43 protein-coding genes, 4 tRNA genes, 1 pseudogene and 1 other annotated feature (2 of these 49 cut by a window edge) are annotated in these 57,671 nt (G+C 39.8%); of the genes and pseudogenes, 46 read left to right on the top strand and 2 right to left on the bottom strand.

Annotation, left to right across the window (positions count from 1 at the left end; genetic code table 11):
* The 25 genes and pseudogenes from PO903_RS20660 to PO903_RS20540 all read left to right on the top strand — a co-directional run.
* Positions 1-249: the final stretch of a UDP-N-acetylmuramoyl-tripeptide--D-alanyl-D-alanine ligase gene (locus tag PO903_RS20660; protein ID WP_273594695.1), read on the top strand. Its footprint begins 1,158 nt before the window's first position; 249 of the gene's 1,407 nt are visible here — the last part of the coding sequence; the start codon falls outside the window, past its left edge; its stop codon occupies positions 247-249.
* 6 nt (positions 250-255) lie between these two features.
* Positions 256-1,224 (top strand): phospho-N-acetylmuramoyl-pentapeptide-transferase, encoded by a 969-nt coding sequence (gene mraY, locus PO903_RS20655; protein ID WP_069328951.1) that lies wholly within the window; start codon positions 256-258, stop codon positions 1,222-1,224.
* 3 nt (positions 1,225-1,227) lie between these two features.
* Entirely contained in the window at positions 1,228-2,703 is a 1,476-nt protein-coding gene (gene murD / locus PO903_RS20650; protein ID WP_273594437.1) for a UDP-N-acetylmuramoyl-L-alanine--D-glutamate ligase, read from the top strand.
* Between the two features lie 110 nt (positions 2,704-2,813).
* On the top strand, positions 2,814-3,935 hold the full coding sequence (gene murG / locus PO903_RS20645) for an undecaprenyldiphospho-muramoylpentapeptide beta-N-acetylglucosaminyltransferase (protein WP_273594436.1): 1,122 nt from the start codon (positions 2,814-2,816) through the stop codon (positions 3,933-3,935).
* A gap of 18 nt (positions 3,936-3,953) precedes the next feature.
* Entirely contained in the window at positions 3,954-4,859 is a 906-nt protein-coding gene (gene murB / locus PO903_RS20640; RefSeq protein ID WP_137220756.1) for a UDP-N-acetylmuramate dehydrogenase, read from the top strand.
* 112 nt (positions 4,860-4,971) lie between these two features.
* Entirely contained in the window at positions 4,972-5,757 is a 786-nt protein-coding gene (locus PO903_RS20635) for a cell division protein FtsQ/DivIB (RefSeq protein ID WP_273594435.1), read from the top strand.
* A gap of 366 nt (positions 5,758-6,123) precedes the next feature.
* Positions 6,124-7,380 carry a cell division protein FtsA gene (gene ftsA, locus PO903_RS20630; RefSeq protein WP_069328955.1) on the top strand — a complete coding sequence of 419 codons (1,257 nt, stop codon included), beginning with the start codon at positions 6,124-6,126 and terminating at the stop codon, positions 7,378-7,380.
* Positions 7,381-7,443: 63 nt separating this feature from the next.
* Positions 7,444-8,598 (top strand): cell division protein FtsZ, encoded by a 1,155-nt coding sequence (gene ftsZ, locus PO903_RS20625; protein ID WP_069328956.1) that lies wholly within the window; start codon positions 7,444-7,446, stop codon positions 8,596-8,598.
* Positions 8,599-8,763: 165 nt separating this feature from the next.
* Complete coding sequence (gene pgeF, locus PO903_RS20620; RefSeq protein ID WP_273594434.1) at positions 8,764-9,609, top strand: peptidoglycan editing factor PgeF; 846 nt, start codon at positions 8,764-8,766, stop codon at positions 9,607-9,609.
* Between the two features lie 7 nt (positions 9,610-9,616).
* Complete coding sequence (locus PO903_RS20615; RefSeq protein ID WP_273594433.1) at positions 9,617-10,306, top strand: YggS family pyridoxal phosphate-dependent enzyme; 690 nt, start codon at positions 9,617-9,619, stop codon at positions 10,304-10,306.
* A gap of 2 nt (positions 10,307-10,308) precedes the next feature.
* A complete protein-coding gene (locus PO903_RS20610; RefSeq protein ID WP_069328958.1) occupies positions 10,309-10,758 on the top strand; it encodes a cell division protein SepF in 450 nt (149 codons plus the stop codon).
* Between the two features lie 4 nt (positions 10,759-10,762).
* Positions 10,763-11,035, top strand: coding sequence for a YggT family protein (locus PO903_RS20605; protein ID WP_371748221.1), 273 nt, complete (start codon positions 10,763-10,765; stop codon positions 11,033-11,035).
* A 62-nt stretch (positions 11,036-11,097) separates the two neighbouring features.
* Positions 11,098-11,880 carry a YlmH family RNA-binding protein gene (locus PO903_RS20600; RefSeq protein WP_069328959.1) on the top strand — a complete coding sequence of 261 codons (783 nt, stop codon included), beginning with the start codon at positions 11,098-11,100 and terminating at the stop codon, positions 11,878-11,880.
* Between the two features lie 159 nt (positions 11,881-12,039).
* Positions 12,040-12,543 (top strand): annotated as a pseudogene (locus tag PO903_RS20595) (DivIVA domain-containing protein); the annotation flags it as partial.
* A 199-nt stretch (positions 12,544-12,742) separates the two neighbouring features.
* Positions 12,743-13,045, top strand: a binding site (T-box leader).
* Positions 13,046-13,126: 81 nt separating this feature from the next.
* Positions 13,127-16,222, top strand: coding sequence for an isoleucine--tRNA ligase (ileS, locus tag PO903_RS20590; RefSeq protein WP_273594432.1), 3,096 nt, complete (start codon positions 13,127-13,129; stop codon positions 16,220-16,222).
* Between the two features lie 216 nt (positions 16,223-16,438).
* A complete protein-coding gene (gene lspA / locus PO903_RS20585) occupies positions 16,439-16,930 on the top strand; it encodes a signal peptidase II (RefSeq protein ID WP_137220751.1) in 492 nt (163 codons plus the stop codon).
* A 62-nt stretch (positions 16,931-16,992) separates the two neighbouring features.
* Complete coding sequence (locus PO903_RS20580) at positions 16,993-17,970, top strand: RluA family pseudouridine synthase (protein ID WP_273594694.1); 978 nt, start codon at positions 16,993-16,995, stop codon at positions 17,968-17,970.
* Positions 17,971-18,562: 592 nt separating this feature from the next.
* Positions 18,563-19,126: a bifunctional pyr operon transcriptional regulator/uracil phosphoribosyltransferase PyrR gene (pyrR, locus tag PO903_RS20575; protein ID WP_069328963.1), complete on the top strand. Its 564-nt coding sequence runs from the start codon at positions 18,563-18,565 to the stop codon at positions 19,124-19,126.
* Entirely contained in the window at positions 19,123-20,034 is a 912-nt protein-coding gene (locus tag PO903_RS20570; RefSeq protein WP_137220750.1) for an aspartate carbamoyltransferase catalytic subunit, read from the top strand. The genes pyrR and PO903_RS20570 overlap by 4 nt, the downstream gene beginning before the upstream one ends.
* A gap of 39 nt (positions 20,035-20,073) precedes the next feature.
* Positions 20,074-21,399, top strand: coding sequence for a dihydroorotase (gene pyrC, locus PO903_RS20565; protein ID WP_137220749.1), 1,326 nt, complete (start codon positions 20,074-20,076; stop codon positions 21,397-21,399).
* 73 nt (positions 21,400-21,472) lie between these two features.
* A complete protein-coding gene (gene carA, locus PO903_RS20560) occupies positions 21,473-22,603 on the top strand; it encodes a glutamine-hydrolyzing carbamoyl-phosphate synthase small subunit (RefSeq protein ID WP_069328966.1) in 1,131 nt (376 codons plus the stop codon).
* A 1-nt stretch (position 22,604) separates the two neighbouring features.
* A complete protein-coding gene (gene carB, locus PO903_RS20555) occupies positions 22,605-25,904 on the top strand; it encodes a carbamoyl-phosphate synthase large subunit (RefSeq protein ID WP_273594431.1) in 3,300 nt (1,099 codons plus the stop codon).
* A gap of 132 nt (positions 25,905-26,036) precedes the next feature.
* A complete protein-coding gene (pyrF, locus tag PO903_RS20550) occupies positions 26,037-26,786 on the top strand; it encodes an orotidine-5'-phosphate decarboxylase (RefSeq protein ID WP_273594430.1) in 750 nt (249 codons plus the stop codon).
* The gene (gene pyrE / locus PO903_RS20545) at positions 26,773-27,414 is read left to right on the top strand and encodes an orotate phosphoribosyltransferase (RefSeq protein ID WP_137220747.1); all 642 of its coding nucleotides are present in this window, start codon (positions 26,773-26,775) and stop codon (positions 27,412-27,414) included. The genes pyrF and pyrE overlap by 14 nt, the downstream gene beginning before the upstream one ends.
* Positions 27,415-27,681: 267 nt before the next feature.
* Positions 27,682-27,755 (top strand) — tRNA-Ile (locus tag PO903_RS20540).
* 183 nt (positions 27,756-27,938) lie between these two features.
* Here the strand turns inward: PO903_RS20540 and PO903_RS20535 are convergent.
* Positions 27,939-28,139 (bottom strand): hypothetical protein, encoded by a 201-nt coding sequence (locus tag PO903_RS20535; RefSeq protein WP_137220746.1) that lies wholly within the window; start codon positions 28,137-28,139, stop codon positions 27,939-27,941.
* A gap of 280 nt (positions 28,140-28,419) precedes the next feature.
* On the opposite strand from PO903_RS20535, the gene PO903_RS20530 reads away from it, so the two are divergent.
* The 21 genes from PO903_RS20530 to PO903_RS20430 all read left to right on the top strand — a co-directional run bounded on the left by PO903_RS20530 (position 28,420) and on the right by PO903_RS20430 (position 57,142).
* Positions 28,420-29,685 (top strand): GAF domain-containing sensor histidine kinase, encoded by a 1,266-nt coding sequence (locus PO903_RS20530; RefSeq protein WP_273594429.1) that lies wholly within the window; start codon positions 28,420-28,422, stop codon positions 29,683-29,685.
* 152 nt (positions 29,686-29,837) lie between these two features.
* Positions 29,838-29,923 (top strand) — tRNA-Leu (locus PO903_RS20525).
* Between the two features lie 85 nt (positions 29,924-30,008).
* Positions 30,009-30,094, top strand: a tRNA-Leu gene (locus tag PO903_RS20520).
* Positions 30,095-30,749: 655 nt separating this feature from the next.
* Positions 30,750-32,144, top strand: a complete 1,395-nt coding sequence (locus PO903_RS20515; RefSeq protein ID WP_273594428.1) for a glycosyl hydrolase — start codon at positions 30,750-30,752, stop codon at positions 32,142-32,144.
* 239 nt (positions 32,145-32,383) lie between these two features.
* Positions 32,384-33,439 carry a LacI family DNA-binding transcriptional regulator gene (locus PO903_RS20510; RefSeq protein WP_069328972.1) on the top strand — a complete coding sequence of 352 codons (1,056 nt, stop codon included), beginning with the start codon at positions 32,384-32,386 and terminating at the stop codon, positions 33,437-33,439.
* A 210-nt stretch (positions 33,440-33,649) separates the two neighbouring features.
* Positions 33,650-34,900: an ABC transporter substrate-binding protein gene (locus PO903_RS20505; protein ID WP_273594427.1), complete on the top strand. Its 1,251-nt coding sequence runs from the start codon at positions 33,650-33,652 to the stop codon at positions 34,898-34,900.
* A 104-nt stretch (positions 34,901-35,004) separates the two neighbouring features.
* A complete protein-coding gene (locus tag PO903_RS20500) occupies positions 35,005-35,889 on the top strand; it encodes a carbohydrate ABC transporter permease (protein WP_069328974.1) in 885 nt (294 codons plus the stop codon).
* A gap of 6 nt (positions 35,890-35,895) precedes the next feature.
* Positions 35,896-36,723, top strand: a complete 828-nt coding sequence (locus PO903_RS20495; RefSeq protein WP_137220742.1) for a carbohydrate ABC transporter permease — start codon at positions 35,896-35,898, stop codon at positions 36,721-36,723.
* A 37-nt stretch (positions 36,724-36,760) separates the two neighbouring features.
* Positions 36,761-39,439 (top strand): glycoside hydrolase family 2 protein, encoded by a 2,679-nt coding sequence (locus PO903_RS20490; RefSeq protein ID WP_273594693.1) that lies wholly within the window; start codon positions 36,761-36,763, stop codon positions 39,437-39,439.
* A gap of 163 nt (positions 39,440-39,602) precedes the next feature.
* Positions 39,603-40,571: a LacI family DNA-binding transcriptional regulator gene (locus PO903_RS20485; RefSeq protein ID WP_137220740.1), complete on the top strand. Its 969-nt coding sequence runs from the start codon at positions 39,603-39,605 to the stop codon at positions 40,569-40,571.
* A 173-nt stretch (positions 40,572-40,744) separates the two neighbouring features.
* Positions 40,745-41,698, top strand: a complete 954-nt coding sequence (locus PO903_RS20480; RefSeq protein WP_175425220.1) for an ABC transporter permease — start codon at positions 40,745-40,747, stop codon at positions 41,696-41,698.
* Between the two features lie 13 nt (positions 41,699-41,711).
* The gene (locus PO903_RS20475) at positions 41,712-42,608 is read left to right on the top strand and encodes a carbohydrate ABC transporter permease (protein WP_069328979.1); all 897 of its coding nucleotides are present in this window, start codon (positions 41,712-41,714) and stop codon (positions 42,606-42,608) included.
* A 135-nt stretch (positions 42,609-42,743) separates the two neighbouring features.
* Positions 42,744-44,336: an ABC transporter substrate-binding protein gene (locus PO903_RS20470; protein WP_273594692.1), complete on the top strand. Its 1,593-nt coding sequence runs from the start codon at positions 42,744-42,746 to the stop codon at positions 44,334-44,336.
* Between the two features lie 20 nt (positions 44,337-44,356).
* Positions 44,357-46,810 carry a PfkB family carbohydrate kinase gene (locus PO903_RS20465; RefSeq protein ID WP_273594426.1) on the top strand — a complete coding sequence of 818 codons (2,454 nt, stop codon included), beginning with the start codon at positions 44,357-44,359 and terminating at the stop codon, positions 46,808-46,810.
* The gene (locus tag PO903_RS20460) at positions 46,807-49,083 is read left to right on the top strand and encodes a GH32 C-terminal domain-containing protein (protein WP_273594425.1); all 2,277 of its coding nucleotides are present in this window, start codon (positions 46,807-46,809) and stop codon (positions 49,081-49,083) included. The genes PO903_RS20465 and PO903_RS20460 overlap by 4 nt, the downstream gene beginning before the upstream one ends.
* A 31-nt stretch (positions 49,084-49,114) precedes the next feature.
* Positions 49,115-53,080, top strand: a complete 3,966-nt coding sequence (locus tag PO903_RS20455) for a GH32 C-terminal domain-containing protein (RefSeq protein ID WP_273594424.1) — start codon at positions 49,115-49,117, stop codon at positions 53,078-53,080.
* Between the two features lie 274 nt (positions 53,081-53,354).
* Positions 53,355-54,026 (top strand): uracil-DNA glycosylase, encoded by a 672-nt coding sequence (locus PO903_RS20450; protein ID WP_273594423.1) that lies wholly within the window; start codon positions 53,355-53,357, stop codon positions 54,024-54,026.
* Positions 54,027-54,053: 27 nt separating this feature from the next.
* On the top strand, positions 54,054-54,470 hold the full coding sequence (locus PO903_RS20445; RefSeq protein WP_069328984.1) for a hypothetical protein: 417 nt from the start codon (positions 54,054-54,056) through the stop codon (positions 54,468-54,470).
* Positions 54,471-54,638: 168 nt separating this feature from the next.
* Complete coding sequence (locus tag PO903_RS20440) at positions 54,639-56,537, top strand: Ig-like domain-containing protein (protein ID WP_273594422.1); 1,899 nt, start codon at positions 54,639-54,641, stop codon at positions 56,535-56,537.
* A gap of 173 nt (positions 56,538-56,710) precedes the next feature.
* A complete protein-coding gene (locus PO903_RS20435; RefSeq protein WP_069328986.1) occupies positions 56,711-56,977 on the top strand; it encodes a hypothetical protein in 267 nt (88 codons plus the stop codon).
* 93 nt (positions 56,978-57,070) lie between these two features.
* Positions 57,071-57,142 (top strand) — tRNA-Val (locus PO903_RS20430).
* Between the two features lie 40 nt (positions 57,143-57,182).
* Here PO903_RS20430 and PO903_RS20425 read toward each other — a convergent pair.
* Positions 57,183-57,671, bottom strand: the final stretch of a protein-coding gene (locus tag PO903_RS20425; RefSeq protein WP_069328987.1) for an aldo/keto reductase. The gene runs 495 nt beyond the window's last position; 489 of the gene's 984 nt are visible here — the last part of the coding sequence; the start codon falls outside the window, past its right edge; its stop codon occupies positions 57,183-57,185.

The following is a 57,671-nucleotide window of genomic DNA, read 5'->3' as shown; positions in this document are numbered from 1 at the left end:
GGACAAGCAGATATTTTGTTTACGTATGGTCAGCTTGGACAACAGATTGCCGAAGGGGCAGCTAAAGTATTAGAAGCTTCTCAGATTCATTCTTATCTGTCAAAGCAAGAACTGATCAACGATTTGTTACAAATAGCACAGGACAAAGATGCTATTTTGTTCAAAGCATCTCGTGGCATGAAGTTAGAAGAGGTCGTACAGGCGCTGATGCCTGATTCAACAAGTAACGCAAAGGCGCTGGAGGAGTAAAACGACATGGATTTTCGAATATTATTTTTAACAGCAGGAGTTTCATTTGTATTAGCAGTTATTGCTGCACCGCTTCTGATCCCGGTATTACGCCGTATGAAGTTTGGACAGCAAGTACGTGATGACGGGCCACAGAGTCATTTGAAAAAAGCAGGCACGCCGACTATGGGCGGTATTATTATTATGATTGCTTTTACATTAGCGTACGTGAAATTTTCTGTAGTGGATACGAACTTTTGGGTGTTATTGGTAGCCACACTCGGATTCGGATTAGTTGGATTTTTGGATGATTTTATCAAAATCGGCTTGAAGCGTTCACTTGGATTAACAGCGAAGCAGAAGTTGTTTGGACAGTTGTTATTTTCTGCAATTGTTTGTTATATTTTGATCCAAAGTGGACACAGTACAGCATTAGGTATTCCAGCGACATCGTTCTCATTTGATTGGGGTCCTTGGTTCTACTATCCATTTATCGTTATTATGTTGCTGGCAATTAGTAATGCAGTTAACTTTACAGATGGATTAGACGGATTGTTATCAGGTGTAAGTGCAATCGCATTTGCTGCATATGCAGTGGTAGCTGTTCAAGCAACTTCACCTGCGGCGGCTGTATGTGCAGCAGCCATGATCGGTGCTGTAATTGGATTCCTAATTTTTAATATGCATCCGGCTAAAGTATTTATGGGTGATATGGGTTCTTTAGGAATCGGTGGAGCTATTGGTGGTATAGCGATTGTAACCAAAAGCGAATTGCTATTTTTAATTATCGGAGCTGTTTTTGTTATTGAACTGCTATCTGTTGTGATACAAGTGGTATCCTACAAAACAAGAAACGGTAAGCGAGTCTTTAAAATGGCGCCTATTCATCATCATTTTGAATTGTCAGGTTGGTCAGAATGGCGCGTCGTGACTACATTCTGGGCAGTTAGTCTAGTATTAGCTGTAATCGGCATCTACTTGAGCAAGGGGTTGTAATATATGAATGATCCTGAGACATATCGGGGACAAGAAGTCATCGTTATCGGATTAGCGAGAAGCGGTGTAGAAGCAGCCAAAGCTTTGCATCGTCTAGGAGCGATCGTAACTGTTAATGATTTGAAACCAAGAGAACAATCACCAGAAGCAGCAGAATTAGAAGCGTTGGATATTCAAGTGATTTGTGGAGGACACCCAGAAGGATTGATTCATTCAGGTATCACTTTAATGGTCAAAAATCCAGGGATTCCGTATACAGCTCCTCCGATCAAGCAAGCGCTAGATCTAGGCATAGAAGTGATTACCGAAGTGGAATTAGCTTATCGTATTTCGGATGTGCCTATGATTGGGATTACAGGCTCAAACGGCAAAACAACGACAACAACATGGGTCGGTAAAATGCTTGAAGATAATCAATTACATCCTATTGTAGGTGGGAATATTGGAATTCCTTTATGTGAAGCTGTAAGTGAAGCTCAGCCAGAGAACTGGATCGTAGCCGAATTAAGTAGCTTTCAATTAAAAGGAACGACTGATTTCAATCCCAAAATTGCTTGTTTGTTGAATGTAGCTGAGACGCATTTGGATTATCATGGTTCAATGGATGATTATGTGTCTTCTAAACGTAAGATTTTTGCAAATCAAGGCAAAGAAGATACAGCCATCATTAACTGGGATGACAGTTACTGTCGTAGCCTTGTGCCTTATATCCAAGCAGGTACTTTGATTCCATTTTCCATTACAGAAAATCTAGGCAATTATATAACAGCAGCGAAACAGGCATCATCAATGGATTCATCATTAACAGCAGGATTGTATGTATCTCCTGCTTATATTCCAGAAATGGAAGATGATTTACCACGTACGATGATGTATTGTGATCAAGATGGAGAAGTAGCTATTTTGCCTGTTAGTGAACTGGGTATCAAAGGTCGTTATAATATCGAAAATGCGTTAGCTGCTTGTGCAATAGCAATTGCTGCGGGTTGTCTACCGCAAAATCTTGCAGATTCACTACGTGATTTTCGTGGCGTGGAACATCGCTTAGAATATGTACAGGATCACAATCAGGTACAGTATTATAATAATTCCAAAGCAACCAATGCAAAAGCGACCATGATGGCATTATCTGCGTTTCAAGATAAAGGTATTGTCTTAATTGCGGGTGGACTGGATCGTGGTTCTGATTATATGGATTTGCTACCTGTATTTCAGCAACAAGTTAAAGCATTAGTGGTGTTAGGACAGACTCGCTACAAATTAGCTAAAGTTGCAGAACTGGCAGGTATTAGCCAAGTGAAGATTATCGAAGAATCAGAGCAAGCTAACTTAGCTATCAAGCAAGCTGTAGAACAAGCAGCAGCGCTTGCTGAAGCAGAGGATATTGTCTTATTGTCTCCTGCCTGTGCAAGTTGGGATATGTTCTCTTCGTATGAAGAACGTGGAAATGCGTTTAAAGAAGCAGTACATCAATTATAGAATGGATTGTATAGACTAGCTTAAATAAGGCTTCTCCTTTACAATAGGTCATTCAGTAAATTAACTTACGAACTTAAATAATGAAATTTGAATCAAGGAGGTGATTTATCATGCGGGTCGTATTGACCGGCGGAGGTACAGGTGGTCATATCTATCCAGCACTTGCGATTGCTCAGCAATGTGAGACCGAAGGATTAGATGCGGAATTTTTGTATATCGGTGGCAAAAGAGGATTGGAAAATAAGATTGTGCCTGAAGAAAAAATCCCTTTTGAAAGTATTGATATTACCGGTTTTAGACGTAAATTATTTTCGTTAGAAAATATTAAAACGATAAATCGCTTCATTCAGGGTGTGAAAACTTCAAAACAGCTACTTAAAAAATTTAAGCCTGATGTTGTTATTGGAACAGGTGGCTATGTATGTGGGCCAGTAGTTTATGCAGCAGCTAAGCTTAAAATCCCAACGATTGTACATGAACAAAATGCGATTCCAGGATTAACGAATCAATTTTTGAGTGGATATGCAAGTACAGTAGCTGTCAGTTTTCAAGATTCAGTGAATCGATTTCCACGTTCAAAGCATGTGATGTTTACAGGGAATCCAAGAGCCACGATGGTGCAAAATGCCAATCGTGAACGTGGACTTGCTTCCTTGGGTCTACCTGCTGATGCACAGATCGTATTAGTCGTTGGAGGTAGTCGAGGTGCTAGAGCATTGGTCGAAGCCATGGTTCAGATTGCACCTTTACTCAAGCAAAACAATTCATCGATGCATTATGTATTTGTAACCGGTGAGATGTATTATGAAGAAATTCGCGAACGGATTCGGGATGCGGTAGGATCATTTCCTTATTATCTTCACGTACTTCCTTATATTCCGAATATGCCAGAAGTGCTAGCGGCTACTTCGCTATTAGTAGGACGTGCAGGAGCTTCTTCATTGGCTGAGGTTACATCACTAGGTACACCATCTATATTGATACCGTCACCTAACGTTACCAATAATCATCAAGAAGCCAATGCTTGGGCACTACAAAAAGCAGGTGCGGCTGAAGTATTACTAGAACGTGAGTTAACAGGAGAATCATTGTTAGCTCGAATAGACAAAGTTATGAGTGATGAAGAGGTTAGACAGAACATGTCCAAAGCAGCAACCAGCTTGGGTACACCTCAATCTGCATTTTTGATTGTTGAAGAAATGAAGCGTTTGTCAGGTGTTCTGTCCCGCTAGAAGGGGGAAGTTAACGAAATGCAGCAGTGGATGAATCTGTTATCCCAGCATGCTGTCGGTCAAGTACTTGTCAATGAACCGTTAGCAAAATATACAACATGGAGAATTGGTGGACCTGCTGATGTACTGGTTATACCTAGCAATCAAGAAGAGCTAAGTACACTGATGACTGTTCTCAAAGAACATCAGATCTCATGGACACAGTTAGGACGTGGCTCCAACCTGTTAGTCGCTGATAAAGGCATTCGTGGAGTCGTGATCAAATTAGGCGAAGGTTTTGATTATGCTACGTTTGAAGAAGATCGTATTATTGCAGGTGCTGCTCATTCCGTAGTTAAGCTTTGTATTTTAGCAGCGAAAAAAGGATTGTCTGGTCTTGAATTTGCCGGCGGTATTCCAGGTTCTGTAGGCGGTGCTGTCTATATGAATGCAGGAGCTCATGGATCAGATACCTCTAAAATTTTGCAGTCTGCTCGTATTGTTCTTCATGATGGTCAAATCGTGACATACAGTGTAGAAGACATGCAATATGCGTATCGTCATTCTATCCTGCAAGAGCAACCTGGAATCGTAGTGGAAGCTTCTTTTCAAATGAAATTAGGCGACCGTACTACAATTATGGCTGAAATGAATACACATAAAGATCGCAGACGTCTTACACAACCATTGCAGCAACCTTCAGCAGGGAGTGTTTTCCGTAATCCACCTGGAGATCACTCGGCTCGCTTGATCGAAGCAGCAGGTCTTAAAGGATATCGAATCGGTGGAGCAGAAATATCGACTCAACATGCTAACTTTATTGTCAATGTGGGACAAAGTACTGCGGCTGATGTATTAGAGTTAATCTCGCATGTGCAACAAGAAGTTGTGAAGCAGTTCGGTATAGAGCTTCAACCGGAAGTTTATCTGATGGGTGAAAAGTAAATAGAGCCGTATACAGCGATAGCTAAAGCACATTTAGGTATTCAGCATTCTGCATGATATAATGACAATGACTTTAATGAATAGAACCTAAAAAAGATTTGTGGAGATCGCTATGGTAAAGCAAAAATTAACTGTTATTCCGAATAACAAATCGACTGGCAATCGCAGACCTTCCTTTAACCCAAAAATGACTCGCAAAACGCGATTGATTATTTTATTATCGCTTATACTGATAATCGTCATCGGAATTGTATTCTGGTTCTCGCCTATTGGTAAAATATCGCAAATCACGTTTAAAGGAAATACATTCACAGCCAAAACAGATTTATTGAATGTAAGTGGATTGGCTAAGGGAAATGCCTTTTTTGGCACATCGGCAACAACAATCGAGAAAAAGCTGTTAACGATTCGTTCGATTGAAGATGCAGAAGTCATTAAGCATTTTCCAGGTCAAATTGATATTACAATCAAAGAGTATCCTGTAGTGGCATATGAACTACAAGATTCCGGAGAACTAACAGCTATCTTGCAAAGTGGAGCTTTAGTACGAGCCGATACACGCGGAGTTGCTGTGGAGAAGCCAGTGCTTACAGGTTGGAATGATTTCGAAGCGCAGAAAGTACAATTGTGCAAAGTATTAGGGACGATCCCTAACGAGTTGTCTTCTGATATTTCTGAGATTAGTCCATCACCAACGCCTTCTTTTCCAGACCGAATCAAAATCTATACACGTTCTCGCTTTGAAGTGATCACAAGTGTGTCACTTTTGGCTGATAAAGTAGAGTATTTAAATCAGGTTATCGAGACTCAACCACCAGGTGTGATTACGATGCTTGAAGCCGATGCATATACTCCTTTTAATCCAGAAGACGTAGCAGAACAGGAAGTTGCACCTTAGGATTTGACCGTTTGTAACTCATAAATACGAACGTTTTGTAAAATCATATCGATACAATACTTTCTGCAATGACCGAAAGATGCTAGAATGAAAGTTGTAGATATTAAAGTTTTGTAAACTTTTAAAAATTTATGATGAAAATAGCTGACCTGATCCTTTTTTCTTCAACCTTTTTATAATGCAAACCAGTGTTCAAAAAGTTTGGAGAAAAAAGAGGGAAAGCATAGGTAATGTTGAATATTAATGTAGAGAGCAATTTTGGGAACCAATTTATTTCGGAAATTCAATTTCCAACACATAATGGTGTTATTCTTAAGGATTTAGATACATCATTTTTATTACAGGATAGCGGGAGGTGCCTAGGGCTTGAGCAACAATGACATCATTGTTAGTTTGGACATCGGTACATCCAAAGTTCGTGCTATTATCGGGGAAATCAACAATGGAACCTTTAATATTATTGGAGTTGGATCTGCCGACTCGGAAGGAATTCGTAAAGGTGCGATCGTAGATATTGATCAAACTGTACAATCCATCCGTAGTGCTGTTGATCATGCCGAGCGTATGGTCGGCATTCAGATATCTGAAGTTATCGTTGGTATTTCAGGCAATCATATCGGACTTCAAACGAGCCACGGAGTAGTTGCCGTATCCAATGAAGATCGTGAGATTGGTGAAGAAGATATCGAACGTGTATTAAAAGCGGCAGAAGTAATCGCTCTGCCACCAGAACGGGAAATTATTGACGTTGTTGCTAAACAGTACGTGGTTGATGGGTTAGAAGGAATTCAGGACCCGCGCGGAATGATTGGTGTTCGTCTAGAAGTAGAAGCTACGATCATTACAGGAGCCAAAACTTCTATTCATAATCTTCTTCGTTGTGTAGAAAAAGCAGATCTGCGTATTAAGGATCTTGTATTAATCTCTTTAGGTGCAGGTCAATTGGCTTTGTCTAAAGATGAAAAATCAATGGGTTCGATTCTAGTGGATATCGGTGCAGGTTCATCCACGATTGCGATTTTTGAAGAAGGTTCGCTTAAAGCGACATCGACTTTGCCAATCGGGGGAGAGTTTGTCACTAATGATATTGCTTATGGACTACGTACCCTAACAGAACATGCTGAGAAAGTGAAGCTGAAGTATGGCTGTGCTTTGATAGATGATGCTGCTTCTGATGTGGTATTCAAAGTGATGCGTATTGGCAGTAACGTAGACAAAGAATTCACACAACAAGATTTAGCAGCTATTATTGAGCCTCGTGTTCAAGAAATTTTTCAACTGATTCGTCAAGAAGTCACAAGACTCGGTTATCAAGAGCTTGCTGGTGGTTATATACTCACAGGAGGTACAGTTTCAATGCCGGGCGTTTTAGAAGTCGCTCGCGAAGAACTGGCAGCTTCTGTAAGAATAGCAGTTCCTGATTATATTGGTGTACGTGATCCTGCTTATACAAGCGGGGTAGGCATTTTGTATAATGTCATCCGCAATATCCGTGGTGGTGGAAGCACGGCTGGGACTAACAAAAAAGCACCAGCACGTAACAAAACAACCTCGACCCCGGAAAGCAGTGCCAAGCCGGGCTTGATTGAACGGTTAAAAAATATGTTCAGTGAGTTTATATAAGCTAACGTTCTATTTTAAATGGGAACAAGCTATTCATGGACAACGAGGGGGAGATGGGAAAGTATGTTAGAATTTGATTTCGAAATGGAAAGCCTAGCCCAGATCAAAGTCATCGGTGTAGGTGGCGGCGGAAGCAATGCTGTTAACCGTATGATTGAGAATGGTGTTCAAGGCGTGGAATTTATAACGGTTAATACAGATGCTCAAGCATTGCATTTAGCTAAATCTGAACACAAATTGCAAATCGGTGATAAATTGACGCGCGGTTTGGGTGCAGGAGCTAATCCAGATGTAGGTAAAAAAGCAGCTGAAGAATCTCGTGACCTGATCATGAGCACTCTTAAAGGTGCTGATATGGTATTCGTTACTGCAGGTATGGGTGGCGGAACAGGAACAGGTGCTGCACCTGTTATTGCTGAGATCGCTAGAGAATGTGGCGCATTGACAGTCGGTGTAGTCACTCGTCCATTTACTTTTGAAGGACGCAAGCGTTTTTCACAAGCAGAGCTAGGTATCGAAGGATTGAAAGAAAAAGTAGATACATTGATCGTTATTCCTAATGATCGCTTGCTTGAAATTGTTGACAAAAAGACACCTATGTTAGAAGCGTTCCGTGAAGCTGATAATGTATTGCGTCAAGCTGTACAAGGTATTTCGGATCTGATCGCAGTACCAGGACTCATTAACCTTGACTTTGCCGATGTAAAAACAATCATGACTGAGCGTGGTTCAGCATTGATGGGTATTGGTGAAGCAACAGGGGAGAACCGTGCAGCAGAAGCAGCACGTAAAGCGATTATGAGTCCGTTACTTGAAACTTCCATTGAAGGTGCACGTGGTGTGATTATGAACATTACAGGCGGTAACAACCTTTCATTGTATGAAGTTAACGAAGCAGCAGAAATCGTAATTTCAGCATCAGATCCAGAAGTGAATATGATCTTTGGTGCGATTATTGATGAAGATCTGAAAGAAGAGATCAAAGTCACTGTTATCGCAACAGGATTTGAACACAAACCGGCACAACCATTGCCACCAGTACGTCGTCCGTCTCAGCCTGTCGATGAATCTACACCAGCACCAACCAACAATGTAGAAGACAAAGACAAGGCGCCGACATCGCGTCCGTACAACAATACAAATACTACACAACCTAGTGGAGATCAGTTGGATATTCCAACATTCCTACGCAATCGTTCTCGTCACAAAAACGATTAGGTACTAGCAATATAATGATTTATGCGAGGGGCTTGTTTTCTACGGAAAACAGGTCTTTTTCATTTGATTATATATTGAGTTGAATAATGGTATGATCTAAGTAAGATAAAGGTATAGGTATAGTCAAATACCTTTAAAATATTTTGTTTAATATGAGGTGTATACATGGAGAAGTTTGTAAGCCGTACGATAAGTAGCGGACCTGAATTATTTGAGTTAGATACTTCTGCATATAGTCATGGAATTACAGCAGGATTTACAGGACGCAAAGGTGGAGTCAGTCAATCGCCTTATGATTCATTTAATCTGGCTTATCATGTGAATGATCAACCAGAAGATGTGTTGCAAAATCGGAAGTTGTTATGCGATGAATTAAAGTTTGAGTATACTCACTGGGTATCGGGAGAACAGGTACATAGTAATCATATAGAGATCGTTACAGCAGAACATGCAGGTAAAGGCTGGCTTGATCGTGAGAGTGCTTTTCAAAATACAGATGGATTAATCACTAACGTACCAGGTATCTTGTTAACTTCCTTTTATGCAGATTGTGTACCGCTGTATTTTATGGATCCTGTTCGACAAGTTGTAGGGCTTGCTCATGCAGGTTGGAAAGGAACAGTAGCTAACATTGCAGGCGAAATGATTGAAACGATGAGAACGCAGTATGGGAGTGTTATATCAGATATCCATACGGCTATTGGTCCTTCTATCGGTGGAGAAAGTTATGAAGTCGATCACAAAGTCATGGATGCCGTAAACGTTTGGGAAAGCAAGTTAATGGGTAATGGTGAACAACCTCTTTATGCCCGTCCGGGCGATAATGGTAAAACTTGGCTAGACCTCAAACAATTAAATCGACAATTCATGATTTTTGCAGGAATACCTGCTGAACATATCGAAATGAGTAATTGGTGTACTTACCGTAACCACGATCTATTTTTCTCGTATCGGGCTGACGGAGGAATAACCGGCAGAATGGCGAGTTGGATAGGTATAGAAACGGAGTGAAATGCAGTTGGGATTACAAGATCGAATAGAGCATGTAGAACAGCGTATTGAAGAAGTATGTAAACGAAGTGGACGCAAGCGTGAAGAGATTCAACTTGTAGCAGTCACTAAATATGTCTCTGTTGCCAAAACGTCTCAAGTGTTAGATGCAGGGCTTTTGCATCTAGGCGAAAATCGCTGGCAAAATGCTGAAGATAAATGGAATCAATTACACGAACGTGGCGTATGGCATTTTATCGGTCATTTGCAAACGAATAAAGTCAAAGATGTGATTGGCAAATTTGAATATATTCATTCACTGGATCGCTTGTCGTTAGCAAAAGAAATACAAAAAAAAGCGAGTTCAATGGATATTCGTGTTAAAGTATTGGTACAAGTAAATATCTCTGGTGAAGAATCCAAATACGGATTGCCACCAGAACAAGTAGATTCCTTTTTTGAACAAATATCTGCCTTCTCTAATCTAGAAGTAGTAGGTTTGATGACGATGGCTCCAGAAGTAGATCATGCCGAAATGACACGTCCTGTATTCCGAGGACTTCGCGAATTAAGAGATGATATTAATAATCGTGGATTAACGAAAAATCCACTTACACATTTATCTATGGGCATGTCGGGTGATTTTGAAATTGCGATTGAAGAAGGCGCCACATTTGTGCGACTTGGCTCCATATTAGTAGGTAAAGAGGAGGATTAACGATGGGTGTAATGAATCGCTTTATGAACTTCTTAGGACTTCAAGAAGAAGAAGAAATTGTTGAGCGCGAACAGATTATGGATGATGATGAAGAACCTCGTGAAACCTCTGGCACAGAATTACGTAAGAACAATAGAGCCAGTAATGTCGTTAGTATTCATTCTCAGAAAAATGTGAAAGTGATTTTGAATGAGCCTCGTAGTTATGATGAAGCTCAAGATATTGCAGATCATTTGCGTTCTCATCGTTCAGTTATTGTCAATTTACAACGTGTTCGTATCGATCAAGCGACACGTATTATTGATTTTATGAGCGGAACCGTTTATGCACTTGGAGGCAGTATTTCAAAAATCGGGGGCAACATTTTTCTGTGTACACCGGATACCGTCGAAATTGAAGGCACTATCGCTGAAATTTTAGGCGAAGATTACGAATATAACAAGACGAGGTGACGCAATTTTGGAAACAGCTTTTGCAGTGTTAAATGCTTTATATCGAATTTATACGTATATGATCATTATTTATATTTTACTTTCTTGGTTGCCTAGCGCGCGTGAAAGTTCTTTCGGGCAAATTCTAGCACGATTAGTAGAACCTTATCTTGCTCCTTTCCGTCGCTTTATACCACCAATTATGGGAGCCATTGATATATCTCCGATTGTAGCATTATTCGTACTACAATTAGCATTTAGTGGATTAATATTTTTATTAAGAAGTCTTATCTACTAATTTAATAATGATGTAACAAAAAAATTACACTTGCTCTAAATATGAAAGGTATGAACAACATCATGCAAAGCAATATTTATCATCATTTTCATCCAGATGAGCGAGAGTTTGTGGAACGGGCTGCGGAGTGGATCGATAACGCAGCCCGTTATCATGAGCTAAAGCTGACCGATTTTTTGGATCCACGTCAGGCTTATATTCTCCATATTCTCGCTGCTCGTAATCTAGATGTGCATATCCGATTGGATGGAGGATCAGAACATTCTGAACGGAAGCGTGCTCTTATTGGACCGGATTATATGGATTTAGACAACGAAGATATGAATTTATCAGTATTATCGATCACACCAGAAGGACGCAAGTTCGCTGATCTGGAGCATGGCGATTATATGGGTTCTATTTTAGGACTGGGTATGAAACGAGGTAAGATTGGAGATATCCACGCATTGGCGGATGGTTGTCATACAGTGGTGTCGTCTGAGATTGCTTCTTATTTGCATCTAAATTTAACCCAAGTGCATCGTCTTCATGTGATGACTGAGATTTTACCGATTACCGATTTGCAAGTGGCTACTCCAGAATTGCAGTCGATGGAGCTAACCGTAGCTTCTCTACGTTTGGATGGGATAGCAAGCGATGTCTATCGGATGAGTCGTAGTAAAATTCTAGTCCCGATCAAAGCAGGACGTTGTCGTGTCAATTGGAAAGTGGAAGAAAATCCTTCGTATGCTTTGCAACAAGGCGATATGATTTCTATTCAAGGATTAGGTCGTTTTAAAGTATTAGAGATGGATGGAATTACAAAAAAAGGAAGATATCGAGTCAAAGTAGGTAAATTTGTTTGATAAAGAATAGAACACACCGGGATTAAATGTATTCTTTATACAGCAAATTTATTTATTTTGTAGTGTCTTTGGCAGGGATATATCCTTATGCGTCGAAATGAAGTATCATAGCAATAACGAGGCAATTCAACGGCCTAAACATTACAGGAGGTGTCCAACATGCCATTAACCCCGCTTGATATACATAATAAGGAATTCTCGCGTCGTTTGCGTGGTTATGATGAAGACGAAGTAAATGAATTCCTAGATCAGGTGATCAAGGATTATGAGGGAGCGATCCGTGAAAACAAAGAACTGCAAAGTCAGTTAATGTCTATTCAGGAACGTCTCGATCATTTTGCGAATCTGGAAGATACATTGAGTAAAACGATTATCGTTGCTCAAGAAGCTGCCGATGAAGTTCGTAATAATGCGAAAAAAGAAGCTCAATTGATTATTAAAGAATCCGAGAAAAATGCGGATCGTATTATCAATGAGTCATTATCCAAATCACGCAAAGTGTCGATGGAAGTAGAAGAGCTCAAAAAACAAGCTTCTATTTACCGCACACGTTTCCGTACATTGGTAGAAGCTCAATTAGAGCTACTTAGTCAAGATGGATGGGATGCTTTGGAAAATCAAACGCGTGAACTTCAACGTACAAGCAATGAACGTGATCGTGAAAGAGATCGTCTAGAAGATCGCGACCGTGACCGCGATAGAGACAGAGATCGTGAACGAGATCGCGATAATGAAGAACAGCACAATTCAGGCGATTTGTATTAAGATCAATGTTGTAAGTTGACATTTAAAGCCTAAAGCGCTATAAATATTTTATAACTTATTTCGATTTGTTCGTGTAGACGAATATAAATATGAACATCACCATTCGTTGATAGGGTCAGTACATCATACATGTGTTCACAGAGAGTTGGCGGTTGGTGCAAGCCAATGAACATCGTATGATAGAATATCCCCCTGGAGAAGCGAGGCTGAACCATAATGCAGTAAGCCGAGCCGGATTGCCAACCGTTACAGAGGCACCGCATCATTTGTGCGGATCTAAGGTGTCACTTCACCTTGTACCTAAAGGAAAACAGTATCTATAACTGGTTTTCGTTTGAGTAGGTACGATGAAGGATTGAAGTGAAACAAGGGTGGTAACGCGAGCAACCTCGTCCCTTTCTGGGATGGGGTTTTTTGATGTTTTCACAATGAATAGTTATAACGTATTAAATATCTGTAGATGGGGAAGGATGACAAAATCATGCAAAGAGTAGATGTCAAAGAAAAAGCACGTACACGTGATTTACGGATTTTAAATAAATGGAATGAGGAAAATACATTCCAACGTTCTATTCAGAATCGCGAAGGAAAACCTAACTTTGTTTTTTATGAAGGTCCACCAACAGCTAACGGTAAGCCTCATATCGGTCACGTTCTTGGACGTGTGATCAAAGATTTTGTAGGTCGTTACCAGACGATGAAAGGATACCGTGTTGTTCGTAAAGCAGGTTGGGATACGCATGGTCTTCCTGTAGAACTTGGTGTACAGAAAAAATTAGGCATCTCTCACAAACCGGAGATCGAAGAGTACGGTGTAGAGAAATTTATTCAAGAATGTAAAGCAAGTGTATTTGAATATGAGCAACAATGGCGTGATCTTACATCTGCGATTGGTTACTGGACAGATCTAGATCATCCGTATGTAACGCTTGAAAATAACTATATCGAAAGTGTATGGAACAATCTAGCGACGATTCATGACAAAGGTCTATTGTATCGTGGGCACCGTGTAAGTCCATATTGTCCTGATTGTCAGACGACACTAAGTTCTCATGAAGTGGCTCAAGGATATAAAGATGTCAAAGATTTGAGCGCAACCGCAAAATTCAAATTAGATGATAGTGGTGAATATGTTCTAGCTTGGACAACTACACCTTGGACATTACCTTCTCACGTAGCATTAGCTGTTAATCCAGATATGGATTATGTACGTGTGAGTCAAGATGGAAGCGTCTATATCGTTGCCAAAAATCTGGTAGACGATGTGATGAAAGATGGTAAAGGCGAATATGAAGTGCTTAGTACATTAAAAGGGGCAGAATTAGTAGGAAAAACCTATGCGCCGCCTTTTAACTATTTTACAGCAGAAAAAGCAAACATCATTTTAGGTGCAGATTTTGTTACCGATGCAAGTGGTACAGGTATTGTTCATATGGCGCCTGCTCATGGTGAAGATGATTATCGTGTCTGCCGTGAAAATGGAATCAGCTTTGTGAATATGGTGGATCTAGAAGGTAAATTTGTAGCAGAAGTAACTGATTTTGCAGGTCGTTTTGTTAAAGATTGTGATATTGATATCGTGCGTTTGTTGTCTGAAAAAGATCGTTTGTTCAGCAAAGAAAAATATGAGCATACGTATCCATTCTGCTGGCGTTGTGATACACCACTTTTATACTATGCAATGGACAGCTGGTTTATCCAAACGACAGCAGTCAAAGAACAACTGATCGCTAACAATAAAGAAGTAGATTGGTATCCAGGGCATATACGTGATGGACGCTTTGGTAAATTTTTGGAAGACTTAGTAGACTGGAATATCAGTCGTGATCGTTACTGGGGTACACCGCTTAACGTATGGGTCTGTGCAGAGACAGGTGAACAATTTGCACCACATAGTATCGCTGAACTTCGCGCGCGTGCGATTGGTGATGTGCCTGAAAATATTGAACTACACAAACCGTATGTAGATGCTATCAAAGTACGCAGTTCATGTGGTCAATATGAAATGATTCGTACACCTGAAGTGATCGACGTATGGTTCGATAGTGGCTCCATGCCTTTTGCTCAACAACATTATCCTTTTGAAAATCAAGATACATTCCAAGAACAGTTTCCGGCAGATATGATCTGTGAAGGTATCGATCAGACTCGTGGTTGGTTCTACAGTCTATTAGCAGTGTCTACGTTAATCACAGGCAAAGCACCTTACAAAGCTGTTATGGCGACAGGTCATGTCTTGGATGAACAAGGACAGAAAATGTCCAAGTCTAAAGGTAATGTTATTGATCCGTGGGAAGTCATTGATGAGTATGGAACAGATGCGTTTCGTTGGGCATTGTTATCCGATAGTGCACCATGGAATAGCAAACGTTTCTCTAAAGGTATTGTCGGCGAAGCGAAATCTAAAATGGTTGATACTCTTGTGAATACACATGCCTTTATGACATTGTATGCAACGATTGATGGATTCGATCCAGCAGAACATCCTTTCCAACCGTCAGCACATAAATTGGATCGTTGGATTCTATCTCGTCTGAACAGTTTAATCAAACAAGTAGAAAAAGGATTAGCTGTTAACGACTTCTTAAATGCTTCCAAAGCGATCGAAGCTTTTGTTGATGAACTCAGTAACTGGTATATCCGTCGTTCGCGTGACCGTTTCTGGGGTAGTGGTCTAACTGAAGATAAATTAGATGCTTACCGCACATTAACAGAAGTATTATTAACAACAGCCAAATTGATTGCACCATTTACACCTATGCTAGCTGAAGATATCTATCTAAACCTAAGCAGTGGTGAAAGTGTGCATATGGATGATTATCCTGTTGCCAATGAAGATCTGATCGACCTTGAGCTAGAACGTGATATGGAAACAGCTCGTCGTATTGTTGAATTAGCACGTAATGTACGTAACGAAACAGGGCTCAAAACACGTCAACCGCTATCTGAGTTGATCGTTTCATTGGACAAAGATTTTGATTTGAATAGTTATGAAGAGATCATCAAAGATGAGATCAATGTCAAAGGTATCCATACGGAGACCGATGATTCTGGATTTGTTGACTTCACTCTTAAATTAAATCTTAAAGTTGCTGGTAAGAAATACGGTAAAAACGTAGGTTTCTTGCAAAACTTCTTCAAAGGCATGGCTGTAGAAGAAACGCGTAAAGTGGTTGAAGATGGCTTCTTGCATATTCTTTCTCCAGAAGGCGAAGAATTACAAGTGACGAACGAAGAACTATTAGTTGAGAAAAAAGCGAAGTCTGGTTTTGCTTCTGCATCTGGTTATGGTCTAACGGTGGCACTCAATACAGATGTAACACCTGAACTAGAGCAAGAAGGATGGGTACGTGAGATTGTACGTGCTGTCCAAGACTATCGTAAAAAATTAGATTTACCTATCGAGAAATATGTCAATTTAACATTGTCTGTGAATGATGATCTTCGTCAAGCGATCCAAACATTTGATCATGTCCTTCGTGAAAATGTATTGGTTAATGATGTATCGTTTGCTAGAGAAGAAGGCATGGAACAAGTTGAATTAATGGGTCAAAATGTAGGTATCCGTATTTCGTAAATAACAGCTATACGAATCACACGCTAGGTTATATATTCAATACGCATGAGCATCATTGATCTACTTTTAGAGTAGTGAGATGATACTCATGCTTTTTATTATCAGGCTTCTCAATAGACGACTGATTCTAGGCTGTGCTACAATAAACAAAGCTGTGTTTAGTGGTAGTATTGGACGAAGCACATGGATAAGATATCAATAGGGTGGAGGATTATTGTGATATATTATGTGATTGCAATTATAGCGATTATTGTAGATCAGTTAACCAAATACTGGATCGCTACTGGGATGGAACGAGGAGATCAGATTTCAGTGATCGGCAATTTCTTTTTGATTACTTCCCACCGTAATCAAGGTGCTGCTTTTGGTATTTTGCAAAATCAACGCTGGTTTTTTGTCGTTGTTACTTTAATAGTCGTTGTTGCGATTATATGGTATATCCAAAAAGTAAAATCACAACCGGATAAATTATTGCCTGTTGCTTTGTCACTTGTTTTAGGTGGAGCAATTGGTAACTTTATTGATCGTGCACGTATGGGAGAAGTCGTAGACTTTTTACAATTTAACTTCGGTAGTTATACGTTTCCGATTTTCAATGTAGCCGATTCTTGTATTGTGGTTGGGGTGGCATTGATTATTATAGACGCACTGCTGGATATGAGCCGTCAGAAGAAACAAGCTGCCGGTCATGAAGAGGAGAATGTTTAGTGAGTAAGCAAGACAAATCAGAGTTAAATGAAGTTCAAGATACACAGTCGGTAGAGCAGGATATGCCTGATCTGGAACATGCTGAAGAAATCGGTGATGATGAGACAGAAGTAAACGCCGGGCAAGTGATGGAATGGACAATCGATGCTGAGGATGCCAAAACTCGTATTGATAAATACATTACAGACTTATTGCCAGAAGGTTTCTCACGTTCTCAAGTACAACAATGGATCACAGATGGCTTAGTGACTGTAGATGGCAAAGTTATTAAAGCGAATCATAAATTGATAGAAAATGAACAGGTTATCGTTCAACTGCCAAGTCTATCTACTGTAGAAATCGAAGCACAAGATATTCCGCTTGAGATCGTCTATGAAGATTCAGATGTAATCGTGATTAATAAGCCTCGTGGTATGGTTGTCCATCCTGCTGTCGGTCATTCTTCCGATACACTGGTTAATGCTTTGATGTATCATTGCAAAGACTTATCAGGGATCAATGGCGAAGTGCGTCCGGGTATCGTACATCGTATTGATAAAGATACAACAGGATTATTGATGGCTGCCAAAAATGATAAAGCTCATGCTTCATTATCAGAACAGCTCAAAAATCATACGGTTACCCGCAAATATATAGCGCTTGTTCATGGTAATGTAGATCATGATCAAGGAACAATAGATGCACCGATCGGTCGTTCTCCACAGAATCGTAAAATGTTTACGGTTACGGAGAAGAACAGCAAGCATGCAGTGACCCATTTTGTAGTGACAGAGCGTTTTGGTGATTTTACATTAGTCGAACTTCGCCTTGAGACAGGACGTACACATCAAATTCGTGTGCATATGAAATTTATCGATCATCCGCTAGTGGCAGATCCGATGTATGGACGTGTAAGAGCCAAGACATCCACACTGGATGGGCAAGCATTACATGCAGCAGTACTTGGGTTTGTTCATCCTACAACAGGTGAATATTTAGAATTCCAAGCACCGATCCCTGATGATCTTGAACAAGTGTTGTTTTCACTACGTAATCGTTAAGCCATGAATAAGTCAAAGAAGTCATTCTATCACTAGAATGGCTTCTTTTTTATGTCTACATCCTATCGACAACTAATTCAATAGAACATTGTAATGGAGCATCATGAATAAATAATGAATAAAAATCGATTAAAATGATATTTTTACTTATAATTGTGGATATTTATTCGTTTATATTGTATAATTATGATTATTAAAACGAAGTATGAGAATCCTTTTACAACTATATAATGATTTCTTCATCATCCCACGGTAAGTTGTGCGGTTGACAGTGACTCAAGTTTCTGTCATAATTCATTTCAGATGAATAAGCACCTTTAATTCAGTCCCGTGAGACTGGCAAGGTAACGTGAACGATGTTCACTGTAGGACACCCTCTGTGTGGAGTGGTGCATACTACAGTGCGTCTGAGTATGACTGTCATGACGTGTGTCTATGACTACAGACTCCTTGCCGTTTTAGGGCAGGGAGTCTTTTTTTATACCCTGTCTTAGAACGTGCAATCTAGTCAGGAAATCAAGTATGACCAGACACGCGTTATGATGTTGACCACGGGGCCCAGGGTGTACACAACCTGAGGAGGCTAACGATAATGAATACAGAGACTCGCATTATCATGGATGAGACAGCAATCCGCCGCGCACTTACACGTATTGCACATGAGATTTTGGAGAAAAATAAAGGGATTGAAGATTGTATTCTGGTCGGTATTCGTACACGTGGTATTTACCTGGCACAACGGATTGCAGAGCGTATTCAAGAAATCGAAGGCAAACCTGTTCCTTGTGGAGAGCTAGATATTACAGGATATCGTGATGATCAAGACAATGGACGTCCTACAGATATCAATAGTAGCACAATGCTTACACCAGCGAATCTAAGCATTCGCAACAAAAAAATTATTTTGTTCGATGATGTACTTTACACAGGTAGAACAATTAGAGCGGCAATGGATGCACTAATGGATTGTGGACGACCTGAAATGATTCAACTGGCTGTACTGGCAGATCGTGGACATCGTGAACTTCCGATCCGCCCGGATTACATCGGCAAAAATGTACCGACTTCTAAATTAGAAGAGATTGAAGTACGACTTAGCGAAATCGATGGTAGTGATCAAGTGAATATTATGCAACACCGTGAGGTGACTGCATGATTATGACCAACACTACAGTGAAACAACGCAGTCTACTCGGTCTCAAAGGTATGAGTCAACCGGAGTTAGTGTCTATACTTGATCGTGCTGCGTATTGGGATGCACATACAGAGAAACAAGTATCTGTTTTGCAATCACGCTTTGTCGCAAATATGTTTTTTGAAAATAGTACACGTACACGATTCTCTTTCGAAATGGCTGAGAAAAGGCTTGGTGCAGAAGTACTTAACTTTACTTCGGCAGTCTCCAGTGTTGAAAAAGGTGAATCTATCTACGACACAGTTCGCACACTTGAGAGTATGGGTATCGATGCAGGAATTATTCGCTTGAAACCTTCAGGAGTGTTGCAAGAATTAGCAGAGAAAGTAAATGTACCGCTTATTAATGCAGGCGATGGTAACAATGAGCATCCAACACAAGGATTGCTTGATCTGTATACTATGCGACAAGAGTTTGGCGAATTAAAGGGTCTGCATGTAGCAATTGTTGGAGACATCTTGCACAGCCGTGTCGCTCGCTCGAATCTATGGGCATTGCAGACAATGGGTGCCAAAGTAAGCTTCTGCGCACCGAACAATATGCGTGCCGATGATATGGGAGATGTTTCTTATATCAGTATGGAAGAAGCATTGCAAGCAGATGTAGTGATGATGTTAAGAGTGCAACTTGAACGCCATGCAGTAGGCATGCTCAAGTCAGCAGAAGAATATCGCCTACAATATGGATTGACCGAAGAAAGAGCTGCCCGGATGAAAAAGCATGCGATTATTATGCACCCGGCTCCAGTCAATCGTAATGTTGAGATCGATGATGCACTGGTGGAAAGTCCTAAATCAAAAATTTTCCCACAAATGCAAAATGGTGTACCGATTCGGATGGCTGTGATTGAAAGAGCCTTACGTAACTAAGCACTACGATGATCAACAATACAACTTCGGAGGTTAACAATGACACTTTTTATCAAAAACGCAAATGTATTGAACGGAAATAACGAACTGGAAATCAAACATATATGGATCGAAAATAATAGTATTGAACACCTATTTACAGGCGATCAAAAAGCAGCAGAATTGCTTGTCCAATATGGAGCAGGCAAAGAAGTAACAGAAATTGATGCATCCGGTAAGCTAGTTACACCAGGATTAATTGATATGCATGTTCATTTACGTGAACCTGGTTTTGAACACAAAGAAACAATTGCAACAGGTACAGCATCAGCGGCAAAAGGTGGATTTACAACGATTGCTTGTATGCCTAATACACGCCCGGTGACAGACAATGCGGATACGGTGAAGCTTGTACTGGACAAAGCAGCAGAAGCAGGCAGTGTCAAAGTACTTCCTTATGCAGCGATTACTTTAAATGAGCTAGGCAAAGAATTAACAGACTTTGCCGCACTCAAAGCAGCAGGGGCTATCGGATTCACCGATGATGGTGTAGGTGTACAAAATGCACAAATGATGAAAAATGCGATGGCACTTGCCGCTTCGATGGATATGCCAGTCATTGCTCACTGTGAAGATGATTCACTGGTCGTTGGAGCATCAGTCAGTGAAGGCGAATTTGCTCGTAAACATGGTCTTAAAGGGATTCCAAATGAGTCTGAAGCTATCCATGTAGGACGCGACATTTTACTGGCTGAAGCTACAGGCGTTCATTATCATGTGTGTCATGTCAGTACAGAGCAATCAATTCGCTTGATCCGCTTAGCCAAATCGATCGGTATCAAAGTGACTGCTGAGGTATGTCCGCATCATTTGATCTTATCGGATGAAGATATTCCGGGTATGGATGCGAACTGGAAAATGAATCCACCTCTACGTACACCACGTGATGTAGAAGCTTGTATTCAAGCACTCGAGGATGGCACGATTGATATTATTGTGACAGACCATGCTCCTCATAGTGAAGAGGAAAAAGCAAAAGGAATGGAATTAGCACCTTTCGGTATCGTCGGATTCGAGACCGCATTTCCATTGTTATATACCAAATTTGTAAAAACAGGACGCTGGTCATTACAAATGCTTGTAGATCGCATGACATCTGATCCAGCTAAAGTATTCCGCTTACCAACAGGACGCTTAGAGCAAGGAGCTCCTGCTGATCTAACCGTGATTGATCTGGAAACAGAGCAAGTGGTTGATCCAACTACATTTGCTACAAAAGGAAAAAATACACCATTTACCAACTGGACATTACAAGGTTGGCCACAGACAACGATCGTAGACGGTCAAGTCGTGTGGTCGCAGGAAGCTACGGCTTTCAAAGCATAAATATACCAAAAAATGATATAAATATTCATTTAAATATAACAAACTTTTAAGATAGATAGAGGAGTGAAACGGGATGCAGGCAAAATTGTTATTAGAAGATGGAACATTATTTACAGGCCGTAGTTTCGGAGCAGAAGGCGAAACAACTGGAGAAGTTGTATTTAATACCGGAATTACCGGTTACCAAGAGGTGCTATCTGACCCTTCATATTGTGGACAGATCGTCACGATGACGTATCCACTGATCGGCAACTATGGTATTAACCGTGATGACTTTGAATCGGTTCGTCCGTACATTAATGGATTCGTTGTTCGTAGACATGAGCCTGTACCTAGTAACTGGCGTGCTCAATACACGATTGATGAGTTGCTACGCGAACATGGCATTATCGGAATAAGTGATATTGATACACGCATGTTAACACGTCGCATCCGCCATCAAGGAACAATGCGAGGCATTTTGACAAGCGGATCATTATCAACAGAAGAATTGATGGAGCGTCTGAACAGTAGCGTATCGGCTACGAACCAAGTAAGTCACACTTCAACTTCTCATATTTATACAAGTCCAGGACCGAAAGAACGTATTGTACTGATCGATTATGGTGCAAAAACAGGGATTGTACGTGAACTGTCTCAACGTGGTTGTGATGTTGTGGTTGTACCGCAAGATACAACAGCAGAACAGATTCGCCGTCTGCATCCAGATGGTATTCAATTATCTAACGGTCCAGGAGATCCGAAAGATGTACCGGCTGCGGTTAAAGTGATTGAAGAATTACTTGGCGAATATCCAATCTTCGGTATTTGCTTAGGACATCAATTGTTCGCTTTGGCTTGCGGAGCAGACACAGACAAATTGAAATTTGGACATCGTGGTGGTAACCATCCTGTCAAAGATTTGCAAACAGGTCGTTGCTACATTACATCGCAAAATCATGGTTATACGGTGAAAGAAGCTTCTATTGAAGGAACAGAACTTGAAGTGACTCATATCAATAACAATGATAAAACGATTGAAGGATTAAAGCATAAGACGTATCCAGCATTTTCAGTACAGTATCATCCAGAAGCAGCACCAGGGCCTTTTGATAACGGCTATCTATTCGATCAATTTCTAACGATGATTCGTGAATATAAAGAACAACACCCTCAAAAAACGCGTCAAGCCGAAATGATGGCTGCTGTGAAAGGAGCTAACTGATATGCCCAAAAATAATGAACTCAAAAAAATACTTGTGATTGGTTCCGGACCTATTGTTATCGGTCAAGCTGCTGAATTTGACTATGCAGGTACACAAGCTTGTCAGGCACTGAAAGAAGAAGGGGTAGAGGTTGTACTGATCAACAGTAACCCTGCAACGATCATGACAGATACAAATATGGCAGATAAAGTATACATCGAGCCAATCACGCTTGAATTTGTCACTCAAATTATCCGTCAAGAACGTCCTGATGGTCTACTGCCTACACTGGGTGGACAAACAGGCTTGAATATGGCTGTAGAATTAGCACGTGCAGGTGTACTAGAAAGCGAAAATGTTAAATTACTAGGTACACAATTAGAATCGATTGAAAAAGCGGAAGATCGTGATCTGTTCCGCGACTTGATGCGCGAATTAGATCAACCGGTTCCTGAAAGTGTTATTGTAACCACCCTTGAAGAGTCGCTAGTATTTGCAAATGAGATCGGATATCCAATCATTGTACGTCCTGCGTATACATTGGGCGGTACAGGTGGCGGTATCTGTGTCGATGAAGAAGAATTACGCGAAACGGTACAAGCTGGTATTCGTTATAGCCCGATCGGACAATGTCTGGTAGAGAAAAGTATTGCAGGTATGAAAGAAGTCGAGTATGAAGTTATGCGTGATGCTAATGATAACTGTATCGTTGTCTGCAACATGGAGAACTTTGATCCAGTAGGTGTGCATACAGGCGATAGTATCGTTGTTGCACCGAGCCAGACGCTTTCTGATCGTGAATATCAGATGCTACGCTCTGCTTCTCTCAAAATTATCCGTGCACTGAATATCGAAGGTGGATGTAACGTACAGTTCGCTCTTGATCCACAAAGTTATCAATACTATGTCATCGAAGTAAATCCACGGGTAAGTCGTTCATCTGCACTTGCTTCCAAAGCAACAGGCTATCCGATTGCGAAAATGGCAGCGAAGATCGCAATGGGATACACATTGGATGAAATCGTGAATCCTGTAACAGGACAAACGTACGCTTGCTTCGAACCAACATTAGATTATATTGTAGCTAAAATTCCACGCTGGCCTTTCGATAAATTTATCAGTGCTAACCGTAAGCTAGGTACACAGATGAAAGCAACAGGCGAAGTGATGGCAATTGGACGTACATTTGAAGAAGCGATTCACAAAGCAGTCCGTTCACTTGAAATCGGTGTTCATCGTATCCACTTAAAAGATGCAGAACATATCGAAGATAGCGTATTAGATGAACGTCTAGCCAAAGCAGATGATGAGCGTCTTTTCTTAGTCGCAGAAGCATTCCGTCGTGGTTATAGCTTAGAACAAATTCAACAACTCACCAATATTGACTGGTGGTTCTTAGATAAAATCGAACGTATTGTCGCTTATGAATCTGTAATTTCTTCAGAAGGTACACTAAGCGATGAGACATTATATATGGCGAAGCGTCTTGGATTTACAGATCGCTCGATTGCTGAACTACGCAATATCAATCATCCAGAAGATCCTATGAATAACGAGCATAGTATTCGTGCATATCGTAAAGAAAATAACATGATGCCTGTGTTCAAAATGGTAGATACTTGTGCAGCAGAATTTGAAGCGACTACACCATACTACTACTCAACATTTGAGACTGAAAATGAAGTGATTCCAAGTGCGAAAGAAAAAATCGTTGTTCTAGGTTCCGGTCCGATCCGTATCGGTCAAGGGATAGAGTTCGATTATTCAACTGTACATGCTGTCTGGGCAATTCAAGAATCTGGTTATGAAGCGGTTATTATCAACAACAATCCAGAGACTGTTTCAACAGATTTCAACACTTCAGATCGACTGTACTTTGAGCCGTTATTCTTTGAAGATGTCATGAATGTTATCGAACAGGAAAATCCAATCGGGGTTATCGTACAGTTCGGTGGACAAACAGCGATTAACCTTGCAGCACCATTAAGCAAAGCAGGCGTTAAAATTCTAGGAACAAGCTTAGAAAGTATTGATGAAGCAGAAGATCGTAAAAAGTTCGAAGCTTTACTTTCTCGCTTGAATATTGCTCAACCTGAAGGTAGCACGGTGTTATCGATAGATGAAGCAGTAGAAACAGCACAGAAATTAGGCTATCCAGTCTTGGTTCGTCCTTCTTATGTACTGGGTGGACGTGCAATGGAAATTGTCTACTCTGATGAAGAGCTATTACTTTATATGGCAGAAGCAGTCAAAGTAAATCCAGAACATCCGGTATTGATTGACCGTTACATGCTAGGTAAAGAAGTTGAAGTCGATGCGATCTGTGATGGAGAAACCGTTGTTGTACCGGGAATCATGGAACATATCGAGCGTGCAGGAGTTCACTCCGGTGACTCAATCGCTGTGTATCCTCCGCAACATCTGTCTGAAGAACTGAAGCAGAAAGTGGTCGATATCACTATTCGTACAGCCAAAGAGCTTAAGACAGTCGGCTTGGTGAATATCCAATTCGTTATTTTCAAAAATGAAGTCTACGTGATTGAAGTGAATCCACGTTCTTCACGCACAGTGCCATTCTTGAGTAAAGTAACTGATATTCCGATGGCGAAAATTGCGACACAAGCAATTCTAGGCATTAAGCTTAAAGACTTGGGATATAGCGAAGGATTGTGGAAAGAAAGCGAATATATCTCGGTAAAAGTACCTGTGTTCTCTTTTGCCAAATTACGTCGTGTAGAACCTACATTAGGCCCTGAAATGAAATCAACAGGTGAAGTTATGGGACGCGATCTACTTTATGCGAAAGCTCTGTATAAAGGATTGATCGGAGCAGGTATGAAAATACCAGCCACTGGTGCTTTGATTGCTACAGTAGCAGACAAAGACAAGCCAGAAGCGGTTCGTTTGCTTAAAGGATTCTATCGTCTAGGCTACAAAATTATTGCGACAAGCGGTACAGCAAAAGCACTAGAAGAAGCAGGGATCAAAGTTACTGTTATTCATAAGCTAACAGAAGGCGTGCCGAACATTCTGGATCTTATCCGCAGTGGACAAGCACACTTCGTTGTAAATACCTTTACTAAAGGCAAAACACCTGCTCGTGACGGATTCCGTATCCGCCGTGAAGCGGTTGAAAATGGTGTGGTATGTATGACCTCACTGGATACTGTTGAAGCACTACTCACGATGCTAGATACGATCAACTTCTCTTCTTACGCGATGCCGTCATTGACTAACACTGTACATGCAGGCAAAAAAGATGAAGTCATTAACAATGTTGTTGTTGGTCAATTAGAAGATCAAGAAACGATTTTAAGCTAATACCAGCGACCCCGATCACACAATTAAAGTACGGCGGATCATTCTCGTGTCCGCCGTCATTTGTGTGCATATAATTGAACTTTAGGTACGGATCTGAAATAAAGAATTCGATCATGAAGGAGGTATAACCAGTTGACACATTCCATATCTCAAGCAATTGCGAAGCGCTTGATTGTAGCGCTCGATTATCCTAATGTAGAAGAAGCACGAGTATTGATTCAACATCTTCAAGACATTCCATGTACGATCAAAGTAGGGATGCAATTATTTTATAGTGCAGGTCCTGATTTTGTACGTGAACTCAAAACAAAAGGATATTATGTATTTCTGGATTTGAAAATGCATGATATTCCGAATACTGTTAAAGGTGGAGCAAACAGCATCACCAGACTGGGCGTAGATATATTTAATGTGCATGCAGCAGGTGGTGTACAGATGATGAAAGCAGCAGTAGAAGGCATGGAATCTGCGTTAGCTACAGATTCTAACTTAGCACGTCCTTTACTGATCGCTGTGACCCAGTTAACCAGTACATCCCAGCAAGTGATGAATCAAGAAATTGGTATTCAAGGAACGGTAGAAGAAGCTGTGGTTCATTATGCACGCTTAGCACAGCAAAGTGGATTAGGCGGAGTAGTATGTTCTCCATTAGAAGTGTCTATGATTCAACAAGCATGTGGGACATCATTTGCTACAGTCACGCCAGGTGTGCGTCCAGCAGGCAGTGATCTAGGTGATCAGAAGCGTATATTGACACCAGGAGAAGCGATAGCAGGCGGTAGTCATTACTTGGTAGTCGGTCGTCCGATTACAGGAGCAAATGATCCTAGAGAAGCCACACAACAGATTATAGAGGAGATGAGTGTACATGTTAACAATTGAAGAGATTCCAGCACACATTGCATCTGCATTATTACAGATTGAAGCGGTCGCTTTAAGTCCACAGGAGCCTTTTACATGGACATCAGGCATCCAATCACCTATCTATTGTGATAATCGTCTGACGATGTCATATCCATACATACGCGATCAGATTGCAGATGCGTTTGCTATGATCATTCGTGAACAATATCCAGATACTGAAGTGATTGCAGGAACAGCTACAGCAGGTATTCCTCATGCGGCATGGGTAGCACAGAAGTTAGATTTACCGATGGCTTATATTCGGGACAAAGCCAAAGGACATGGCAAACACAATCAGATCGAAGGATTAATTCAATCAGGTCAGAAAGTGATTGTTATCGAAGATTTGATTTCAACAGGAGGTAGTTCAATTAAAGCTGCTGAAGCAGTGCGCGAAGCAGGGGCAGATCCATTAGCAGTACTGGCTATCTTTAGTTACCAGTTGGATAAAGCTACACATGCTTTTGCAGAAGCGAATCTTCCATTACAAACGCTTTCCAACTATACAGCCTTGATCGACAAAGCAGTAGAATTAGGCAAAATTCCAGCAGAAGATTTGGAATTGCTACGTTCATGGCGTGAAGATCCATCTGCTTTTGGTAAATAAGTTAGTCTTAATCGATAGGTAACTTAATGCTAAATATAATTCATTAATGAATTGGTGAGTATCAGGGTATACATCATGATGTATGCCCTGATCTTTAATACACACGCTACATATTTTGTAAAATAAGAACGTGATAATGATAAGGTATATGACATGGATGTATACAGTATCCAGAAAATTCACTTGACGTGAAATGGTGAAATACGGTATATTAATTGAGTCGCTGTTTATATTACTTTCCAATAGAAATCGTTCTTTTGGAGATGCGGGCCTATAGCTCAGTTGGTTAGAGCTACCGGCTCATAACCGGTTGGTCGGGGGTTCGAGTCCCTCTGGGCCCATTAGAAAAAGACCCTTACATCTGTAAGGGTCTTTTTGTATAAGTAGCTATATTTACCGTTTTCTACGTCGCATAAACAGCATCACTAAAAGTACAACAATAACAACAATTAGAATAAATTTCATAGCGTATAACCTCCAAGCTTTATCACTGACCAAGTAGTTCAAAAGAATCAGAATTATTTTTATTTATGATCAGAATGATCAGTAGAAGAATCTTTTTTGGAATCTTTACTGAAATCTTCTTTCACTTTATCTACAGATTCACTCACTGCTTCCTCAAGCAAATTTTCTGCAGAATGATTTTTATTAGAATCTGGATCTGGTATAGGATCTACACCTGCGCCGCGTTCCTCATGGTTTTTATACTCATCTGGTTTACTCATTAGAAGTCACCCTTTCGTCTATCTTGCTATTTTCGACATAACAGATATGCAATACAATATAAAGGTTATGTTATCGAAATAAACCATTGTAGAGCAAGATGAATCACATCTTTAGATTCTCTCTATCTTTATATGTTTATTAAAACATATGTCTTATACTAAAAAAGTACAAAAATTCACAATACTTTATTTAAAATTTAATATATAATAAACTTAAGTATAAATTGGGTATATAGAACTATACTTGCAATTTTCTTAATGAAAGATGGTGAAGTTCACAATGAATACCTCTTCAATCAATACCATTTTATATCAAAATGTGGGCGATGCAGCAGACCACATTATTAAAATAATCGGTGGACTTATCCATATCAATACTATTTTTATTGCCAGTAATGATGGCTTAAACAATGTCATTATGAGAGCTTATAATCGTGATGAACAATTAGTAGAACAGGGTAGTGTACTTCCTTTAGAATTAAGTTATTGCAGTCTTGTGATCAATAATGAGAATAAGACGATGCCTTTAATTATCGAAAATACCAATGAAGACGAATTGACACGCAATATGGAAGTAACAAGTTCTATTGGTGGAGGTTCTTTTATAGGATTACCGGTACGTTTGCGAGATGGTAGTATTTATGGAACGATCTGTGCGCTAGACCGTGATACGTATAAATTTAGTGAAGCAGATATCCAAACGTTAGAAACGATGACTATTTTCTTGGCATACGTCGTAGAGTTGGAACGAACAGTTACAGATCTAAAGCACAAAGAAATAGAACTTGAGCAAGCACGCCTCAAAGCAGAAAAGTCTGCACAAGTTAATCGTAATCTTCTAGCGATCATGGGGCATGAAATTCGTACACCAATGACAAATATTGTAGGCGTAGCGGATCTGATGATGGACTCGGAAATCGATCCACAACAACAGGTCTATATGGATATTATTGAGTCCAGTAATCAATCGATGCTGACATTAGTAGAAGACATTTTAAGCTTTAGTCATATGGAAGAAGGAGCAACAGAGATTGATCAAGAACCTTTTGATCTGATGCATACCATTCATGAAGTGGTTACGTCACTAGAGACCCCTTTAGAAGAGAATCCTATTATTGTAAAAGTCGATACGGCTGAGAATATATTGCCGTTAATCTATGGTGATGCTTTACGACTAAGACAAACATTGATTAATACACTTAATGCTTTACGTTACAACTCTGTGGGACAATTAACATTATCTATCTCTACTGTGATTCATGCTTTAGATAACAGTGTATTTTTGGATGTTTCTATTCATAATTCGCGCATGATTATGGATAACAAAACATTAGAGCAATTATTTGATTCGCTGAATGAAGTTAACGATATGTCATGGTATCAGCAGTACGGTAGTATAGGGCTTAACCTTGCAATAAGTAGAAAATTGATCCATTTACTCAAAGGTGAATTTGAAATCAATAGTGGAGAGCAAGGCACTTCGATTCGCTTTAACTTACGATTATCTCAATTTATTTCTTTGGAAAATATAGATGTTGTCTCTTGAAAATCGACGATTTGATCAGCTAAAAATAAAATCCAATCTAAAGTGTTGACAGTTATATATTTAGCATGGTATGATCTTAAATGTTGGCGAAACAATCACTGCTAGTGATTGAGGCAATGAGTATGAAGGTGAATTTATTCATCTCATCATTTGCCGGGGTGGCGGAACTGGCAGACGCACAGGACTTAAAATCCTGCGGTAGGTGACTACCGTACCGGTTCGATTCCGGTCCTCGGCATACTTATATTTCTGATATAAGTAAAAGCCATACACGTAGTACATAAAGAAGAGCAGCACATGTATAACCCTTCAAGGGTTAATGTGCCGGGGTGGCGGAACTGGCAGACGCACAGGACTTAAAATCCTGCGGTAGGTGACTACCGTACCGGTTCGATTCCGGTTCTCGGCATTATGAGATGTACAGATAAAAGAGCGCTTCACCGTTGTATAACGGTAGAAGCGCTCTTTTTGTTTTATAGACATAATCAGGTTCAATCCAGTCATACCGCAGTCTTCGTTAGAGCTTCTAGAATCGGTTTTTAGTTATGTTTGTATACGTTTTATATAAGTAATCGTATTTATAATTGAATCGTCTATAAAAGCATTCCTAGCGCTTCTTGAGCTGTTTAAAAAAGATGGTGAAGATTAAAGATGAGAAGTATATAAAAATAGAAATACAGAAAGATTGAACCTTCTACCTCAAGTTACTTTTATCAAAGTGATCAATGCCTTGTTGTTGCTTATACAGCATTTAAAATAGCTGAATATATGTGCGAAGAAGACTATCCATGATCAAGGATAGTCTGTTTTGTTTATAATTCTTTTTTTTAATTTGTGAAAAGCTATATATTTTTATTTTCAAATTATGTAATATATGTATATTAAACAAAATTTAAAATTTAAATAAAAGTATAATTATATTATTTAAAATATTTAAGGAGGTGATAGAGTACTCTAAAAAATGCTTTTTATTACCGTACACGATTGTAAATGTATGCTATACAAGATGAATTACAGGGTAGGAGTAGATAGAAAACACTGAACTTGATAGAGGAGGCAATATGATGGTGAAAAAGAGTCGTACTTTGTTAATCGTTCTAGTGATGTTTAGTTTGGTGTTTGGAAGTGTAGCCGTTTCTTCGTCATCTAATGTGGAAGCAGCAGGTGTGAATCTGGCACGAGGAAAACAAGTGACGGTTTCTTCGACTGAAGCCAGTGGCAATATAGCCTCTAATGCTGTAGATGGTAATACCTCTACACGCTGGGCATCTACCAACGCAGACCAACAATATTATATTGTTGATCTGGGATCGGCTCAATCGGTATCAAGTGTTATTTTACAGTGGGAAGCTGCGTATGCGAAGCAATTCCAAATTCAGACATCTACCGATAATATAAACTGGAATACGGTCTATTCGAATTATAGTAACACTGGTGGAACAAACACTATTACTTTTCCATCGACTACAGCTAGATATGTGAAAATGTATGCTTTTCAACGAGCTACAACGTATGGATACTCTTTATATGAATTTGAAATATACGGTAGTGGTACACAAGCTTCTACCGGAGTCCTTGATTATATTAAAAGTATCAGTGGCAAGCAGACAGTGATCGGCATGCACAATCGTGAACCGAATGCTACGCCTGCTGTACAAACTGAGAAAATAAAAAGCATTACAGGTAAATATCCAGGGCTGTGGAGTGGTGATTTATTATTTTCAGCAAATGATGTCAATAACCGTTGGAATATGATCTATGAAGCCAAAAAACAGTGGGATAACGGAGCAATCGTTCAGGTGATGATGCATGTTACACCTCCTACACAAGCAGATGCAGGCAATTGGGAAGGTGGCGTAGTCAGTCATCTTAGTGATACACAATGGAAAGACTTAACGACTAATGGAGGTACGTTAAACAAAGCGTGGAAAGCTCGCTTAGATAACTATGCTCAATACCTTCAATATTTAGAAGATAATAACGTGACTGTCTTATTCCGTCCATTTCACGAAATGAATCAAGGAGTATTCTGGTGGGCAGGTCGTCCGGGAAGTACAGGTACAGCTGAATTGTATCGCTTAACACATGATTATCTAGTTAAAACTAAAGGATTGACTAATCTGGTCTGGGTATGGGATATGCAAGATTTGGATCTGAATTGGAATGTATATAACCCGGGTAGTGCTTATTGGGATATCTTTGCGTTAGATGTATACAATCCAGATGGATTTACAACGCAGAAATACAATACCGCTTTGAGTGTAGCCAATGGCAAACCTATTGCTATTGGTGAATGTGATGTATTACCGACTCCGAGCCAGTTAGCGGCTCAGCCTAAGTGGGCATTTGCGATGAGCTGGGCAGAACTCACCTTTGAAAAAAATACAAATGCACAAATTCAAACCGTCTATAATGCTTCTAATGTGATCACACGTGATGAATTACCGAAGTTAAAGTAAGATAAAGTACCAGACATTACTAAGTAAGATTCAGGATTATATCAGTAAGGCGTAACTGACACAGTCCAGATGAAAAATCCAAACTGTAGACTAAGAGAGATTTCTTAGCTATTGTTTGGATTTTTTTGTTCTTACATCGTATAGGAATAGAGTTGAAATTTGTTGAATAAAGCTTTATTGTTAAAGCAAGTGAATCCATAACACAGATAAACGATACATAAAGGGGGATTATAAGCTCCATGAAAAAAATTACACTGCAAGTGATTGCAGATGAATTAAAAGTATCTAAAGCGCTTGTCTCCAAAGCGTTATCTAATGATCCGGCTGTTAATGAAGGCACACGAGAAAAGATATGGCAGACCGCAGAAGAAATGGGTTATCGGATTAAGCCTGTTCGCAAAAAAGTTGGAGATGCTCAAACAGGTAATATTGTAGTGTTAATGCCTAGAGCGTATCTTGATGATATTGAATACTGGGGTAAAGTGATGCAAGGCGTCGAAGCTGAGTTGACCAATCATCAGTTTAGTATGATTTTATCGACGATAGATATTAGTTTGTTTCCCAAAGAAGGATTGCCGTCAAGCATCTATGATCGCAAGGCGGATGGTGCTATCGTAATGGGGCATTTACCGGATAATTATATTGAAATGTTACGTTCGATCCATTTTCCCTTTGTGATGTTAGATGCGAATTTGTTAGATCCTTCGATTGATCATATTCTGGCGAATAATTTTTTGGGTGCCTATCAAGCGACCAATCATTTATTTGCACAAGGTCATCGTAACATAGGGTTTGTTGGTGATCCTGATGCTTCATGGAGCTTTCGTGAACGTAGCCGGGGATTTCGTGAAGCCATTCGTGATTTTAACGAAAAGAATACTGACGATATACAAGCAACGTTTATTGCTGGGATCGGTGTAAGTGGTACAGGAATGTATATCACTGGTGAATTCTCAGAACATTTGAAAACGCACACAACATCTGATCAAGCATTAACAGCACTATTTTGTGGAAATGATGTGGTAGCGTTAGAGACACTTAGTCTGTTATCAAAATGGGATATTCGTTGCCCGGAAGATGTATCTATTATCGGGTTTGATGATTTGACATTAACCGAGCTGATGAATCCTAAGCTAACTACAATTCGCGTGCCTAAAAATGATATTGGAATGCGAGCAGTACAAATGTTGATGCGACGTATTGAAAATCCTGATGTGACTCCTGAACATATACTAATGTCTACTCAATTGATTGAACGAGCATCAATTACAGCACCAAAGCAATCAAAAGAATAATTGGATATCATTATCACCCATTGAATAGCTAGATGTTAAAGATACCTATCCAGCACGTCATGTGTAGAAGGTGTCTTTTTGCTATGTTTACAATTGAATTATTTCAACAAATATTATAAAGTTGAATTAAATATAATTATTTTGTTGAAATAAAAATTTAAATATGTTAATGTTTGGATGTAAGCGATATCAATATTAGGGGGATTCAAAGTGAAAAAAGTATACTTACCTGTTGTACTCCTTGTCATATTATCTGTATTCGTCACCGCTTGTGGTAAAACAGAAAGTCAATCCGCCGACAAAAATGAGATTAGTGGCACGATCACTTTTTTAACGAATCGTACAGATATGATCGGTGAGAAATACGATGATTATGCTAAACGCTTTAATGAAAAGTATCCAGATGCTCATGTCGAATTTGAAGCGGTTACCGATTTGGATAAAACGACTAAGATTCGTGTAGGTTCAGGTGAATTTCCAGATGTAGTGTTAATTCCGACCATCCCTAATTCTGATCTTCCTAAATATTTCACACCGTTAGATGATCTAGGATTGAATGATCGTATTTATTTTAAAGATTACAAGTCATTTGAAAACAAAGTGTATGGCATTTCAGTTGGTGCTACGACAACAGGTATTTTGTACAATAAAAAAGCTTTTGCCGATGCAGGGATTACTACAGTGCCACAAACGTTAGATGAATTTTATGCAGCAGCAGATAAGCTGAAAGCAGCCGGTAAAGTAGCACTTGCTTCTAATTTTAAAGATCAATGGACATTATATCCGTGGTCTTCAGAGATTCCGACTGCTATCGCAGGAGATGCTAACCTCAATAACAATCGTCTTCAAAGTGATGCACCTTATCAATTGGATAATCCTTATGGTCAATCGATGGGCATTATTCGCAATATGTATGAGAAAGGCTATCTTGAACCGGATATTAATTCGACCAATTGGGAACAATCCAAAAAAGATATTGCCAGCGGTAAATTTGCGATGTATGTAATCGGCAACTGGGCGATTCCGCAAGTCATTGAAAGTGGAACCGATTCAGCTAACATCGGATACTTTCCATTCCCTTATGATAATTCTGGCAAACACAATGTGACATTAGCGCCAGACTGGGCTTATGGAGTAAACAAAAACAGTGAGCATTCGGCAACTGCTAAAGCTTTTGTAAAATGGATGTTGGAAGATTCAGGATTTGATGATTTTGCAGGATTTATTCCAGTTCTCAAAGATAAAAAGCCGGCGGTTACTCAATTAACAGAATTTAATAGCTTCAAACCGAAGTATCTTGAAGCTGTATCTGATGATCCTAAAGTGACAGCGATTGTGAATAAAGCGCAGATCACCAAAGAAGCTTTTGTACAAGAATTTGTGCTAGCTCCAGACCCACAAACGATTATTGATAAATACAACGCAACCTGGGCAAATGCTAAAAAATCACTAGGTAACTAAATCCAAATTAAAAGTTGAACTAAATAGAAGCAAAGTAGCATCGATCTGTAAACGAGTCTACTTTGCTCTATGAAGCTGTTATAGAAAGGGAATGAAGTGGAACGATGAGTCATATTTCATATCCGTTACAACGCAAATTCATTTTAATATCGTTTTTGTTGATCCCTTTGGCATTGTTAGCGCTATTTACGTATTATCCAGCGATGCGATTAGTGTACTTGAGCTTTACCAGTTGGGATGGTATTAGTCCGGTTAAAGAGTGGCTTGGGCTAGGGAACTATATTGAGATTTTTACCAATCCAGATTTGTTTGGTGTTTTTCTACATCAGATTCCATATGTACTGATTGGTATTATTCAAAATATCGTAGCGATTGTATTTGCTGTTATTTTGAATTCCAAATTGCGGGGACGTAATTTTTTTAGAGTGATGTTGTTTCTTCCTTTTATTATGAATGCCGTTGCAGTTGCATTTATGTTCCAGTATGTCTTCGATACCACTAATGGATCGTTGAATGGATTGCTAGGGCTTGTTGGATTAGAGTCATGGCAACAAAGTTGGCTCGGTAATGCTTCGCTAGTTAACTATGCACTGGCTTCGATCGGCTTCTGGCGCTTTATGGGCTACAATATGGTCATTTATCTAGGAGCTTTACAATCGATTCCGGGTGATATGTATGAAGCCGCTAAAATTGATGGAGCCAGTCGTTTTCAGATGTTATGGTCACTAACTATTCCTAATCTAACCCCTATCATCTCGTTAAATATGTTCCTAACGCTTAGTGGTGCGTTGGCTGTGTTCGATTTACCGTTTGTTTTAACCAAAGGCGGCCCTGCTGGAGCGAGTGAAACGTTCTTATTCAAAACGATCGAGACTGCTTTCCAATTTAACAATTATGGGTTAGCTTCAGCGATGAGTGTGGTATTACTTCTATTTACAGCGATTATTTTGTTAGTTCAAAATCTAGTCATTAATCGGAAAGGGGACTGATCATTAATGAGTCGAAAATTTGATCTTGTGCATATGCTCAAATATGTCATTTTGATTGTGGGTACATGTACCGTACTGTTTCCACTGTATGTTGTATTTGTAAATGCATTTAAAAATGAAGATGAAGGCAGTAACCCTTTTTCGTTACCTGCTAGCTTTTTGAACTTTGACAATTTTGCAAATGTAATCGATCGTGCAGATATTATGCATGCTTTCTTCAATACATTTTTGATTATTATGGTCGCTTTAATCGGCAATATTATACTCGGTACGATGGTGGCTTATGCTGTAGGACGAATCGAATTTAGAGGGAAGAAGCTCGTGATTGGTGCGTTTTTGATTGCTACGATTATCCCGACGATTACGACTCAGGTGGTTACCTTTTCTATTATTCAAGCGATGGGAATCTATAATACGCTGTATGCACCTATTTTGCTTTTTGTAGGAGCCGATGTGATCCAGATCTATATCTATTTGCAATTTATCAAAAATATTCCGTACGAATTAGATGAAAGTGCCATGATGGACGGAGCCAGTCTATTAAGGATTTATCGTAGTATTATTTTACCGTTACTAGGGCCTGCAACAGCTACGTTAATTATTTTAAAAACAATCAATATTTACAATGAATTGTATATTCCATTTCTGTATATGCCGAAGCAAGACTTAGTGGTGGTCTCCACAGCTATTATGCGCTTTGCAGGAAACAATCAAGCCCAATGGACCAATATCTGTGCGGCGATTCTGATTATTATGATTCCAACCGTTTTATTATATTTATTTCTGCAAAAATATATCTTTTCAGGTGTGACCAGTGGTGCAGTAAAAGGATAATCATACGGTAAGAGAGGACATGATTCTATTGGCAAGTATGTATACATCAGATCAAGAATATTCATTGCGTCAGTTGACATGGGAACTGAAAGGATTCTGGCCCTGGGTTCCGATCAAAGGAACAAGTATGGAGATTGGGAATGAATTAATGGGTGTGACCGAATGGATGCCAGCAACTGTACCTGGTGGTGTTCATTATGATCTTTATCGTGCAGGTTGGATAGAGAATCCATATCGTGATATGAATAGTCTGCAATGTGAGTGGGTGGAGAATCGCTGGTGGGTGTATCGGACATATTTTGACTGGACAGATGTATGGGATGTACATCCAGAATCTATAGGAACTGAACTGATCTGCAAAGGGCTTGATTATGAAGCCCTTATTTACTGGAATGGGCAATTTCTAGGAGAACATATCGGGATGTATGAACCGGCTGTATTGGATATCACCGCATGTCTGAAGCAAAGTCAGACTGTTGAATTACTAATTGTACTCAAACATCCTCCTGATGAAATGGGGCAAATCGGCAAAACGTCTACAACCTTTACTCAGAAAAGCCGATTCAATTACAAATGGGACTTTTCAACCCGTCTGATCAATATTGGAATCTGGGATGATCTTGTGCTCAAGTCCTATCAAAACTGTTCATTACAGGATATTCAAGTACAGACAGATCTAAACGAGCAACATCAAGGGCTTATTCAGATTGTTGGAGAGATCAAGCAACATGGGGAGAGTAAAGAGGCTAAGCTAGTGCAAGTATCTATTTTGGATTCAGCAGGAAATTCGGTTGTTCAATTAGAACAGTCACTTACAGAGCATGAGTCTGCATTTAACATTCAAAGTGTTATTGATTCTCCGCAGTTATGGTATCCCAATGGATATGGAGATCAGCCTTTGTATACTGTAGAGGTTATATTGCTTCAGCAGGATATGAAATGTGATCTGTATACATGTCGTACAGGGATTCGGCGCTTGGAATATGTAGCGAACGAAGAAAGCCCAGCCGATGCTTTACCTTACACTGTCAAAATTAACGGGCGTAAAATTTATATTCGCGGGGCAAATATCACTCCACTGGATCATCTGTACGGTAATATTACGGATGGTCGTTATGAATGGCTTATTCACCTTGCTAAAGAAGCGAATATGAATATGCTTCGCATCTGGGGTGGCGGTATTATAGAAAAAAGTATTTTATATGAGCTATGTGATATGCACGGTATTATGATCTGGCAAGAATTTATCCAGTCTAGTTCTGGAATAGATAATAGGCCTTCTCAACAGCCAGAGTTCTTGACTTTATTACAAACCAATGCGATCTCTGCGCTAAAACGTCGTCGTAATCATACCAGTCTTACGATCTGGAGTGGCGGCAATGAATTAATGAGTGCACCTAATATTCCTTCCACCTATGATGATCCCAATCTAGCGATGCTCAAGCAACTTGTTCAGCAATATGACGCACAGCGGTTGTTTTTACCAACATCTGCCTCAGGACCTGTGCAATATATTACCCATGAAAAAGGTGTCAGTCATGATGTACACGGTCACTGGAAATATGAAGGTAATCCGCAACATTATGTATTGTATGGAGAAGCAGATCATTTATTTCATAGTGAGTTTGGCGTAGACGGGATGAGTCCTGTTCGCAGTCTACATAAATTTCTAAGTGAGTCTTATCGGCAACCGACTTCGATGGAAAAGAGTCTGGTCTGGCGGCATCATGGAGAATGGTGGGATACGTATAGTCGGGATCTTGACTTATTTGGCTCTTTAGAGACATTGGAAACGTTTGTTGATTGTAGCCAATGGATTCAAGCTGAAGGGTTACGCTTTATTTTGGATTCCAATCGAAGCCGGCAGTTTAACAATAGTGGTAGTCTTGTCTGGCAATTGAATGAACCGTGGCCTAATGTGAGCTGTACAAATCTAGTAGATTATTATTATGAAACGAAGATGGCTTATTATTGGGTGAAAGAAGCATTTGCTCCTTTTCGAGCAAGTATCGATTATCGTAGTCTACATTATCAAGCAGGGCAGATTGTCGCATTTCCTATGCGCATTGTTAGTCATGATCACGACCAACCGTTTAAAGTGAATATCCAATTGCTGAACAGCAAAGGTCAGATATTGCAAGAACGTCATATTGTTGGAACAACTAATTCCAATCATGCGGTAACGCCTGCTTTGTTCCGCTGTACGATTCCACAGACTGAAGATCAGTTATTTTATATTCGCTTGCAGTCTACATGTGGAGAGAAATCGATTGCAGATAATATGTATACTTTTTCAACGAAGCAACAGTCTATCTATGCACCTGCGCTTCAAAAAGGCAATGCTTATTTACAGGTAGAAGCCGATCAAGAGTGGAGTACTTCTGTATCTGACAGTATCGCTTATACATTATGGACAAGAGATTATACAGTAATCAATCAAGGGGAAAGTGTAGCTTTGCATATCTATCCTTATGAATCCAGTAACCGTTATTGGATCACAGCAAGTGAAGCTTATTTTACTCTTTTCCCGGGTGAATCCAAACGCATTACCGTGACTTGCTGTCGTCAAGAAGCTGAATTATTTTCAACAGAGCCATTATCGGTAGAGAATATGGATCACTCTGTAATAGATGTAGAGAGATTCCCTGAGATCGTATTTAGCGCATTTCAACAACATGCTAGTATTAACGAACGACAAACTGAATTAAATAGCTAGCTAGATAACCGTTATATTTGTAGTAGAAGAGGGCTGACTCGAGAAGGAAGAGTAAGTCCTTTTTGTTCGCTTTTTATTTAAAATGAAACGTTTCCAAAAAAGTATTGAAACGTTTCCAATTTGGTGCTATTATAAATTCCATAAGAAAGGTCGGAGGTGTTAAATGACCAGCATTAAAGATGTAGCTATGCTAGCCGGCGTTGCTGTAGGAACCGTTTCTAGAGTTATTAACAACTCTGGAGCTGTTAAACCAATCACACGTCGAAAAGTAGAAGAAGCTATCCAAGAGCTTAATTATTTCCCGAATGAAGTCGCTCGTAATTTCAAAATGCAAAAATCTAAAATGGTAGCCTTATTGCTTCCGAGTATTTGGAATCCTTTCTTTTCTGAATTAGCTTATTATATTGAAGATGAATTGGATCAAGAAGGATTTAAGTTAATGTTATGCAATAGTGGAGGGAAACCTGAAAAAGAACTGTACTATCTGGATATGCTACGACAAAACAAAGTCGCTGGTATTGTAGGCATAACGTATAACGATATCGAAAGTAGTGTCAGTAATGATATTCCGATTGTAAGTATTGATCGACACTTTAATAAGAAGATCACCTGTGTCACTTCAGACAATTATGAAGGAGGGCGCTTAGCTCTAAGAGAACTGGTTAAAGCCGGATCTCAAAAGCCAGCTTTTATGGGGAGTATCACTTCTGTATTTAGCGAAACGATGAATCGAAGAAAAGGATTTATTGATGAAGCAGAAGCACTAGGAATCGATTATGTTATTTACGAAAAGGCAGATCCGATCGTAGATGATCAAGCGTATTTTGATGAGTTTTTTGGTACATATCCTGATATTGATGGTGTATTTGCAATTACAGATATGTTGGCAGCGAATTATATCGACAGAGCAACTAAACAGGGGATCTCAGTTCCAGAAGATGTAAAAGTGATTGGATACGATGGGATTCAAGATAGTCCTTATTTTCATCCTATATTATCCACAATCAGACAACCAGTAGAAGAAATGGCGCGCACGAGTATTAGACTCCTGTATAGCAAAATGGAAGGTGTCTCTTTGGAGCAGCAAGTATACCGTATTCCAGTAATGTTCAAACAAGGTGAAACGACATGATCTTTGTTTAGATCAAAAAAACTTCAGTACATACTGCGTAATAAGGAGTACTTGCTGTTTTTTATTTAAAATTGGAAACGTTTCAAAAATGATCAATCCCATAAAATGAAACGTGAATATTTTATTTAGACCAAGTTGGAAACGTTTCAAAAAGGATAGAAATGAAAGGGAGAATGAGAGTGGATTCGATAACCAGTCAGGTCCAACAACCGACCAAAACCAAACAAAAAAGATGGAGTCGCTTCAAACGAGACTATGAATTGTATTTATTTTTACTACCGATCATTATTATTTATCTTCTATTTAAGTACTATCCTATGTATGGCGTACAGATTGCCTTCAAAGATTTCTCACCAAGTCGGGGAATATGGGGAAGTGAATGGGTAGGATTTCAACACTTTATCGATTTTTTTAATTCCTATAATTTCTGGACAGTTATTATGAATACGCTCTCACTTAGCTTCCTATCCTTATTATTTGGATTCCCTGCTCCGATTATTATTGCCATTATGCTCAATCAAATGCTAGGGAAAACATACAAAAAATTTGTACAGACTGTGATTTATGCACCCCATTTTATATCTACAGTAGTACTGATCGGTATGCTGAACGTTTTTCTATCTCCCAATAGTGGAATGATCAATCATATCATTACGATGTTTGGTGGAGAACCGATTCTCTTTATGGCAGATGAAGGATGGTTCCGACCACTGTATATCTTATCAGGGATCTGGCAAGAAACAGGGTTTGCCACGATCATTTATCTGGCTGCACTGGCGGGAGTTAACCCTGAACTTCACGAAGCGGCAACAATGGATGGTGCAAGCAAATGGAAACGTGTATTGTACGTCGATATTCCAAGTATTTTGCCAACGATTGTGATCTTACTGATTCTCGCTCTCGGTAATATCATGAGCATAGGTTTTGAAAAAGCATTCTTAATGCAAAGTGATCTGAATTATGCCACCTCTAATATTATTCCAACTTATGTGTATGAGATGGGAATTCAGAAAGCACAATATAGCTTTTCGACAGCAGTAGGTTTGTTCAACTCACTGATCAATATTGTTCTGATTGTTACAGTCAACCGAATTGCCAAAAAAATGACAGAAACCAGTCTCTGGTAGGGAGGAGTTTACTTTGAATTCATTGCTGAAGCGTAAAAGTCGAGGAGATATGTGGTTTGACATTATTAATTATGCTCTACTGACCTTTATTATGTTGCTTGTATTATATCCATTGTATTTTGTATTGGTTGCCTCATTCAGTGATCCTAATTATATCTATTCGGGTGAGATTTGGTTATTTCCTAAAGGGTTTACTCTAGATGGATATGAACGAATTTTTAATGATTCTTCGATATGGATTGGATACGCGAATTCGATTTTGTATGCCACACTCGGAACACTGATCGGAGTTGCAGTTACGGTATTTGCAGCTTATCCTTTAGCTCGTAAAAATCTAGCTGGAAAGTCTTTTATTATGTGGTTTTTGCTAATCACTATGTTTTTTAGTGGAGGGTTGATTCCTACCTATTTGCTAATAAAGGATCTGCATTTATTAAATACCATGTGGGCGCTTATTCTTCCTGGAGCAGGTGGCGTATTTAACGTTATTATCGTCAGAACGTTTTTTCAATCATCGATTCCAGATGAAATGTGGGAAGCCGCTTCTATCGATGGTTGTTCCAATACTCGATTTTTCTGGAGTATCGTTCTACCTTTATCCAAATCTATTTTAGCGGTTATGGTGCTTTATCATGTAGTCGGCTTTTGGAATGGATTCTTCGATGCTTTGATTTATTTGAGTGACGATAAGAAGTATCCACTACAATTAGTCCTTCGCAATATTCTAATTCAGAATCAGGTCAACTCGGGCATGATGATTGATGTCGAATCGTATGCAGCGAAAATGCGTGTGACTGAATTGATTAAATACGGCGTGATTATGGTATCCAGTCTACCTTTACTGATGTTGTATCCATTTTTGCAGAAGTACTTTGTTAAAGGAGTCATGATCGGATCAATCAAAGGATAAGTGAAATAGAGTTACACAGAAGTGATGATCGCAAAGAGATCTATTTTCATAACATGTGATACCAGATTGTAGCTTGTGGAAAGTATAAGGAGGTTAGAAATTGTGAAATCTGTATTCAAAAGTACCGTCATTTTGATGGTGAGTGGAGCGTTAATACTGGGTGGATGTTCAAACAATAATGGTTACAACAATCAAAGTAGTGATCCCAGTAAAAAAGTAGCTTTTAATCAAACAGGTCTTCCTATTGTAGATGAATCCATAACGTTAAGAATGGTATCTCCAAAGTCTGCTTTAGCTCCAGAATTTTCAGAAATGGAAATCTTTAAACGTTTGGAAAAGAAGACACATGTCAAAATCAATTGGGAGAATATCCCCGATACTGATTATACAGAAAAGAAAAATTTGCTGATTGCTAGTGGCGATTTACCAGATGCTTTTTATGCAGCAGGATTTACCGATTACGAGTTAATCAATTATGGAAAAGATGGCACGATTATTCCGTTGGAAGATTTGATTGATCAATATGCGCCTAACTTGAAAGCACTGCTTAACCGTCGTCCTGATATCAAGTTAGCCATTACAGCAACAGATGGGCATATCTATGGATTACCTTCTTGGGAAGAAAACAATCTTGAAATCAACCCGTTCTTTCATGTGATTAATAAATCATGGCTGGATCAATTAGGGCTTCCGGTTCCGCAAACGTTAGATGAATATACAGCAGCTTTACTTGCTTTCAAAACACAAGATCCTAATGGAAACGGCAAGCCTGATGAAATCCCATTAAGCTTTATGCATATGCAATGGTGTATGGATATTGCAGGTCTTTTTGGAGCTTTTGGGCTTCCTGACAATTTGGAGCACAGAGTGGTTCGCAATGGACAAGTGATCTTTACCGCTACCCAGCCTCAATACAAGGAAGCATTAACGTATTTCCATGAGAAATGGTACAAGCAAGGTCTGATTGATCCAGAATCATTTACTCAAGATGCCGCGCAGTATTTATCTAAAGGTAAAACGATTGATGAGACGCTTGGATCGTATATCTGGTGGGAAGCTGAAGAAGTGGTTGGAACAGAGCGTGCTAAAGATTATGTTCTTCTATCTCCACTAAAAGGACCGCAAGGAGATCAATTGATTGGACGTGCTAACGGTGGAGGCCCAGGGCGCGGAGCTTTTGCTATTACTAGCGTCAACAGTAATCCCGAATTGACGATGCGTTGGATTGATCAACAATATGAACCGTATATGGCTGCCCAAATTCACTGGGGTCCGTTAGATATCATATTTAAAAAAGACAAAAATGGTAAATTAGTCAATCTGCCACTTCCAGAAGGAGCATCCGCAGGAGAGTATCGCCAAAAAGTAACACCAGGATCAGGTGGACCGGGCGTCATTACGGCTGCTGATTTTGGGAAAGTTGTAGATATGGAGCCTCGTGCTCAGAATCGTGCTAAAGATTTAGCCAAATACTATGTTCCTTATATGGAAAAAGAAAAGTACCCAAATATCTTTTTTGCAGCAGAAGAATTGGATAAGATCAACAGAATTGAGCCTGAATTAATGAGATATGTCAACACCAAAAGAGGACAATTTATTGTGGACGGTGTGACCGATGAAGAGTGGAATGATTATTTAAAAACATTGGAGAAAATGGGTCTGAATGAATTGATGGGCATCTATCAGACCGGACTTGATCGTTACAACGCTAATCTTACAAATAAATAGAGAATAGGTGGAGAACAACTGTGCTTGATGTTATTGCTATTGGAGAATTGCTAGTGGATTTTACCCCGGCTGGACATACAGCTGAACATCATCAATTGTTTGAGTGCAATCCTGGAGGGGCACCTGCTAATGTAGTGACTGCATTGTCTCGTCTAGGAGCGAGTACGGCATTAATCAGTAAGGTAGGAGGTGATCCATTTGGTTCGTTACTACATCAACGATTGTTAAATGCTGGAGTGGATGTATCTGAAGTGTCTTTTACAGACGAAGCGAGTACAACCTTGGCTTTTGTTCATTTAGATGATCAAGGCGATCGATCGTTTAGCTTTTTTCGCAAGCCAGGGGCTGACACTTTTCTGAAATCAGAAGACATTTCACTCGAGCGGATTCAACATTGTAAAGTGCTGCATTTTGGTTCGGTATCGTTGAGTCATGAACCTGCACGTAGTGCGACTCAGACTGCGGTGATGCAAGCCAAAGAAGCAGGAGTACTTCTTTCTTTTGATCCGAATCTGCGTATGTCTTTATGGGAAAGTGAAGAAGAAGCTAAGCAACAGATATGGTGGGGAATGAACCATACGGATATTTTAAAAATATCGGAAGAAGAACTTTGTTTTATTTGCAACACCACTGATATTGAAAAAGGTTCGTTAGAGTTACAACGTCAATTCAATATTCCCTTGATCGTAGTAACTTTAGCTGAAAAAGGTTGTTATTACCGTTTATCTCATCTAGAGGGATATGTAAAGGGTTTCCAAGTTGACACTATTGATACTACAGGCGCTGGTGATGCTTTTCTAGGTTGCTTGTTATATCACATTCTGAAGAGTGATAGTGCTTTGGAACATGTAACAACGCCACAAATGATAAGTATGCTTACTTTTGCGAACGCTGGAGGAGCATTAGTGACTACACGAAAAGGGGCTCTTGAAGCGATGCCAACAATAGATGAGATTGAGCAATTTATGAAGTTAAATCAACAGCATACTACAGATGTATTCAGACCCGGTTTTCATTTTGCACCTGCCGCTAACTGGGCGAATGATCCGAATGGATTAGTGTATTACGAAGGCATGTATCACCTTTTTTATCAATATCATCCGTACAGTACGAAATGGGGACCAATGCACTGGGGGCATGCTGTCAGTGAAGATCTTATTCAGTGGCAACATATGCCGGTTGCTTTATTTCCGGATGAACATGGAGCGATTTTTTCGGGTTGCTGTGTTGTAGATTGGCAAAATAGTAGCGGATTATTTGAAGATACTCATGGATTAATCGCTATATTTACCCATGCAGATACCCATCCAGACACCGATCAACCCCGTCAACGTCAGAGTCTAGCTTATAGTAGCGATCAAGGGCATACCTGGCACAAATACGCTGGAAATCCTGTGATTACGGAAAAAGACTTGATCGATTTCAGAGATCCTAAAGTATTCTGGCATTCGCAAAGTGCTCACTGGATTATGGTGATTGTTGCAGGCGATCATGCACGATTCTATACATCCAAAAACTTATTGGAATGGTCGTTAACCAGCACATTTGGCGAAGGTCAAGGTTCACATGATGGGGTATGGGAATGTCCTGATCTATTTGAATTACCTATAGATGATACAGGGTATTCCAAATGGGTGCTGATAATAAGTATAGGAGATCATCCTGAATACCCTGAAGGATCTCGAACACAATATTTTGTTGGAGATTTTGACGGTCATACCTTCAGCAATGATAACCCTAAAGATCATGTCATGTGGTTGGATTATGGTAGAGATAATTATGCAGGCGTGACTTGGTCAGATATACCTGAACAAGATGGACGCCGGGTGATTATCGGCTGGATGAGTAATTGGAAATATGCTAACGACACCCCTACTGATTTGTGGCGTGGTGCTATGACGCTACCACGTGTCTTATCTCTAACTTCTAACAACGGACATACAATACTCAAGCAAATGCCTGTACAAGAAATACAACAGTTACGTGAAGAATCTCGACATTGGGAAAATATTTTGATTACACCTGCAACTCCTTTTGTAGAGCATACCCGTAATGATCTCATCGAAATAGAAGTAGAGCTAGATGTCCGCTCGCAAGATGAAGTTCATATCCGTCTTCAATCTTCGCAACAAAGTGAAGTGATTGTCGGTTACGATCCTGTGCAACAGTGGTTATTTATCGATCGTTCTCGTTCAGGAATAACGGATTTTCATCCTTCATTTGCTGTCAAACATGGCGCTCCTCTAGCGATAAAAGAAGGGCGATTACATCTGCGTATTTGGGTAGATCGCAATTCGATAGAAGTGTATGCCAATCAGGGTATTGTCGCTATCACCGATCAGATTTTCCCAGATCCACTTGAATCTATCGAGATCAGTACAAAATCAGGTCAAACGACGCTAACTTCTCTTCAATTGCATACCCTGAAATCGGTGGCAATGCAAGATGCTATTGCATGGGGGGCAGATGCATGAGTCACCTGGCAGAAGATCGTGGATTGATAATGTATTGGGACTTTGATGAAGGTAACGGATCAAGCACGGTAGAGAATATCTCTCAAGTCCAAGATTCGATCCATTATGTTTTTCATTCATCAGAGTTGCATCAGCATGATCCACAGTGGAGAAAAGGCGTTGTCGGAAGTGGGCTGTGCTTCGATGGATATTCAACGTATATTGCTCATTCATTGGATAAGACAGGTATAGAGCGTGAAGCTGTCTCTTTCTCTGCATTTACGATAGGAGTCTGGATAGCACCACGTTCTTATGATTGGGGCAACGAAGGCAAGCTAACAGCTATTGTGAATCGTCATGATATGGAGCAAAAACAAGGCTATTTACTAGGAATGTCACGACATGGATCATGGTCTTTTCAAGTAGGGCTGGATACCGGGCAATGGAAAGAAGTATGGGCACCTGCTGGATATGAACTTCCCAAAAATACATGGTCTTGTATCCATGCTGTATTTGACAGTGATCGTGGAGAACTTAAATTGTATTTGAATGGTAGCGAAATAGCTTGTACTGATGTACCTGTGGGCGCTCGACTTGTTCAAGCTGACGATACCGATCTGCTTATTGGTAGAAACAATCATAGTAGTGTACTTGCTGATGTATTCCATCTTCAAATGTTCAGTGGCATCCTCGATGAACTCAAAATATACAATCAAGCACTGAATATGGAGCAGATTGCTTTTGCGTATCAACATGTTTTAGACAGTACGTCTGAAGGTACGCATCCACAGCTAGAATATGACGAGATCAAGCTAGATCGAACACCATTATTACAAGATCGGCATCGACCACAGTATCATGCGAGTCCGCCTGCTCATTGGATGAATGAACCCCATGCACCGATTTATTTTGACGGGCAATATCATTTATTTTATCAACACAACCCTTTGGGTCCATTCTTTTATCATATTCATTGGGGGCACTGGGTGAGTAAAGATCTTGTACACTGGCGTGATCTCCCGGTAGCGCTAGCTCCTGAACATGATGACCTTTCACCTGATGGCATTTGGTCTGGAAGCGCTACTTATGATGCCAACGGGCTACCTGTTTTGTTCTTTACAGCAGCCAATGATAATCTTTCTCCCAATCAAAGTGTAGCCCTTGCACAAAGCACTTATTTGCAAGATCACAATCCAGATCTTGTGCAATGGACTAAATATTCAGATTCTCTGATGGTGCAACCCCATGGAATAGGTGCGTTTGGAGATTTTAGAGACCCTTTTGTATGGAAAGAAGGTGATCGCTGGTTAGCTTTAGTAGGATCAGGTATTGAAGATGTAGGCGGAGTAGCACTTGCCTTCTCTTCAGAAGATATGCTGAATTGGACGTACAAAGGTATCTTTTATCAAGCGGATCTACAGAAATATCCTTATCTTGGGCCGATTTGGGAGTTGCCTGTCTTTCTTCCATTAGGAATCGATCAGCAGGGTCAGCATAAGCATATTTTGTTAGTTAGCCCTGTAGGAGAGGGCGCAGATGTTGAAGTGTTCTATTGGATCGGGCAATGGGATGAACAACAAATGTCATTTATACCAGATCAAGAAGAACCTCAATTAATTGATGTAGGAGATTTTCATTTTACAGGCCCGAGCGGAATGATAGATCCCAAAACCAATCGAAAAATTATTTTCACTATTGCACAGGGTGATCGTACTTCGGAACTTGAATATCAGGCAGGTTGGGCTCACAATGCTGGGTTACCGCTAAGCATCTATTTGAGGGAAGATGGACGATTAGGCATAGAACCTATTCAAGAGCTTCAATCCCTGCGTGGGAAGAAGCATGTATCGTTTCAAGAAAAGTCGTTACAAGAAGCTAATGACCTTCTGAAGCATGTTCGAGGTGACCGACTAGAGATTCAGGTCGAACTGCAATCCAGAACAGCTCAAAACATAGGGATTAAAGTTCGGTGTACACCGGATCGAGCAGAAGAAACGTTGCTATATTACGATAAAAAGGCTGATCAATTGTTGGTTGATCGTACCAAATCAACACTGAATCCTCAAGAGGTCTCTACAGGCATTCAAGGGGGTACTTTAGACATTCATGATGATCCGTTGAAGCTTCATATCTATCTGGATGGTTCTATGATCGAAGTCTATGCAAATGGATTGAAAAGCTTAACGACTCGAGTCTATCCTAGTCGAGCAGATGCTTTGGAAATGGAACTTTGGAGTGATGGAGAGTTAGAAGTGATCTCGATGGAAGTATGGGATATGCAATCGATTTGGTAGAAGCGCTTTATACGATGAAGGAGGCTATTTAATGAAAAATATCAAGAGTAGACAATCTTGGATTTCCAAATTGATTATTCCGATTATGATTCTTCAATGTATCGCTCCTGAAATATCAGCGGCAGCAGCACCTGAATCTACGATAAGCGATATTTCGATTTCACAGAAAGACATCCAATCATCGGTGACAGATGCAGTTTATCAAAATCCTGCATTATCAGCTACACAAGAAGTCTATGGGATTACCAATCCAGGTTTTGAGACAGGAGATCTTACGGGCTGGACGGTGGTTGAAGGTAATGCATTCGGCCCGAACAGTGTATCCAATGAAACGACATGGTGGGCTGAAAAAATTCCATACAATCAAGAAGGCTCTTATCATCTAAATGGTTGGAAATATGATGAATCGGCTACAGGTACACTTCGTTCGAGTACGTTCAAGCTTGGTGGGACAGGTTGGATTACGTTTAGATTGGGCGGAGGTAAGCATAATAATGAAGCCTACGTGAACATTATTGATGCAGATACAGGAAATTCTGTAGCCAAATACGGAAATTCTGCTTTTAATGAATCTGGATTTCCCAATCCCAATCAAGGATTAAGACTTGCAAATATGGAAAAGTATAAAGCAGATTTGTCTAAGTATGTAGGTAAAAAACTGTATATTGAGATTGTGGATCATGCAACCTCCGATTGGGGACTGATCTTCGCAGATGATTTCCAAACATTGTATAAAACGGCTCCTCAAGAAGGCGTATTAGCAGAAAATAGGGTTCCAGTGGCTACTATTCCCGGTGAAATAAAAAATCCTAGCTTTGAGACAGGGAATATTGAAGGTTGGACAGTAGACGGGACTCCTTTTCAAGTAACCGATGAATCTAAAGCGGGCAAAGAAGGACAGTATTATGCCAAGTCTTCTCTGGAAGGAATCGGTTCATTAACTTCCAGTACTTTCAAACTTCAAGGAACAGGCATGATAAACTTTACTATTTTGGATATTGTTCATCCAGAGGATGCTTATGTTGCACTATATGATGCACAGACAGACGTGCTACTGAAAAAGACAGAGACTGTCAGTGCCAATCAGAAGATCTCATGGCAACTCCAGAAATATTATAATAAGCAACTGTATCTGAAGATTGTCGATTCATCTGATCAAGCTAGTATTGCTGTTGATGCTTTTCGAGCCAACAATGTAGGTACTATTTTTGATATGAATTTTGACGAAGGTACAGGAAAGAAAGCATTAGAGAAAGTTACCAATATCGAACACGATGTGAATTATGTATTTAACAACGCTAGATATATGGATTCCAAAGATCCTAGATGGACTTCACGTGGAGTGAAAGGTGGAGCCTTGCTATTTGATGGCTATTCGAATGATATTCAGATCCAAGCCAAAGACACTGTTGCTGTCAATGATGCATTAACAATCGAAGCTTGGGTAGCTCCACGTAGCTATGAATGGGGAGATGGCAATAAGTTATCTACGATTGTCAATCAGTCTAACCCGGATAAAGCAGAAGGTTTTGCACTTGGAATGTATCGACATGGCACATGGTCGATGCAGTTAGGAATCGGCGGTCAGTGGGTTCAAGTATGGGTTAAAGATCACCCGCTTGAGAAATACAAATGGAATTATGTCACTGCCACTTTTGACAAAACAGAAGGTATTATCAAGTTATACTTGAACGGTAAGCAAGTAGCCTCTCAGGCAACACCTGCGAACGTTCCGATTACTCCTTCTTCAGCAGATTTAGTGATCGGGAAAAATAACAATCCAGTCGAGCTAGCAGGTTTATTTTCATTTAATATGTTTAGCGGACTGATTGATGAATTAAAACTATACAACAAAGCACTAACTTCTCAAGAGATTTTAGCTGAATATGAGAGTGTGAAGACTCTGCATGGTGGCAACATTCTAACTATTCCAAATGGTGATATTGATGAAGATCCTGCTGTTTTTGATGGGGATCAACATCGTCCACAATATCATGCAATGCCTCCACAAAATTGGATGAATGAAGCACATGCACCGATTTATTTTAACGGAAAATATCATTTATTTTATCAACATAATCCGCAAGGCCCTTTCTGGCATCAGATTCATTGGGGTCATTGGGTGAGTGATGATATGGTACATTGGGAAAATGTACGACCTGCACTTGCTCCAGAAGCAGGCAGTCTGGATCCTGATGGTGCATGGTCAGGCAGTGCAGCCTATGATCGCGAAGGTAATCCTGTATTATTTTATACAGCTGGAAATGATGCATTATCTCCTAATCAACGTACAGCTCTAGCCAAACCTGCGAATTTGGCTGATCCTAATTTGGAGAAATGGGTGAAACATCCTACACCGGTGACTGAACAGAACGGTAAAGGAATTCCGAATGAATTCCGCGATCCTTTTGTATGGTATGACAAAGAAACTGACAAGTGGTATCAGTTAGTCACGTCCGGTATCAAAGATTTTAGCAGTGGTACAGCTCTGGTCTATGTATCGGATGATATGTATAACTGGGAGTACAAAGGTCCACTATATGAAAGTGATCGAACTCGCTATCCTGAACTCGGTACAGTATGGGAATTGCCTGTATTGTTACCATTAGGTAAAAATAGTGCAGGCAAAGAAAAATATATTTTTATGATTAATCCGCATGAAAAACCAGAGCATGTTGCTCCAGCTAACGATGTGCAAAGAGATGTTGAAGTCTTTTACTGGATAGGCACATGGGATCGAGAACATTTCAAATTTATTCCGGATCAAGAAGCGCCTTCTAAGTTAGATGTAGGCGACGGCTATTTAACCGCTGAAAGTGGAATGGTCACACCTGACGGTAGAACAGTCATTTATTCGATGGTGCAAAATGTAAGAACACCGCAAGCTGAATATCAGGCAGGCTGGGCTCATAATTTGGCATTGCCGATTTCGCTGAGTCTGGATAGTAAGGATCAATTACAGATTAAACCGATAGAAGAATTACAGAGTCTACGGGGTGCGAAAGTAGTCAATTTCAAAGAAAAAAATCTACAAGCTGCTAATCAAGCTATTCAATCGGTCAAAGGCGATACGTTAGAAATTGTAATGGAAATCGATCCTAAACAATCTCAGAAGTTTGGACTGAAAGTCAGACGCTCTGACAAAGGTGAAGAGGAAACATTAATCTATTATGATAAAACCAATAAAACCTTTAACGTCGATCGCAATAAAAGCAGTGTAGATCCTGATGTACGTGTCGATGGCATCCAAGGCGGATATGTAGACCTTGATGGAGAAAATCTGAAATTGCATATTTTCTTGGATCGTTCGGTTGTTGAAGCTTTTGCCAACGATAAGAAAAAATTGACCACTCGCGTCTATGTGGGTAGATACGATTCGCTTGGTTTACAAGTCTGGGCAGATCAGGATATCCAAGTGAAGTCGATGGAAGTATGGAATATGAATGCTTTGACAGGTGAACCTGCTCCACCTGTAGATGTACCAGAGGATTGGGATAATACCAAATACACCAATATTAAAGACTTGCCTAATCATGATTTTGCTACAGGGGATCTTACAGGATGGATTAGCGAAGGGAATGCTTTCCAAAATGTACATGTCACCAATCAAAAGTTTTTCTGGGATACGATTTATTTCAATCCTTCTCAAAAAATCCCGGGTGGGTACCATTTATGGGGATTCAATGAACAAGCTGGAGGAGATAGCTTAACCGGTACACTACAATCACAACGTTTTATTCTGGGAGGAAATGGACGTATCAATTTCTTACTCAGTGGTGGTCGTGATATCGATAAATTATATGTAGCACTGGTTCGAGCATCAGACGGCAAAGAGTTATTTAAAGAAACAGCGACTAACTATGAAGAGTATCAAAGAAAAATTTGGGATGCATCTGCGTATTTAGGCGAAGAACTCTACATTAAAGTAGTGGATCAATCAACTGGAGGATTCGGACATATTAATGTCGATGACTTTAATGTACCTGCTCGTAAATAGAAAAAATATAAAGAATAGCATCCATTCGTTCACGATAATAGATCCTCTAGATTCTTGCCTTTAGAACCTAGAATACGCTATAATACAGACGCATAGCATAGTTTACTTTCTATTATAAATGTTGCTCATAGGTGAACGGTGAGATCCTTAGCATTCAAGTAGGTATACGTGGTTATCATAAGTACACCTATTGTACAAAGGACTGACTCATGAATAATGGGTTGGTCCTTTTTTTGTCAGATCACAGATCAATAATAAAGAAAGGGTGTTGGATATGTTCGGTAATGATTGGGATGAAGTATTAAAAGAAGAAATCGAAAAGCCTTACTTTCAACAGTTGATGACATGGCTAGATCAAGAGTATGCAGAAGAGGTCGTCTATCCTCCACGTGACCTGCTTTTTCAAGCTTTTCGTCTGACTCCCTATGCAGAAGTCAAAGCTGTAATTTTGGGACAAGATCCTTATCATGGTGCAGGACAAGCAGAAGGATTAAGCTTTTCAGTGATGCCAGGGGTAAGAGTACCACCTTCTTTACGTAATATCTACATAGAGTTAAAAGAAGATATCGATGTACCGACACCCAATCACGGTTCCCTTGTACAATGGGGCAAAGAAGGTGTTCTTTTGCTCAACACTGCATTAACAGTCAGAGAATCCAAGCCTGCTTCTCATCGAGGCAAAGGATGGGAACAATTCACAGATGCTGTTATTCATGCGCTTAATAATAGAAAAGAGCCAATGGTATTTTTACTGTGGGGCAATCATGCTGGTGAAAAAGAAGCTTTTATCGATCAAGAGCGTCATCTAGTGATTCGTTCAGCACATCCAAGTCCTTTTGCTGCTCGCAAAGGATTTTTTGGAAGCAAACCTTTTTCACGTACCAATCAATTTCTTGAGGAGCACGGTGAACGTCCAATCGACTGGCGTATTCCTAATATCACATAAAGACTAATCATTCAGGGAGGTGAAAAGATGAAGCATTGGGAAGGTAAAAAAGTAGTAGTCACCCGAGATGATGAATATTCTTCTCGCTTGTACGGTACGATCCAGTACTGGGATGAAAGTAAAAATAGATTGATTCTGCAACCGGGTGCGATCAATGTTCTGCTCAATGATATTTTGTATATTAAAGAACTAGAACAGTTACCACAAGAGCTAGAGTCTTCCGCAGCAGAACTGAATCATATCGGGTATATTATGAAATTACCTGTGCAATTCGATAATGCTATTCTTTTCGGCTCCCAAGTTATGATCTGGCAAGGGGATCGACTGGTTGAACTTCAAGCGCAGATCGTCAGACACGATCATCAACAAGTTGTTTTGGGAAATGGACGTATTTTGCGTAAATCCGATTATCGATTTATTGTACGTTCTCTACGTGGATGCTGAACTACATAGTGATGAAAATACCCCTTGATTTTCCAGAAAAAGAAGAGAATTTACAGGACTATAGCCTTATTTTGGATCATTTATCTTCAAAAATATAGTATTCCAACCGATATTAATACAGGAATGGACAAAGCTGAACACAAATATTGTACACAAGGGGAGAAATTAATGACACATACTGCAAAAATGGCAAAATGGATGCTTGCAATTGTAATCGTGGCAAGCACACTATTTCCAGCCGGAGTTTTCGCAGCAAATACGACTGCCGTATCACTCAAATTCGCCGACGATAATGCATTAACTTTATCTTTAGATGATGATGCTACTGACTTGACAGTATCTACAGTAGACGGAGCAGGCAATACAGAAGATGTATCTGACGAAGCGAAATGGACTTCTTCAGCATCTACAGTAGCAACAGTTAAAGCAGGAAGCATTACGCCGGTTGGCACAGGAACAACGACAATCACTGCTAAGTATGGCGATCTATCTGCTACTAAAAAAGTAACAGTGAACTCACCCTATACAGCATTAAAAATTTCACCAGATGCAGCAGCAAATGTAACGATCGGACAGCCTTATACATTTACAGCAACAGCTACCAAAACAGACGGTAGTTCAGAAGATGTCACTTCTTCAGTAACATGGTCTACATACAGTGCAGCAGTAGCCACTGTATCTCTGGGTACGGTAAAAGGAATCAAACAAGGAACAACAACAGTAACTGCTAGATATGCAGGATTGGCAGATACACAAACGATCTATGTACGTTCTTCTTTCCAAGGATTGTTGCTAACACCTGAAGAAGATCAAGTGATGTTTATCGGTGATACGCCTAAACAAATCAAAGCAGAAGTAGCTGACGCCACTCGCGTAAATACAGATGTAACGAGTGATGTGAAATGGACTTCATCTAATGCAATCAACGTAACAGCAGATAAAGGTTTGCTTACTCCGTGGGTAGAAGGTACTTCTACGATCAAAGCAGAGTATGAAGATTATACAAAGAGCTTCAAAGTTACAGTCTACAAAACTATGAAAAAAGTAGAATCTAGTGTAGATTCAATCGACTTGGTTACAGGAGATAGTGCTACACTTCCTAAAGTAACAGGTACAGCAGTAGATGGAACAACAGTAGACTTATCTAAGCTTGTAGAATGGAGTGCAGGTGACGGAAGTGTTGCTTCAGTTACAAGTACTAAAGTAGAAGCTGAAAGCGAAGGTAAGGTCAATCTAGTGGGTACGATTGGTGACCTTAAAGTAACTGTACCGGTATCGGTTCAGACGAAATTGCTTGTATTAACACCAGATGTAACGACTTTAAGTATTGTTGTTGGTGAATCTTCAAGCTTGCCTAAAGTAGAAGCGATGACAGTAGAAGGTTCTACGATTGATGTAAGTAAAGATATCGACTGGACTTCTTCTTCTGAAAGCTTATTGTTAACAGGTTCTACAGCAAAAGCATTGCTAAATGGTAAAGCTACGCTTAAAGGAACTTACCTTAACAAAATCGTTAAAGTTTCAGTAACGATGGAACCTAAAATTAAATCAATCACAGTTACGCCAGAAGTGGTTGAATTGAATATCAAAAAGAGCAAATCTGTTAAAGCAGTAGGAACATATGCGGCAACAGGTAAATCTGTAAACCTATCTACCAAAATGAATTGGGTGTCTTCTAATCCTTCTGTAGCTACAGTTAAAGGATCAAGCATCAAAGCCGTGAATCTAGGAACAGCAACGTTAACAGGATCATACCAGGGCTTAACATCGACAGTTAAAGTCAATGTAACAGCGAAGTTGAAAAAATTAACGTTCTCTGAGAAAGCTTTGAAATTGACTGTTGGCGATGCTAAATCGGTTCAGGTCGTAGCTGAATATGATACAGGTCTGAAAGTGGATGTAACGAAAGAAGCATCATGGACAAGTACCAAAGCCAATATCGCTACAGTTACTGAAGGTAAAATTACAGCACTTGCTAAAGGGACAACAACAATCAAAGTAGAATACGGCGATAAAAAAGTGTCGACTACTGTGAACGTAAAAGAAGTTGTTCCTGCTAAACAATAATAGTCAATGTATTCACTTGATATGATCTAGCTAATAGGAAGACTCTACCTCATGAGGTAGAGTCTTTTTGTTAACAAAACTTGCCAAAAGGCAGTACTTCATTTAAAATAAGAACAAAAGTTCGTATATGATTACATGCCTATTGGATTTGTGATCAGAAGGAGAGATACATCATGTTAGAAGATAATGAACGTAAGTTGTTGCGTATTTTGTATAACTTTTTTTCGTTGTACCGTCGTATGCCAGAATGGAGAGAATTATCTTTCAAAACAGGCAAGACGACTCAAGAGTTGAGTCAGATTTTATTATCACTCGAACATAAACAATACATATACTGGGATAACAAACTTGAAGTGAATAGTGTCGTCATGATTCAGGGTTGGGAGCGCAAAGAAAAGACCGTACTTCCTCTTCCAGAATCGTATTGGACACAGTATTAGAAGATTACATATCGAGCGCATACACGAACCCAAGCAAGTGATTGACAACGTTATAAATTCTTGATATTATATGGAAGTTGTCATACTTATTTTGACCTGTTAGCTCAGCGGGAGAGCACTATCTTGACAGGGTAGGGGTCAGTGGTTCGATCCCACTACAGGTCATAACCGAAAGTCCTTGTCTATCAAGGGCTTTTTTTGTTTTTTATTCAGCAGACCAATCTGGAATTTGGCTTTCTACGTTACGACCACCAGATGCTATACCTTTAGGTGAAATTTCATTAATACTTTCAAGTTCATTTTTGCTTAATTCGATATGAACAGAACCAACATTTTCTTCTAAATATTTTACTCTTTTTGTACCAGGTATAGGCGTAACACCTTGTGCGATCATCCAAGCTAATGCTAGTTGTGAAGTAGATACATTTTTTTGTTGAGCGAGTGCTTCAATATGTTTTACTAGATCAACATTTCGTTGAAAATTATCTCCAATGAAACGGGGAAGGTTGCGACGAGCATCATCCTCTGCTAGATCTTCATAACGTTTAATCTGACCAGTAAGAAAACCACGTCCTAAAGGGCTGTAAGCAACAAACTCGATTCCTAATTCTTTACATAGTGGAAACAAATCATCTTCGGCTTCACGACTCCATAGTGAATACTCAGTCTGTAAAGCAGTAATAGGATGGACGTT

Source organism: Paenibacillus sp. PK4536 (assembly GCF_028594455.2).
Classification (GTDB): domain Bacteria; phylum Bacillota; class Bacilli; order Paenibacillales; family Paenibacillaceae; genus Saccharibacillus; species Saccharibacillus nuruki.
The sequence above is the reverse complement of the archived record's forward strand: the minus strand, read 5'-3'. Positions and strand labels throughout refer to the sequence as shown.

Bases quoted from the DNA above. Each gene is read 5' to 3' on its own strand.
- mraY (WP_069328951.1), top strand. From the start codon at position 256: ATGGATTTTCGAATATTATTTTTAACAGCAGGAGTTTCATTTGTATTA.
- murD (WP_273594437.1), top strand. From the start codon at position 1,228: ATGAATGATCCTGAGACATATCGGGGACAAGAAGTCATCGTTATCGGA.
- murG (WP_273594436.1), top strand. From the start codon at position 2,814: ATGCGGGTCGTATTGACCGGCGGAGGTACAGGTGGTCATATCTATCCA.
- murB (WP_137220756.1), top strand. From the start codon at position 3,954: ATGCAGCAGTGGATGAATCTGTTATCCCAGCATGCTGTCGGTCAAGTA.
- PO903_RS20635 (WP_273594435.1), top strand. From the start codon at position 4,972: ATGGTAAAGCAAAAATTAACTGTTATTCCGAATAACAAATCGACTGGC.
- ftsZ (WP_069328956.1), top strand. From the start codon at position 7,444: ATGTTAGAATTTGATTTCGAAATGGAAAGCCTAGCCCAGATCAAAGTC.
- pgeF (WP_273594434.1), top strand. From the start codon at position 8,764: ATGGAGAAGTTTGTAAGCCGTACGATAAGTAGCGGACCTGAATTATTT.
- PO903_RS20610 (WP_069328958.1), top strand. From the start codon at position 10,309: ATGGGTGTAATGAATCGCTTTATGAACTTCTTAGGACTTCAAGAAGAA.
- PO903_RS20600 (WP_069328959.1), top strand. From the start codon at position 11,098: ATGCAAAGCAATATTTATCATCATTTTCATCCAGATGAGCGAGAGTTT.
- ileS (WP_273594432.1), top strand. From the start codon at position 13,127: ATGCAAAGAGTAGATGTCAAAGAAAAAGCACGTACACGTGATTTACGG.
- PO903_RS20580 (WP_273594694.1), top strand. From the start codon at position 16,993: ATGCCTGATCTGGAACATGCTGAAGAAATCGGTGATGATGAGACAGAA.
- pyrR (WP_069328963.1), top strand. From the start codon at position 18,563: ATGAATACAGAGACTCGCATTATCATGGATGAGACAGCAATCCGCCGC.
- PO903_RS20570 (WP_137220750.1), top strand. From the start codon at position 19,123: ATGATTATGACCAACACTACAGTGAAACAACGCAGTCTACTCGGTCTC.
- pyrC (WP_137220749.1), top strand. From the start codon at position 20,074: ATGACACTTTTTATCAAAAACGCAAATGTATTGAACGGAAATAACGAA.
- carA (WP_069328966.1), top strand. From the start codon at position 21,473: ATGCAGGCAAAATTGTTATTAGAAGATGGAACATTATTTACAGGCCGT.
- carB (WP_273594431.1), top strand. From the start codon at position 22,605: ATGCCCAAAAATAATGAACTCAAAAAAATACTTGTGATTGGTTCCGGA.
- pyrE (WP_137220747.1), top strand. From the start codon at position 26,773: ATGTTAACAATTGAAGAGATTCCAGCACACATTGCATCTGCATTATTA.
- PO903_RS20535 (WP_137220746.1), bottom strand. From the start codon at position 28,139: ATGAGTAAACCAGATGAGTATAAAAACCATGAGGAACGCGGCGCAGGT.
- PO903_RS20530 (WP_273594429.1), top strand. From the start codon at position 28,420: ATGAATACCTCTTCAATCAATACCATTTTATATCAAAATGTGGGCGAT.
- PO903_RS20515 (WP_273594428.1), top strand. From the start codon at position 30,750: ATGGTGAAAAAGAGTCGTACTTTGTTAATCGTTCTAGTGATGTTTAGT.
- PO903_RS20510 (WP_069328972.1), top strand. From the start codon at position 32,384: ATGAAAAAAATTACACTGCAAGTGATTGCAGATGAATTAAAAGTATCT.
- PO903_RS20500 (WP_069328974.1), top strand. From the start codon at position 35,005: ATGAGTCATATTTCATATCCGTTACAACGCAAATTCATTTTAATATCG.
- PO903_RS20495 (WP_137220742.1), top strand. From the start codon at position 35,896: ATGAGTCGAAAATTTGATCTTGTGCATATGCTCAAATATGTCATTTTG.
- PO903_RS20490 (WP_273594693.1), top strand. From the start codon at position 36,761: ATGTATACATCAGATCAAGAATATTCATTGCGTCAGTTGACATGGGAA.
- PO903_RS20485 (WP_137220740.1), top strand. From the start codon at position 39,603: ATGACCAGCATTAAAGATGTAGCTATGCTAGCCGGCGTTGCTGTAGGA.
- PO903_RS20480 (WP_175425220.1), top strand. From the start codon at position 40,745: ATGAGAGTGGATTCGATAACCAGTCAGGTCCAACAACCGACCAAAACC.
- PO903_RS20470 (WP_273594692.1), top strand. From the start codon at position 42,744: ATGGTGAGTGGAGCGTTAATACTGGGTGGATGTTCAAACAATAATGGT.
- PO903_RS20460 (WP_273594425.1), top strand. From the start codon at position 46,807: ATGAGTCACCTGGCAGAAGATCGTGGATTGATAATGTATTGGGACTTT.
- PO903_RS20455 (WP_273594424.1), top strand. From the start codon at position 49,115: ATGAAAAATATCAAGAGTAGACAATCTTGGATTTCCAAATTGATTATT.
- PO903_RS20450 (WP_273594423.1), top strand. From the start codon at position 53,355: ATGTTCGGTAATGATTGGGATGAAGTATTAAAAGAAGAAATCGAAAAG.
- PO903_RS20445 (WP_069328984.1), top strand. From the start codon at position 54,054: ATGAAGCATTGGGAAGGTAAAAAAGTAGTAGTCACCCGAGATGATGAA.
- PO903_RS20440 (WP_273594422.1), top strand. From the start codon at position 54,639: ATGACACATACTGCAAAAATGGCAAAATGGATGCTTGCAATTGTAATC.
- PO903_RS20435 (WP_069328986.1), top strand. From the start codon at position 56,711: ATGTTAGAAGATAATGAACGTAAGTTGTTGCGTATTTTGTATAACTTT.